Source organism: Providencia sp. PROV197 (assembly GCF_028479625.1).
GTDB classification, from domain to species: domain Bacteria; phylum Pseudomonadota; class Gammaproteobacteria; order Enterobacterales; family Enterobacteriaceae; genus Providencia; species Providencia vermicola.
Window position 1 is genome coordinate 173,015 of record NZ_JAMPNZ010000014.1, and the last position, 57,671, is coordinate 230,685.

A 57,671-nucleotide genomic window follows, 5' to 3' on the forward strand; every position below is an offset into this window, starting at 1 on the left:
TAAAGATTTAGCTGATGGCGTTTGGGATGGTGATGTAAAAATTCAGTTTACAGCAAACTGGGAAGGTAGCTTCACTACTCCATAAGTTAGATCGTTAATTAAATAATAAATTTTATATTACGATAAAGAGAATATAAGGATGTTGATCTTTATCGTTTTCTATTTGAGTTTTTATAATGAATAAAATCACATTTACAGTTATTTTATTATCCATGTTACCGTTAAAAAATAGTTTTGCCGTTAACGTTGGTAATATTACGGAAATTATTTCTTCAGGTGAAGAAACCTTAGCAAAAGAAATTGAAAATACTGTTGATGCGGCAAGATTGGTTAACTTAAGTATTGAAAAGATAGACTCTCCACTTGAGGGTGGAAAGGTTATCCCTATTAACGATCCTAACGAAATACTGTCAACACCAGCGAACATTATACTTCCAGGCAAATCACGAGATATTTTTAAAATTATCTATCAAGGCCCGAAAGACGAACAGGAACGTTACTACCGGTTAAACTGGACAGATGACCCAATTAGTGAAAGCGGAATGACTAAAAGTACCAAGTCAGCGTCTGCAACGACATCCGCAACAATAAGTACAATTTTAGTCGTAGCACCAAGGATTGAAAGTTTTAAATATAATTATGATAAAAATAAAATAGCTAATTTAGGGAATAGCTCTTTTCGGGTTGTTGCATCAGGCCCTTGCTTAACCGAAAAGTTAAAATATGGCGCAGAAGGTATTTGTCGTGAACGTTATTATCTCTTACCTAATTTAGCCGTTAACCTTCAGTTGGTTGATATAAATAATAAAAAAACAAGTATTGGTATTTGGCACAAAGGGGAGTTTATTGTTGTCAAATAATTAGGGTTAGGTCTTAATTATGCGTAAAAGTGTTATCGCGTTATCAATAATGAGCTTTATTTTTTCAAGTACTCTTTCTGCTAAAGATATTAAGCGAATTAAAATTGGTGGGTATGTTATTCCTCCTGCTTTTGTTTTGGCTTTAGAGGAAGGAATGTCGGTGCCTGTGTTTCTACGTTTAAAATCAGATGATGGGAAAAATCAAAGTGAAGATAAAATTGCAGATGCCATCATCATTATAGCTGAAGGGAAGATTAAACTTGCCAATATTCATTTTATCGACACAAATAAAGGCCCCAAAATACAACCTTTGCTGATTGAAAGTTTAGAACAAAAAAAAGATGTTTTCTTTAATGAGCTTAATAATATTGTCGTTGATAAAAATGCAGTGCTGCAATTGAATATTGCTTCGTTTAATTTATCTCTCGATGTTAATAAAGAAGCGATTGCCGCTAATGAAAAAGTCAGACAGTTTGCATTAGGTGATTCTTCCGTTGACACTTTTTCGACGGTTGCGAACTATGACCTCGGTATTTTTGAAAGTCAGGTAAAAAAAGGAAAAAATTCATCAAGCAGCTATTTTAACTTAGACACGTTATTTGCGATTGCAGAGCACCATATAAACGTGAATGCATCAGCATACAGTATTGGTAAATCGAACTCTGATATTGAGCTTTATCGGGCAATGTATGAGCGTGACTTTAATGGCCTACGTTTTGCCATCGGGTTAATGAGTACGTGGAACTTGCAGTCTATTGCGAGTTTAACAACCTTAAATCGCAGTAAAATATATGCGGCATCTATTGGAAATAATGCTTCAAGTGTCGTAGTCAATAAAAAATACTCCCTGACACCAATTTATGTCTTTTTAAATAGTCCAGGCGAAGTGCGAATTTATCGTGATGAAAAATTATTAAATATCCAGAACTTTCCAATGGGAAGTTATGAAGTGGATACCAGTATTTTGCCCTTTGGTATTTATGACGTAATGATTGAAACTGTTGTTGATGGCAAAATTGTGACATCACAGCGTCAAACAATTAATAAGTCATTTAGTTCAAGTGGTGCTGATTTTGACAAGCTTAGCTGGGAAGTTTATGGCGGATATATCGATTTTGATAAAAAACGTTATGTCAGAGGGAAACAAGCAGAACGCCAACCATTAGAAAAAAGTTATTTGTTCGGGGCGTCTGTTGCAAAAAATTTCCCAGTGTTGTCTGGGATAAATTTTCAAATGTCGAACTACGGTTATGACAATTATTTAATTAATGAAAGCAGTATTAACCTTTCATTGAACCAATATGTCTCAATTTCTTGGCAAGGTATGGTGGAGAATCATGGCAGCTTTAGGAATATTGCGACAGTATCAACCAGTGTGCCAGACGGCTATGGCTCTGTTTGGGCTTCGAAAGAAAAAGCGGTTATTAAAGGTGACCTGCCTATTTATGATTCAAATAGCGAATCTTATGGTGCGACGTTGAACCTTGATAAGCTTGTTGACCGAGCAGGGTCATTTACCATTAGCAGTACAACAGATAAACGTATTGGTAGTGATTCAATTAACTATGAATATTCAAATACACTATTTTCAGGCCGCTATGGCACGATTGGATTAAGAACAGGCGTCCAGCGTTACCATTATGATGACCAAAAAAGCCTGAATGAAAAATTTATCAGTCTTGATTTTTCATTACCGTTATCAACATGGTTAAGTACAGGTCTATCTTCAAGTAATGGCAATATGAAAGCCAATATTTACGCGAATAAACGTTTCGAAGATTCTGTTATTACCGATATCGGGGGATCTGTTTCTAAATTAGTGCGCGATAAAAATAATGGAGAGTCTGATTTCTCAACGATGGGTTATGCCTCCTACGAAACGAAATATAACTCAGGGATGCTAACGGTTAATCGACCTGATAATCAAAGATTGAATGGTAACTTTACATCTCGTGGTTCGTTAGCCTATAGCGATGGCACCATTATGCCCAGCGGGCAACAAGGGAAGTCGGGCGTCATCATTAATTCGGATATTTATGGGGCAGGGAGTATGACCGCTCGAGTTAATGGGCAAAGTTACCCAATTAGTGGAAAAAATACGTTTATCCCTTTATCGCCTTATTCAGACTATGACATTCAATTAATGAATAATGAGAAGTCTAAAGACAGTTTTGACATTGTGTCTGGGCGAAATAAGTCTGTCACTTTATACCCTGGGAATATTGCTATCTATAAACCAGAAGTTAGGCAGTTAGTAACGGTATTTGGCCGTTTGAAATCCCCTAATGGTGAATTTATTAAATATGCGTCTATTCGTAATCATATTGGTCGTACGAAAACGGATCACAATGGTGAGTTTTCAATGGATGTTGATGTGCGATATCCCGTTATTTCTCTTTTACAAGAGGATGAGCAAACTATATGCGAAGCTGATTTAAATTTAGAAGGTGCTCGAGGCGCGTTGTGGCTAGGCGATGTGACTTGCGACCCGCAGCGTACAGTCGCATTAAGGCAATGAGAATTTTATGATGATTAAACCGATTTCTTTTCTGTCTCTTAGTAGCATGATATTCAGTGCTTTATTCAGTTCAACGGCGGGTGCCGTTGCACTGAGTAATTCCATTGTTTTTGTTGAGAATGGTGTGGATGATGAATATTTTGTCACACCGAGGTCGTTAGACCCCCGCTTTACTGGCGCAAATAAATTTTCTCGTTATTCAGCAAAAAACCAAGAAAGTTTAGGGTATATGGGCTACACCAATACTTCGATTCGAGCAAATCAGAATGTGGATATTTGGTTTGAAAATTCCCCTATTGATGGCCCATTTATCGGCAACCGTTGTATGCGTAATTATTGCAATCGAGATACAGGTTATTGGCCTGCACAATACGTTGGTCGAAATGGTGCATATAAAATTGTGCAGGACAATACATTGGGAGAAGGGGCATACGCGCGAGGTATTTTTAGCGAATCAACCTATCAATATTTTAGACAGATGGCTGTTGGGGCGGTTGAAACCTACAGTTATCGTGCATGCATGACCGACTTGGATTATGACCCAGCGAAAGGGGAAAGTTGCCAAAGTGTTGGCGGGCGAATTATTGCATCCCACGAATTTACGATTACTAAATCTGCCCATATTAAGCTCAGCTCTACTGGGGCAATGCAAGAGGTTTACATTGACAGCAATGGGAACCCAAGCTTAGGCCCTGGCGAACAATTTTGCCGAATTGGCGTTGTCGCTAATGTCAATGGCTTGATTTGCCAAGTTGTAAAACACGAGACATCAGGGGATGTTTTTGCCAATGTTATATTGAGTTTAAAAGTTAACTCAACGCTGATCCCATTTACTGTTGCGGGCGCATCAATAAAAATTGGGCCTGATGATGGCTCGAATATTTGGCGTAATTATAATTCAACATATGCTGCCAATACGTATTTTAAAAGTTCGAATCAGTATGTTTCTATCTTTTTTTCCAATACGTTCTTTAAGCAGTTAATAACGAATAATGTGGATTTTACCAATAGCCAAGACTTTTTTACCTTTTCGTTTACTAACCCCGCAGCGGCGCCGCAGTCAGGGTATTATGAATTTACGCCATCAAACCAGCTAGTGATAAAACCACGCGATTATAGTATCAGTATTGTGCCTGCGGATTATATTCCAAACCCGTCAAAGACAGGAAAGATTGGCCCAGAAGAACCGCCGATTGAGTTTAACTATATTGTGACGACCAGTGGGCCTCGGCAGGCTGACTCTATTACCGCAAGAGTAGAAGGCCCAACGGTAAATGTGAATGGTCAAAACTTTTGTCTGTTCAGTTCAGACGATGATAAATTCCGCGTGCCATTCTCGGCTTATTTATCATTTAAAAATGCTTCAGGTACAGAGGAATCTTATCGTTCAAGTTGTGATGGCACAGAAATATCGATGAATGACGCCTTATGGGCAGAAACGCCGTGGGATATCCCTAACCAAGATTTAGGCTCCTTCTATCGAACCTATCTAGATTTACGTTTTCCGATGAATGACTCTAATTCGTTGTTTACTTTGGATGGCATTGATTGGTTAGGAACGGTATCGGCCAGTGGAACCGTTGTTGTGAAAGCGATTTGGACGGGGCCTGATGTGCATCTATAAGCATGAATTGATGGTGTTATTGAAAAATAGTATGAGAAGAATAAACACAAAAAAAATTTTCGGCTTTGTATTATTTGGGGCGATATTTTCATTCTTTGGTCAGGCGCATGCACTGTATTTGAGCTCAGATATTTCAGCACTTGAGCCGAATAAAAGTTTTTTTTCGAAGGCCTACATCAATGATACAAAAAAGGTGAATTTATATACATTTAGTGCCTATCAAATAGATAAACCAGATATTCAAGAGCAGGGAAAGCCAATAGAAGATGGCGAAATTATTTTTACGCCCTTAAAGAAAATCTTATTACCTGGCGAGCAAGAGTATTTTAAAATTTTTTATCGAGGTAAAGAAGATAATCAAGAACGGTATTATAAAATTGTAATTAGTGAAACATCACTTGATGTCGAAAACGATCTCGCACAAAAACAACAATCGTTATTTTATCCAACAGTGAGTTTAGAAACTTACTTTGTCGTTAGACCGAAAAATATTAATTTCCAATATGCTATGGATGCTAATGAGGGAGTGTTAAAAAATACAGGGAATACTTATTTCAGGGTATTGGTTCACGAAAGCTGTGAGGTAAAAGATGATGAGCAGCCATTGGTTCTCAATCTGTTACCACAACAAGAGTTTCGCCATAATATTCTAAAGAAAAAAAGCCGTAAGTATATTGTTATATTTGATAAATACCATTCTATAGGCAACTGCGATTAGCCTGTTTAAAGTTTCATATTATATGATTAGCCAGTAATGCTTATTGTTACTGGTTTTTTTTTCAATTCAGGTTACACATTGTTTCTTGATAATAGCTAACATATTTCATTTTAATGCGCAGCATGAAAATTATGTGAGAATTAATTTTTATCTAATTATTAGGTTCTCATTTGAATTTAATATCGTGTGCTTTTCTTTATCTGATAATTCAGGAGGAAAATAATTATGGCATTAAATAGTGAATTAAAAAATTATTTAGAATCTACGATTAATACCGTAAATTTACCTGAAACCCCTTATTTTAAAGCATTATGTGCAGGTGAATTATCTCAAGAGCAATTTGTAGAAACGCAAAATGAGTTCGCGACAATGGTTTTTTTCTTTAGTCGCCCAATGGCACAAATTATCGCAAACGTTCCTGATGCAATACCGCGTATTGCCATTGTCGAAAATCTTTGGGAAGAACATGGGCAAGGAATTAAAGAAAATGTTCATGGTAATACGATCTTAACATTAATCTCTCGTCTTGGTGGTGATACTGCCAAAATCAATATTCACCAGCCGCCATTGAATGCGCGTATTTTTAACGAAACAATCCGTAGTGTTTCTTCGTTCTCAGATTACCGCTTTGCATCAGCGGTATATGCAGGTATTGAGCGTACATTTGTTGATGCATCAACTCTCATTTATGAAGCAATCAAGAACCATGGTTGGCTTGAGGAGAGCCAAATTACTCACTATGGATTACATAAAGAAATTGATATTGAACATGCTGAAGATTTTTTGAAAGTGGTCAATGAAAATTGGCTTGAACCAGAGGCTCAAGATTTAATTAAAGAGGGGATTAAATTTGGGAGTCATTTACTGACAAACGCTTATACAAGCTTCTATTACAGTTTATCGTAATCCGAGAGCTATTTTCTGCAATTTTATTTTCAAATAAGGTGCGAATTATCGCACCTTATTTGCTATTTTTGTTATTGGAAGGCGTGTTTTTACGTAAACTCAAACAAAAATATTCGGGCATATTGAGGCACTTTTTTGCTTAAAACTTTGTCAATTATCACTAATGTGGCAGCTAAATGTGCTAGATGCATAAATCACCTTGATCCCAGACAGTGAACTCAGGTTTAATAAGGTTAGTCACTTGCGCAAAAATGTAAGCCTTAAGGGATATTTTGCGCAATGGAATGGATTCAGCTTTGCGGCAGTTCAATTTATTAGCGATCTGCTGCCATGAACATAGCAAATATTGCGGTATGGGTAGAATTGGGTTACTTTCAATCGCTCTATTCGTGAAATGCTCAATTTCTTGTTGATACGCTATGGCCCTTAGAAAAAGGAACATGGGGTGATGTATCGGTAAATTGGTGTTTTTCGTTATAGCGAAATCAAAGTAGCACTATCCGTATTGCGTTGTAAAAATTGGTTTAAGTACGTTTTTATCCTACCTGGAGTATACTGATGACGACTCGTAAAACCCTTGCTAATGCTATCCGCTTTCTAAGTATGGATGCGGTTCAAAAAGCAAAATCAGGGCATCCTGGCGCGCCAATGGGCATGGCTGATATTGCTGAAGTACTGTGGCGTGACCATATGAATCATAACCCAGCAAACCCACACTGGGCGGATCGTGACCGTTTTGTGCTGTCAAACGGCCATGGTTCAATGCTGATTTATAGCTTGCTGCACCTCACTGGTTATGACTTATCTATCGAAGAGTTAAAAAACTTCCGCCAATTACATTCTAAAACACCGGGCCACCCAGAATATGGCTATACTCCAGGTGTTGAAACAACAACGGGTCCTTTAGGTCAAGGTATCGCAAACGCAGTCGGCTTTGCGATTGCAGAGCGCACATTAGCGGCGCAATTCAACCGTCCTGGCCATGATGTTGTTGATCACCATACTTATGTCTTCATGGGTGATGGTTGTATGATGGAAGGTATCTCGCACGAAGCATGTTCTTTAGCGGGTACACTGAAATTAAATAAACTGATCGCATTCTATGATGACAACGGCATCTCTATTGATGGTGAAGTTGAAGGTTGGTTTACTGATGATACCGCTGCGCGCTTTGAGTCTTATGGCTGGCATGTTATTCGTGACATCGATGGTCACGATGCATCGCAAATCAATGCTGCCGTCAATGAAGCGAAAAAAGCAGATAAACCAACGCTGATTATGTGCAAAACCATCATTGGTTTTGGCTCACCAAATAAAGCGGGTTCTGAATCTGTTCACGGTGCGCCATTAGGTGATGCTGAAATTGCAGCAACACGTGAAGCACTGGGCTGGAAATTCGGTCCTTTCGAAATTCCACAAGATATCTATGACGCTTGGGATGCGCGTAAAGCAGGCGAAGCGAAACAAAAAGCGTGGGATGAGAAATTTGCAGCTTATGCGGCGAACTTCCCTGAACTAGCGGCTGAATTTACCCGTCGTATGAACGGTGAATTACCTGCAAACTTTGATGCAGAAGCGAAAAAATTCGTTGAAACACTGCAACAAAACCCTGCCAATATTGCTAGCCGTAAAGCATCACAAAATGCATTGGAAGCTTTCGGTAAAGTATTACCTGAGTTTATGGGCGGTTCTGCTGACTTAGCACCAAGTAACTTAACCATGTGGTCAGGCTCTAAAGCACTGAACGTAGACCCTGCGGGTAACTACATCCATTACGGTGTACGTGAATTTGGTATGTCTGCTATCATGAATGGTATCGCATTACATGGCGGTTTCATTCCTTACGGTGCAACCTTCCTGATGTTCGTTGAATACGCGCGTAATGCTGTGCGTATGGCTGCGCTGATGAAAATTCGTAGCATCTTTGTTTACACTCACGACTCTATCGGTCTGGGTGAAGATGGCCCAACTCACCAACCTGTTGAGCAACTGGCAAGCCTGCGTGTGACGCCAAACGTCAGCACATGGCGTCCGTGCGACCAAGTTGAGTCTGCGGTTGCATGGAAATATGCAGTTGAGCGTAAAGATGGCCCAAGTGCACTGATTTTCTCTCGTCAGAACTTAGAGCAGCAACCTCGCACCGCTGAGCAATTAGCGAATATCGAGAAAGGGGCTTACATTCTGAAAGATAGCGCAGGCACCCCTGAGCTTATCTTTATCGCAACAGGTTCTGAAGTTGAGTTGGCAGTGAAAGCCGCAGACCAACTAACTGCCGAAGGCCGCAAAGTTCGCGTTGTTTCAATGCCATCTACGGATGCATTTGATAAACAAGATGCTGCGTACCGTGAAGCTGTTTTACCTGCAAATGTTAGCGCTCGTGTGGCTATCGAAGCGGGTATTGCAGACTACTGGTTCAAATACACGGGTTTAAACGGTGCTATCATCGGTATGCATACCTTTGGTGAATCCGCGCCAGCCGAAGAACTGTACAAAGAGTTCGGCATCACCGTAGAAAAAGCAGTTGAAGCAGCGAAATCTCTTCTGAAATAAGTAAGTTAATGATGGGGTATACATGTGTTGAATACCCCATGTGACCTTATTTTGCTGAACAACGCCTAGCTAATCATTAGGCGTTGTTTTTTTGTGCACTAATCAATGATTTTCTATTGCGTTCTGTTACTTTATCCCTTAATCTAACCTTAGATTAGCTGAACCGTTTCAGTGAAATGAAATTCAATGAAAAAATTTTTAAAAAGTGTAGGTTACAGCACACTTTTAACCTTTAACTGCTAAAATGAGCAGTAGAGTTGGTGTGAGTCAGTTATCCTTAGCAACCGTGTGATTTTGCTCATATACAAGGTGTGGAATGGCAATCAGGGTGGCAATAAATGGCTTTGGTCGAATAGGTCGAAGCGTTTTAAGAGCGTTATATGAATCGAGCCGTCGGGCAGAGATCGTCGTTGTTGCAATTAACGAACTTGCTGAACCAGAAGGTATCGCGCATTTGCTGAAGTATGATTCCAGCCATGGGCGTTTTGCGTGGGATGTGAGACTTAATGGCTCACTCTTGCAAGTCGGCGATGATAATATCCGCTTATTTCACCAAACCGATATCCGTGATTTGCCGTGGAAAGAACTCGGTATTGATATTGTCCTTGATTGCAGTGGGGCATATGGCTCCCGTGATGATGGCTTAATGCACATCGCGGCAGGCGCCAAAAAAGTGCTGTTCTCTCACCCAGGTACTGATGACCTTGATGCCACTGTTGTCTATGGCGTTAACCACGAAAGCTTAACGGCTTCAGACAATATCGTGTCAAACGCATCTTGCACCACTAACTGCATTATCCCGATTATTAAATTGCTTGATGAGGCATTTACGATTGAGTCAGGAACCGTTACGACGATCCACGCATCAATGAATGACCAACCCGTTATCGATGCCTATCATAAAGATTTACGAAGAACGCGCGCTGCCAGCCAATCTATTATTCCAGTTGATACGAAATTAGCGGCGGGAATTACGCGAATTTTTCCGAAGTTCAAAGATCATTTTGAAGCCATCTCTGTCCGTGTACCGACAACCAATGTGACAGCGATTGATTTGAGTGTTACCGTACATGACGATGTCTGTGTTGAAAAAGTGAACCAACTACTGCGAAGCGCCGCACAGGGGCATTTTCGTGGTATAGTGGACTACACAGAACTGCCGTTAGTCTCGATGGATTTTAATCATGATCCACACAGTGCTATTATTGATGGTACGCAAACGCGAGTTAGCGGAAAACATTTAATAAAAACCCTAGTTTGGTGTGATAACGAATGGGGGTTTGCTAACCGGATGCTAGATACAACGCTAGCGATGGCAGCAACAGGTTTAAACTAATTGGCTACTGACAGACAGCAGGGCATGATAACCTTTTCGCCTCTGCCCAGTAGTTGATGGAAACTTTATAGAGAATCAACAAGAGGATTCACCATGTCTGTAATTAAGATGACCGATTTAGACTTAGCGGGTAAACGCGTTTTTATTCGTTCTGACTTAAACGTTCCTGTCAAAGATGGCAAAGTTACTTCTGATGCACGTATCCGTGCTTCATTACCAACAATCGAAGCTGCTCTGAAGCAAGGCGCTAAAGTCATGGTCACTTCTCACCTCGGTCGCCCGACTGAAGGCGAGTACAACGAAGAGTTTTCACTGCAACCTGTTGTTGACTATCTGGCAGATAAAATCGATTACCCTGTTCGTTTAGTCAAAGACTATTTAAATGGCATTGATATTGCCGCTGGTGAGTTAGTCGTTCTGGAAAACGTTCGCTTTAACAAAGGCGAGAAAAAAGACGACGAAACACTGTCAAAACAATACGCTGCATTATGTGATGTGTATGTGATGGATGCATTTGGTACGGCTCATCGTGCTCAAGCGTCAACTCATGGCGTGGCAAAATTCTCACCCGTTGCATGTGCAGGTCCATTATTAAGCAATGAGTTAGAAGCATTAGGTAAAGCACTGGGTAACCCAGCGCGCCCAATGGTGGCGATTGTTGGAGGTTCTAAAGTCTCCACAAAACTGACCGTGTTAGATTCACTGTCTAAAATCGCTGACCAACTAATTGTGGGTGGGGGTATTGCAAATACCTTTATCGCAGCAGAAGGCAACAATGTTGGTCGTTCATTATATGAAGATGACTTAATTCCTGAAGCGAAAAAATTACTGGCTAACTGCCAAATTCCAGTACCGACAGATGTTCGTGTTGCGACTGAGTTCTCTGAAACTGCAGAAGCGACCCTGAAATCAAGTACTGAAATCAAAGACGACGAGCAAATTCTGGACTTAGGCGATGAATCAGCGCAGCGTCTGGCTGAAATTCTAAAAAATGCCAAAACCATTCTATGGAATGGCCCAGTTGGTGTATTTGAATTCCCTAACTTCCGTAAAGGAACTGAGATCGTTGCAAAAGCCATCGCAGACAGTGATGCATTCTCCATCGCGGGTGGTGGTGATACATTAGCGGCTATCGATTTATTCGGTATTGCAGACAAAATTTCATATATCTCTACGGGTGGCGGTGCTTTCCTTGAGTTCGTTGAAGGTAAAAAGCTCCCTGCCGTTGTGATGCTAGAAGAACGTGCTAAAGCGTAATTAATTGTTCATACACAACAGGCAGCGTAGGCTGCCTGTTTACCACAGGACCTTTTCACATGTCTAAAATTTTTGATTTTGTTAAACCGGGTGTTATCACGGGTGATGATGTACAGAAAGTTTTCGCAGTTGCCAAAGAAAATAACTTTGCATTGCCAGCGGTGAACTGTGTTGGTACGGATTCAATTAACGCCGTACTCGAAGCGGCCGCGAAAGTGCGTGCGCCTGTTATTGTTCAGTTTTCAAACGGCGGTGCAGCATTTATCGCAGGTAAAGGTTTGAAGGCAGAAGGTCAACAAGCAGCGGTTTTAGGCGCGATCTCTGGTGCTTATCATGTGCATCAAATGGCTGAGCACTATGGTGTGCCAGTTATTCTGCATACTGACCACTGTGCGAAAAAATTACTGCCATGGATCGACGGCTTGTTAGATGCAGGTGAAAAACACTATGCGAAAACAGGTAAACCACTGTTCTCTTCTCACATGATTGACCTGTCAGAAGAAACGCTGGAAGAAAATATCGAAATCTGTGCTAAATACTTAGCGCGTATGGCTAAAATCGATATGACGTTGGAAATCGAATTAGGCTGTACGGGTGGTGAAGAAGATGGTGTTGATAACACAGGTATGGACAGCTCTGAACTGTATACTCAACCAGAAGATGTTGCATACGCATACGAGAAACTCAATGCAGTAAGCCCACGTTTCACTATCGCAGCATCTTTCGGTAACGTTCACGGTGTTTATAAGCCAGGTAACGTTCAATTAACGCCAAAAATTCTGCGCAACTCACAAGACTACGTTTCAGAAAAATATAACCTGCCACACAACAGCTTAGACTTCGTATTCCACGGTGGTTCTGGCTCAAGTGCTGCTGAAATCAAAGAAGCAGTTAGCTACGGTGTTATCAAAATGAACATCGATACTGATACTCAGTGGGCAACTTGGGATGGTATTTTACAGTACTACAAAAAGAACGAAGGCTATCTGCAAGGTCAGTTAGGTAACCCAGAAGGTGCAGATAAACCTAACAAAAAATACTACGACCCGCGTGTATGGCTGCGTAAAGCACAAGATTCAATGGTTGTTCGTTTAGAACAAGCTTTCAAAGAACTGAACTGTGTTGATGTTCTGTAATTAATACAGACTCAGTTTTGAATTGAAAATCCCCCAGTAAGGTGACTTGCTGGGGGATTTTTTTTGAGAAAATAGAATGAAGTTAGCATTTCAGATTATGGTATAAATGACGTCTCGCCTATAAAATAAACAGAGTCATAATAAGACCTGTTAATAAGTTTATGATGTTACAAAAAAGCGGTTATAACTTTGCTGGGGTTCCCTGATGAAATCTCAGTTGCCATTTATTTGCTGAATTCTTTAACCATATCGATGAACGATTGGTTTGCCTTATTTTTTCCCCTTGTTGTAATTCATAACTCATATAAGCCATCAATACCGTGTGCTCACTCAATAATGTGCAGTGATAGCCTTCTGAATAAATCGTTTTTGGGGCCTCATCAATCAAAGAGGCTAAGGTATCGGGTTTATCTGTTGTGCCACCAGAACGGCCAAATTCAAAAAAATCAGGGTGTAGGATATCTTGAAGAAAATCGATATTTTGTCGATTAGCGGAAAAATGCAGTTTTTTTTCTAACTCAATCAGGATATTAAATAACGTTTCCACGATTAGCGTTGCTCCAGTTGTTGTGCTAATTTTTCAGCAAGTTCCGTGAGAGTATCTGAGGCATTGCGATGAAAGTGCATCGCAATTTCCATTTCTTGAGCAGCAGGGAAACCTTCCTCTTCCGTTAAAATGCGGTGCTGTGGCAACTTAGCACGCTGGGGCAGTAAACTGATCCCTAAGCCATCCGTAATGGCGCTTTGAATGCCTGCCAGGCTTGAACAAGTATAAGTGATGTGCCAAGGGCGTTGCTCGTTATCTAATAACTTAAACATATCATTGCGATACAAGCCATTTTCAGGGAAAACGATAAGCGGGACAGAATCACTATTGAGTGATTGACGTTGATTGCTTGTTAGCCAGCATAACGGTTCAGGCCAGCTGTAATCACTCTTAAATTCCCCTTTTTTCTGTTTAACGATGATTAAGTCTAATTCCCCATGTTGATAGCGCTGATGTAGCTGGCGGCTTAAACCGCTTGTGACTTCTAAGCGCACATTGGGGTTTGCTTGCATAAAGGCGGCAAGGGTAGGGGTAACTTGCCCTGATGCCAGATCTTCAGGAAAACCAAGACGAAGCGTGTGGATCACCGCTCTGCCCGTGATCTTCATAAAAAATGTGTCGTTTAATGCTAAGATTTTTTTCGCATAGCTCAGTAGGATTTCACCTGTTTCGGTCAACGTTAAGATGCGGTGGCCTCGAACAAACAATGGCTGCCCCACTAGAGTTTCTAAGCGTTGAATTTGCTGACTCAATGTAGATTGCGTTGAATTTAAATGCTGTGAAGCCACAGTGAAATTCCCTGTTTCGGCAACGGTGACAAAGGTGTTCAACAGGACTAAATTGAGCAATGGATTCATTTATTTAATACCTATCATTTGGTTATTTAATTTCTAAATAGCATACTTTTTGAGTAGATTAAATAGATGAGAAGGAGATAAATCATGAAAACAACATTGTTACGTGTTAAGTGGTTGGTTTATTTACTGGGTATTCTTTCAATTTCATTGATCTTTATGGTGAAAGGAATGGCAACATCACAATCTAATATACTGGTTAGCGCGGCTGAGCAAGGCAATTTATACCAAGTTCAAACGCTAATTGAGCAAGGAGCTAACATCGAGCAACGGGATTTGCGCCAACGTACTCCATTAATGGCAGCTACTCATGAAAACCGTGTGGATGTGGCGCGCTACTTAATTGAGCATGGCGCAGATGTGAATGCGAAGGATAATATGCAAGATTCACCGTACCTTTATGCAGGAGCGCGTGGGCTGCAAGATATTTTATTATTAACCCTGAAAAATGGGGCTGATTTAAACAGTACCAACCGTTATGGCGGTACGGCGTTGATCCCTGCGTCAGAACGTGGCCATATCGAAACGGTTAAAACCTTGATTGATGCGGGTGTGGACGTAAACCATATTAATCGCCTCGGGTGGACGGCATTGATTGAAGCGATTATTTTGGGGGATGGTAGCGATAAGTACGTGCAAATTGTCACGCTGTTGATTGAAGGCGGGGCGGATGTCAACTTAGCGGATGGCTCAGGGATATCGCCTTTAACGTTAGCAAAAAGTAAAGGCTACCGTAACTTGATTGAAATCCTTGAAAAAGCAGGAGCGAAATAATGTCGGATAGGCAATTTTTACAGCAGGCGGTTTCGCTTGCTGAAGAAAATGTGCAGGCGGGTGGTCGCCCATTTGGTGCTGTTGTTGTTAGAGAAGGTAAAGTAGTGGCAACAGGGGTAAATCAAATGCTTGAATTACACGACCCCACCGCGCACGCGGAATTAATGGCATTACGTCAAGCGGGGAAGGCATTGAACCGCGTTAAACTGGATGATTGTATTGTTTATGCCAGTGGGCAACCCTGCCCAATGTGCCTTGCTGCAATGCGCATGGCGGGGGTTTCTCGCGTGGTATATGGTTATTCAAACCAAGATGCAGAGCCCTTTGGCTTATCAACCGCGGAAATTGCCAAGGCGTTACGTGTGGCACCTGAGCAACAATTGGGTTTTAAATTTGAGCAATTGAGGCCAAATGATGCACCGCGCTCAGCGCTGTACCAAATGTGGTGGGAACAGCAAAAATAATGGGTAAAACAGCGTCGTACTCCCTCGCGTTAGTGGTCACTATTGTGTTAGTTGGGCTGAATTTACGGCCCTTTATGACAGGTCCTGGCCCTGTCATCGACAATATTATTCACACGACAGGAATGAGCTACCAAAGCATTTCGCTTCTGACGTTATTGCCCATGTTATTGATGGGGATTGGTGCATTGGTTGTCCCCGCATTAAACCAACGAATAGGCGAGCGAAGTGGAATTGCTTTGGCGATGTTATTGCTATTTTTCGGTTCTTTTTTCCGTTATTTTGCCGAAAATGGTCACATATTATTGTTTACAGCGTTTTTGTGTGGTGCCGGTGCCGCTTATATTCAAGCGGTTTTTCCTGGTTTTATTAAAGCGCATTTTCCACAAAAAATGGCCATGATGACGGGGCTCTATTCTGCAACGTTAATGGCGGGCGGTGCGATAGGCGCACAGTTAACCCCTATTTTAGAAAGTGTGACAGGCCATTGGCAAAGTGCGTTGGCATGGCTAGCACTCCCTGCGCTGATCGCGTTAATTGCTATCCTATTAAATATTCGCACGATGAATAAAACTAGCATTGGCCACGTTTCTGTATTGGCGTTTTTTAAAAAGCCACGGGCTTGGTTACTAATGGCGGGGTTTGGGTTAATCAATGCGGGTTATGGAACAGTTGTCACGTGGTTAGCGCCTTTTTTCCAAGAGCAGGGAATGAGCGCTGCACAAAGTGGTTCTTTTGTTGCCATGCTGACGGTGTTTCAAGCCTTGTCAGCGTTGATGATACCGGTATTGGCTTCTCATAATATCGACCGCCGTTTCTGGCTTATTGCGACGTTAAGTTGCCAAGCTATCGGTTTTGTCGGGTTAATGCTATTTGCCCGCGATATGCCTTTCTTATGGATAGCGTTATTAGGCATTGGGTTAGGCGGCTGTTTTGCGCTTAGCATTATTACAGCACTGGATCATATTCCCCATCCAGTTAGCGCGGGGGCATTAACGGCATTAATGCAAGCGGGCGGGTTTATTATCGCTGCATTTGGCCCACTACTCGCGGCATGGTTACACCAGTTAAGCCAAAGTTTCACTTGGGTGTGGGGAATGCATGTTATTTTTGTGCTAGTGACATTGCTGCTTTATTTACGTTTAAACCCGAAAGGATATAGCCAACTATTTGCTTTAAAATAAAAAATTCCCGTTATTTTATTACGAACGATGGTTATTGTTGTTTTGGTGTTTTTTGCCCAGATAGCGACATAGTTGTTTATTCAATATGAACGACTATGCCGCAACGTATTGGAAAAACATTCACTCAAACCCACTCAACATAGGAAGAACACTGTGTTGGGGCGTTTCTTCGTGTTCGCCGAGGGGGTTCTGATTAACCGCGATTTTGGCATTTCATGGATGCTTCGTTATCTCACCAAATCAACTCAAAAAATAATAGCCTATGGATATAGTGAAATTAACCTAAAGTTATCTTACTCTATTTTTATATAATGAGTTAGCTATTGAAATAATAAAATTAATTTTAATTATTAATAAGCATATTATTTTTAATTAACGTTATATTTTTTATATTGTTTTTATTTTCTTTTTTATTTTTTAATATGTATTCAAAAGGTATCGGGTTTTTCATGGCCTTATTTTTTTTATTAATTTTATCGAATCATGTTTATGGTAAGGTGATGAATTATGGAAAATTTTGATTCAATAGATATCTCTCATCAGGTTTTAAAAGAATTATTAAAATATCGCCGTTGCTTTTCTCAATCAAACGAGTGTAATGAATATGAGGAAAGAAAGGTATCTGAAATTCAAATTCCAAGGATCCGTGCATTTATTGAAAAAAGTCAGCCTATTGAATTTATTTTACCTGCTTTTCCGACTAAATCACCCAACTCTAAGAAGGTATTAGGAAAGATACCAGATATGGCAGAAAAGTTATCGCTTGTTTTTTTGAATTCGCTTTGCCAGAAAATAAAAGATATTTACTCATTAGGTGCTAAGATTATTATCTGTTCTGATGGACATGTGTTTAGTGATCTTATTTGTGTTGATGATAATGACATTACGCTTTATCAAAAAGAACTTAATAAATTATTATCTAAACTAGATGGGGAGAGTCTATATTTATATTCCCTTAGTAGTGTTAAAGAATTAACTCAATATTCTCAAGATTATACCCAATTAAGGTCGTTATTAATTGAAAATTACGCAACCTATATTGATGAGATAAAAGGAGAACTCAAGCAGACGAATGGTGGTATTCAATTATATCAAGCTATTACGCGTTTTTTATATGAAGATAGCTTTCTTCCCGATTACACGGGGTCGAAAGCAGCTCTTCAAAGGAATGCTAAACAGCGTGCTGTAGGCGTTATTCAACGTAGTCGAGCATGGGGGAATTTGTTATCAACAAAGTTCCCATCTGCGATCCGTCTTTCCATTCATCCGCAACCCGCGGATAGTATTAAAATGGGTATTCATTTAATGCCAACCAGAGATAATTGGTTAACACCATGGCACGGTGTTGCCGTTAATATAAATGGCCGATTTATATTAATGAAAAATGAAACAGTAAAGAAAATGAACGGAAAACTTGTTGAGGTTAACGGTTCACCCAGCCATTACGTAATTGAATCTATTTAATCGAAGTTTATTTGTATTAATAAAAATAAATATATAGGTAAATAATAACGTGAGGTTTTATGAATATAAGCTCAATAAATTGTCATGTTAAATTAATTAATCCTTTTGGGGTGTTATTAACACCATGTTTTTTACATCAAAACATTACAGCATTGCCAATAAGCCTATTACGACACTTAGCTCGTCAATATTCACTGGTTATACTGCGGGGGGTTCAGTCAGGTTTTACAGATGAAAATAAACTGATTGAATATTCAGAATGTTGGGGGGATATCATGAAATGGTCTTTTGGAAGTGTATTAGATATTCAGGAGCGCTCGAACCCTTCAGACCATGTTTTAGATAATGGCTACATACCGTTGCATTGGGATGGGATGTATCGAGAAACTATTCCAGAATTCCAAATTTTTCATTGCATACATGCCCCAGTGATATCTCAAGGGGGGCGAACAACGTTTGTTAATACAGAAAAGCTCCTTAATGAATCCAGTTTTGAAGAGGTTCAATTATGGAAAGACACCATTATTAGCTATAAAACAAAACAGGTTACCCACTATGGGGGCGAGGTTGTGTCACCCCTTGTTTGCTTACACCCAAATAACAATAAGTGGGTGATGCGCTACAACGAACCTATGAAAATTGATGATGATAAATATGCAGATCATCACTCTTTAACAATTAAAGGAATGTCTAGAGAAAACCAAACCCTGTTTGAAAAAGAACTAAATAGCAGGTTATATGATCCCCGGTATTATTATGCGCATAGCTGGGAAGAAGGGGATGTGGCTATTTGTGATAACTTCACGTTATTACATGGTCGAGAGGCTTTTATTTCTAAAGCACCTCGCCAACTTCAGCGGGTTCATATTCATGGTGTACCTGTTTGTAAAAATGCTCATTTTTATTCTTTTACAGATTAAAAAATTATTCGGTAATCACTTATGCCACAGATAATATTAGCGGCGATTGCGACGCCAGGACACGTATACCCGCTTTTAACTTTAGCGAAAGGGCTTATTGGCCAAGGAAATGAAATTACTATTTTTACGGGGTCTTTTTTTCGGCAACAAGTGGAGGCGAGCGGGGCAAACTTTGTTTGTTTTGACAGTATGGTCGATATAGACCATCGTGATTTAGAACATTATTTTCCTGAACGGGGCTTATACCCCGCAGGTAATACCCAAATGGCACAAGGCTTAATACAATTTTTTGCACAACCTATTCCAGTCTTATCAAAGCAATTAATGCAATTAATTCAAGAAAAACAAGCTAACTTATTAGTTATCGATAATACCTTTTATGCTGCTTTACCATTGTTGCAACAAGCGCTTGTTAAGCGCATACCAGTTGTGGCTATTGGGGTAACGCCATTAGCTTGGCCCTCTGTCGATAGTGTGTTTTGGGGCGCTAGAATACCCCCTGAAATATTACCGGCAGAAATTACACGAGAGCAGCTAATTAATGAAGAAATACATTTATTAATTGAAAATGTTAGAGCGAAATTTTCTCAGATGGTGACAGCTGCAGGCGGGTTACCATTGAAAACAGATCAAAATGAAGCATTGATATGCGGTGTAGATTGTTATTTGCAGCTTGCAACATCAGTATTTGAATTTTTTGATACAAGTTTACCGAGTCACGTTAAATTTATTGGGTCATTGGCGATAGACGCGAGAGAAGATCATATACAAATTAATTGGAAAAACGAAAACCAGCCTTTAATTATCGTGACACAAGGCACATTAGCGAATGTTGATTTTAACCAATTACTCAGGCCAACGCTGAGGGCATTAGCAAACTTACCTGTACGTGTATTAGCTATTACAGGGGGGCGTAAGGTTGATTTGTCAGAGGTTCCACTTCCCGATAACGCTTATCTTGTTGATTATATTAATTTTGAAGACTGGCTACCCAAAGCATCAATCTTAATTACTAATGGAGGGTATGGTTCAGTGACATCTGCCATACGCCATGGTGTTCCAATGATAATGGCTGGGATAGGCGATGGTAAATTAGAGGCGATAGCCCGAGTCCTTAGGTCTCGTTGTGGAATTAGTTTGCAAACAGATATGCCGAGTGATGAACAAATATTAAATGCGGTCACTGAGATGTTATCAACGCCATTATGGCATCAACAAGCAAAAATTATGCAAGAGGCGAATCAGCAGTATAATACTTTAGAATTAGCACTACATTATATCAATAAGCTTTTATATTAATAATTAAGCTACTGTAAAAATTCATTCATAATGTTAGAGAGATAACTTAATTTTATAAAACGACAAACTAAGTTATCTCTATTAGTTATTAGCTAATAAAATTTATCTATATTTGCTATAGTTTCATTATTCTCTTGTTCAAGAAAATAGTTTAAATCACATTGCAGGATATTGGCGAATATACAAAGTCGACGAATGGTGAAATTTTGAACGCCGCGCTCGTAACGGGATATTTGCTGTTGACTTAAACCCGATTTTTGACCTAAATTGTCGCCGGTTAAACCCATTTGTAAACGACGTCTGCGCATTTTTTGCCCAATATAAGAATTTGAAATATCTGTATGGTATTTTGTCATAATGTAGCTCTAATCAAGTAATAATGAATCAAATTAGTGTGAAACTATTGGTATAAACTAAATAATTATTTAAGGTTTGTTAATTCGATATTGTTATTGGAGTGAATGTAATCATCGCCATTAAATAAAAGCATTCCCGCAATAAAAACACTAAGCCCAATAATTGATATCATAATACTGAATAAGGCGGATAAATTTTTGTTAATATAAAACAGTGATTGTTCTTTTAGTGAAAATGCTGAGTCAGAAAAAGATAAAAATAATATTATAATACCCCAATGTAATACCGATAAAAGAAAAGGGTATTCAACATTGTTGTGGATCACAATAGGGAATATAGCAATGATCATCGCTAATGAATAACCATTGCCATTTTTTTTGTATTTAATAAAAGATTGGAAAATAACGTAAATACTCCCTGTTATCAGTAGAGACATAAAAACCAAGTTAATGTGGCTACCTTTCATAATCCAAAGAAAAATTTCATTATGTGAATGTGGAACGATGTATTGTTCTGGACTTAAAAAGGGTAATGGTGTTCTGCCATAACTATCCTTAGGGATTATAGAAGGATCCCATATATCATCAGGTTGCTCCAAAAAGAGAGTAATCGAAAATCGTAGCATTTGTTTTAAATGAAACTGATTAATCACCTCAGTATTGATAAACTGAGGGCATAATTTAATGAGGTAAATACCAATAAACATAGCTACAGCCATGATAAAGTAGCTAGCAATCACTCTAAGCTGATTTTTTTTATAGAAAAAACAAATGAATATGAAAATTGCCACAATAAAACTTAACCATGTCGTGACGGACTGAAGTGTTACGAGAGTTAAAGTAAATAAAAAAATTGAGCAGCCTAAGGCGATAGTTCGTATATTTTCATATTTAGTATTCGCTAAGGTAAATTGTGATAATATAAGTGTCATCATTGCAAGTAAGCATGATGCTGCTACGCTCACTGACAATATATTAATTTGTTGTGATAAGCCATTTGACCGCATATCAGTTGCGAAATAAAAAATATCGGGTTGAGTAAAAAACTGGTAACCTGTTAAGAACACTTGAATAGCTGAGAATGTAATATTGCAATAAATACAAAATGACTGTACTTGCCATCTATCTTTTATTTGTAGCCCAGTGACATATAATAAAACACCAATAGTAATACCTGACCAATACCAAAAAATAAGGTCACTTTTTATATCTGTCGAATAAGCAAGCCCCATGGCTAAAAAAATTAACGCAATCAAAAAACAAATTGCGGGTACAGTTATAACAATTTTATTCTTCCGATAAAAAACAGTAAATGAAATAGTCGAAATAATTATAGTAATAGCAAGCCAGCCAATGATATTTTGCGGAAGTGATTGACGTAAACTTCCTAGGCTATCAATATAAATTAGGCTGGCTAAATGCCAAATAATAAATATACCAATAAATAATGACCGAGATATCATAATCATAGTGCATTACCACTGTATTAAATAAAGGTGGCGATTAACCAAGCATTGCCTTTGTAGTCTCCAGGTTCAGCGTCTGAACCTGAAAGCTGACTTTCAATGCGAATATTTTTGACCTTATCAATAGTGGTTTCAATTTCTTTCCCACTTTGGTTGGTTTGCTCATCATAAAGCGTGACTTCAGAGTAAATTGTATTATTGCCTGATTTTAGTGGAACGCGTTTTTCTGGGTCGGTGTCAGTTGCGTAATCTAATTTTAATTTCACTTTTACAGGCTGAACTCGTTCACAGGTATAGGTGACTGTGCGTGTTTCTTTACTGTTAAATTCATAGGCATCCAGTGTTTTATGGTCAATATTTAAATTATCAATATTGGAACGGCAATTTGATGGGTAATGAACCACAGATGTAGTAAGGTTTAATTTTACGCTGGCTTTATCTGCTGGGACGTAAAGAGTTGGCGTGCCATAGTCTTGGAATAAACGGGTATAGCCTGCAATCATCGCATCAGGAATCACAATTTTGCCATCAACGGGGATTTCTTTAACGTAAACCCTCACTTCAAACGGAAAATGCACGGTAAAGTAAGATGTATCTAATGGCCCCATATTTCCTTTTGCGCACCCGTACGCAGGAATATTTTGCCACCCACGAGTAATGCCATTATCAGAATAAAGTGTAAAAAAGGTATTTGAGTTGATTCTATAGGCCGTTAACCCATTAAGCGAAAACCCAGCTTCCGGCATATAGGCGAGGACACGATGATACGCGAAAGAGTCTGACAGTCCTGGAGGATAGTATCCTTCGAGGAAATTAACGGTACATTCTACTCGGCCAAAAGGTTGTGAAGTCGACTCATTAATTACAATCCCCGAGCTATTGGAAGGAGCAATTAAATAATATTTATTGTTATCGGAGCCAACTGTCGGGTTCGTCGCAACAACCGAATTGCTCGAAATTAAACTCATTTTATAGCCACCACCAGCGGCTGCGTAGCGGATTGCTTGTGCTTGTAGGCTGCTTAAACACAGTGGTAGCAATAACAGTAATTGTGAATAAATTTTTAACTTTTTCATAAGTTTTCCCAATATTACAGGTAATCAACCATTACAGATAAAGCCGCGGTAAATGGCCCCGCTGTAAGGTTTTCTAGAGCTTGATTCGTCACAAGTTGCGACTGAATAACGATTTTCCCTGTATCACCACTGATGGTAGGGGCGATCCTTTCCCATTTATTCAAGTTCAGCGCCGTGCTTTTATTTTCTTCTGAAAAACGAATACCCAGCCCATTAATTGAGGTGGCCAGCACCGTTTCGTTATTGACAGTTAGGGTATTGCCTTCTCTCGGAGAAAGATAAACCTGTAAATTTTTACGAAGCTCACATTGCTTAATCAAAATGCCAAACGATTGTTTTTCTTCGGTTAACCTATCGAGTGCAACTTCTCTAAAATTGATAAATAGTTCTTTCTCGCCATTTTCCGCGGTTAACACACAAGGCGGTCGCACTAACTTGGCAGACAGTGACAGCAAGATATCGGCTTGGGTACCAAAGGAAATAAATAGCCCGACTAAAGGAAATACAAAACGCGTTAGTTTCATTCTAATTCTCCCTATTGATAATCAAGGTTGAACGTCACGGTTGAAGAAAAGCCGCCTGTTGTTAAACGCGCATTAAAGGGTTTTTGTGCATACACACCAAATGAAAGAGTATTAATTGACCCTTTTCCTGATTCAGTGACAGTACTGACGTCTATTTTTGTATTTAGGTCGAGCTCTTTGCCATTGCTATCCGTAAGCGCTAATAACACATTGGATTCACCCGTTGTTTTTAGGTAGTTAATACCATTATGGGCTTCTGTATTTTGGGTATTTAAGGTGATTTTGATGGTTTTATTTAATGCCATCGCTGAACAATCCACGATATCCAATTTAAAGGGCTGCATTTCAGAGCGCCCTAGTGTTTCGAGGGATGAAAAGCGTAACCCAGACAGGTAGACTTTTTTCTGCGCATCATCATCACTGAGGCGACAACCTAAAGGCACTAATACACCTTCAAAATAAACCGTTAGGCTGTTGGCAAAACTGCTATTCGCCGTTAGGAATAAAAGGCTAAATAATAATATTGAGTACTTAGTCATAATTTATTTCCAGACGTTGTGCTGTGTTATTGGCAGGGATAGATAACAAAAATGTGTTATTGTGCAAGGGTTGCGCTAACACATGCTTTTCTGCACCCAACTTCAAAGTAAAAGGGACCCAAGCGTGTCGTTTTGCTAACTGATTACAATGGGAAAAATTCATTTCTAATTGATAAGTTTGTGCCAGTAACGTATTTTCATTCAGTTTCATTGAAATCAGTGGTAGACAAGGAGCCGTGACAATACGTGCGTTGACATAGACTGTGCCCGTAGTGACTGGTGCAGTGGACTGCGCAAAAATAGGTGCCGCAAAAGCCCATAGCACTAAGTAACGTAATTTCATCGTTCTGCTCCTTTCTATTTTGACGCATTATTCAGTCACACTGCACTGTGATACTTGGCACTTGAATGCCAGTGATGGCTTTCCGCCGTAATCATTAATGTATGTCAGGTAAGGTGTTGAAAATTTGGCTGATTTAATAATTTGATTCGATTTTGGTGGCACCATGATAGCCTCAAAATCACTCTCTTCAGATTGCTTTTGGCTGTTTCCAATGCCTATAACGGTTAAATAAAAAGGTGTTGGATTATTTAATGTATAGCCCGTTGCTGCAGGCGTTAGCGTGACGTGTTTTGCCCAATCTGTTTTACTTTGCGCCACAATACTTTCTGGGCGATAAAACAGTTTTACGCGGCTTTGTAACGCAATTTGCAACACACCAGCTTCTGATGATTTAGGTGGGATTTCGCGCAAGTTGTAATAAAACAGGGATTCTCTGTCTTGCGGCAATTTCACAATATCAGGTGCAGTACTTAAACGAACTAAACTGGTGGATTTTGGCTCCATACGCTGAATGGGTGGCGTGGCAATAATTGGGCCTGTTTCGAGCTTTTGCTCAGACGCATTTTCTAACCATGACTGCGCCAAGTAAGGCAGTTCAGGGTTGTCATTGCGGATGGTTATGTTGATAGAGGGTTGATTACCATCGAAAATAATACGAGTACGATCAAGCGTGACGGCGGCTTGAGCGGTGCTCAAGACGCTTACCGTGAGCGTAAAGGCTGTGGTTAAAAGTAAAAAATGGCGGTTCAATTTCATCTTAGTTCTCTTATTAACGACAAATGATAGTAGGGTAAACGTCCTGAGGGCTAATCACGTCAGGGACTTGTGCGCTACACTGAAGTTTGTTTCCCCAATAGATATTTAATAATTCTTTAGCTCGGATACCGACAATCCATGTAATACCTTGCTCGCCGACAATACCTAGCTCGATATTGTTGCTATTGCGTACGCTGGCACCAAACGGAGGGTAGGTGTTATCTGCAAGTTTTAAGCGGGCGAATGTCTTTTCACCTTGAATGACATTAAGGCTGCGATAGCCAATGGCGCCGCGGGTTAACGTAGCATCAGCGACGGTCTCTAACGCTTCAATATCTTTTGGTAATTTACTGGTATTAATTGATGCGCTGGTTTTCCGATAACTGCTGATATTCGGCAATACCGCAAGACCAAAGTGGTTAGTTTGGTACACGCCACCACTGAGCGGCACGTTAGCTGCGCCCGGAGTTTCTACGACCAGACGCGTGCCACCGTAAGCGGCTTGGTGCATCGCGATCCCTTCTTTAATTAAGGTAATGCCGCCATTAATTGAGCCACCTACGCTGTGGTATTCATTCGGCACATAACTGGCATTCCCTGAAATCGAGGCATAAGGGAGGTTTTGACTCAAATAGCCGCTAAAGCTGGTTTGGTCATCTTGGTTGTTCCCTGTTTGGTAACCCACATTTAGGTTATAGCTGCGTTGTTCGCTATACCCACTGTAGCCAACATTGTGTGTTGAGCTGTGCTTGCCATTTTGATCCCGTGTGTAGCCTTCAGAAAAGCTAAAGCTACTGCCTTGGGATAATGGGATCGTAAAATATAAGCTGATCGCATCATCTTGATAGCCTGCTCTTTTTGAACGGGTTGCAGATGCGGTGAGGTTAACGTTTTTCAGCCCTAGCGCCGCCCAATTTAATAGGGTACTCAGGTATAAGCTGTACTGTTCCTCAGTTTCACTATTCCAATATGTGTTGTATTGGTAGTTGCCACCCAAAGAGAAATCGTCAAAATATTTGTTGATATTCACTTGGTAGCTTTCTTTCTGGGCTTGTGATTCATTGCCAGTACGGCGTTCGTCCAAGGTTTGTTGCAATGAACGGTAAGTTTCATCAGAGAAACGGTACCCTGCGAACGTAATGTCGGTTCTGGCTTCGTCAAACGATTTTGAATAACTGAGACGGTAGCTTCGTCCTGTTAAGGTTTTATCAATCAACTGCGCATGCGACTGGGTGGCATCAAATGAAAGGCTACCGAATGTAAATAAGTCACGGCCAAAACCTGCTGAAAAAGCTTGGTAATTTTTTGATAAAACTGAACCACCATAGATAGACCACAGGTTATTTAACCCATAGGATAATTCGCCTGATGCGGTTAAATCACCTTCGAGTTCTCGGCCATTAAAGCGGGGTTTCCCCGCAGCAAATTTATAACGAATTTGCCCTGGCCGAGTTAGGTAAGGTAACGCTGCAGTGGTGATACTAAATTGTTGTTCTTCACCGTTTTCTTCACGCACGGTGACATCGAGCGTTCCACGAATGGAGCTATCCAGAGTTTGAATACGAAACGGTCCCGCAGGCACCGTTGTTTCTAACACAATGCGGTTATGGCTTTTGACAATAACGGTGGCATTAGTCTGGGCAATACCAATAATTTCAGGGGCATAACCTGTTAACTTTGGCGGCATCATGTTTTCATCGGTTTCAAGAGAAATACCGGTGTACTGCCAAGAGTCAAAAATAGCAGAGTAAAAGTAGTTTTCACCTAGAGTTAAAATAGATGCTATTGATTTAATTGAACGATATGCGAATAAGCGGCTAAACGAAGCATCGCTATATTGGTTCTCAAAGCTCCCCGTGGATTTACGGTAATTGGCTTGGTAATCACCCCGTAAGCGCCATGCACCAAAATTAAGGCCTGTTGTTCCATTGGCTGAAATATATGACTCTCGAGAGCCTGAGTTTCTACGCGTTAAAGAACCTGTGAGGTTGTAATCTAATAAAAAGCCATTAACACCTTCCTCCCAACGGGAAGGAGGAACCCAACTTGGATCAGTGTATTCTAAATAGCTTTGTGGAATTAAAATTGAGAGCGTTAATGTGGATAAATCAACATTCAGCGTTGCCCCCTCAAGTGCGGACAAATCCAAGCATTTTCCATTATCACGATATTGAACTAATTTGATTGCATCAGGCGTTAATCCTAAGCGATCCAAAATATTGAAAGGAATACAAACCGTATCGAATAAATTATTTTCTTGAGATTGCGGTGCGATTACTGTGATATCTTGTGCACTTCCCATACTCTCATTATTGACTTTGAGTGTTAAATGGTAAGTGCCAGGCATAATAAATCCGGCCTGAGAAAACTGGCTAAAATCGATATTCTGTGTGTCTTCGGTATCTAACATATCCGTATTAAATTCGACAGCATAGGCTATTGAAGAAATAGAAGATAAAAAAGACGTCACAATAATGTAGGAATAAATATTAAGTCTAACCATGATTTTTTCATCGAATTAATTATGTGTTTATTTATTAATCGTAAGTAACGTTGAATTTAATAGTGGTAAAATAATCCCCAGGCGTAATTTCATTATTACTTGTGCCTAATTCTGTTTCATATTTCAAATAGCTTTCTTTACTTTTATGATCAAAATAAATGTAGTTATTAGATATAGAATAAAGCTTATTTGGCATTAATAAGTTGTCATTACTATCGTAAATATATAGAACAACACCAGGCTTAGGTCCTGAAAGCTTTATTGCATTGCTATATATATCTTGCGGGGCAAAGAAGCGAATTTTAATGCCTTTGTGGTTATTATTGTCATATTCGCTAATACAGTTATTCAATTTTATATAAAATGGCTTACGCGTTATTTTTCTATCTTCTATTTCGTTAATACTAAAGTTAGATATATAGTCGTAATTGATATACTGATACTGGCTATCTGTTTCAATAGAGCAGGGGGCAGCAACAATATAGCCTTGCATTACCGCCTCACCACGAAGCCCATCTTGTACATGTCCTAAATTAGAATCTATTGCATAAGAATTAATAGAGCTCAATAATAAGGTGGTTAATATATAAATATTTTTTTTCATAATGAACCTTTTTATAGGGAGGAATAAAATCCTCCCTTAAAAAATTACTCGTATGTGATTTTAAAATCAGCAATAGAGCTAAATTCACCTTCAGTGACTGCAACAGCACCATCAACACGTTTAGCTAATGCAGTAAATTCTAAAACGTTTTCACCTTGTTTATTACGAATTTGGTTCATCACAGATTTAGCTTCATCAAATTTAAAGTCTTTAATCTGAACACCGATGTTTGTTGCAGAACCTGTAGTACCTAAGAATTCTTTGTTAGTACCCACATAGTTTTTACCACCAAAGGTAATTTTGATATCTTTAACTGCAACCCAGTTATCATCTTTATCTTTACTGAATTCATCGAAATTACAGTCTTTGATTTTAATCGCGATATCTTTTTCAGCTGCATTACCTGCTTCTAAAGATGCGCGAGAAAGTTGACCAAAAGGAACTTCTTGTTTAGTGCTTTCAGATTCAATATTACATGGCGCATTAACAACTTGGCCGCTGAAATGTAATTCGCCTGAGTTGCCACTTGCTAATACAGAGGTAGACAGTGTTGACGCAGCAAATAAAACAGCAACAGATAATTTATTTAATTTCATACTAAAATCCTTAAGAGAAAAATTAACAATTTCCATAATGAAGCCTCTTAACTAGCGGGCATTATAGGAATTGATTTACTTACCCATCATTGGGATGTAACTGGTTATATATAAAAGAAAAATTGGGCCTTTTATAAACCTGTATCCATTCGTACTTTCATATCAGGAAATGATATTTGAATATCAGTCTATTCGACGAGAGCTATGTTACCCTTACTGAGTGTATAGCGAAATAAAATTCTTAAATTTTAATCTAATATGAACATTTATTCTTCGTTGTTGTTGTTTTTTAATGGATTTTAATATTTTTATGCTTCATTAATATTGAAGTAAATAATTAATTTTTGTGATTTTAAGGTGTTTTAATATGTTTCAATGTATGAATTTTTTAAAATACAAAAAAAATGCATCAGATATTAGAATATCTGATGCATTTTGTTGTTTTTTTGAGGGTTACTAACAGTGATTAGATTGTACAAATAAACATTGGCGAGTAATTTTCTTCAAAAATATAATTTTTATCGTTTAACCGTTTTACTCTAGTGAAGTAAATTTGGTTAAGCTGCGGGAGGCCTCGTATATAAATGTCATCGCCAGCCTGGTCGCTCGGGTCAATGTAAATATTTTTTATCCGAGAAAAAAAATGACCGCCTTGCTGTTTGTATTCAATAAGCATTTTACGGGAGATAATGAATTTTTTATGATTAAAATTAATTTCTCCTGACATGATAAAAGAATATTGATTATCATTATCCTCACTTGGAATGATACTCAATAAGTAATAGCCATTTAAGCTAGAGCGATCGTCTGAGATATCAATTTTTAAAGTTGCACGGCAGTCAGGTACAATAGGTGTATTAAGTTGAATATATGTATATAAGCTAATTAAAATCAAAGTGGTGGTGGTGAGGAGTAAAAAAACAAATCGTACAGCTTTGTTATTTGGCATAGAAATTCTCACAACTTATTGTAGCACCATCTTTTGCAGTTTTAGGGCAGTATGATAAAAATAGATAGTCATCATCGAAATTTTTATTTTGGGTGATAATTCCCACATTATAGTAAAAAATAGTAGCGGGTTTCTTGCAATCAATATTTAAACTTTTTAGCCTATCTTTTAGTACAGAAAAACTCATTGAGCGAGTATCTGCCTTATGGTAACTGTTTATATAACGAATTGAGCACTGATCAATTTGACCGACTTCTGGGTATTCAGTACGGCTAGCAAAAAAGTAGCTTTTAAATAAATAAAGCAAACAAAAGATAATAACGGCAATCAGTGTTATTTCTAGGTAGCGATTATTTAAAATATAAGCTTTTTTAACGGGGGTTTTGGCATTTATTTCGTTTTCTTCATCTATTTCTAAAGAAGACTCAGTCGATGGAGATAAGAGGGAGGGGATTTCTGAAATAGTTTCTTCAGGCTGTTCTTCGCTTATTTCAAAGGTTAAATTAGCTGAAAATTTTATTCCTACTTTTGGAATAGTTGAAATAATTTCATCATCAAAAAAAGATGATAAATGGCGGCGCAAAACAGAAATACTGCTATTTAAATTATTGTCAGAAACAACTTGGTTATGTTCTTCCCATACACGACGTAATAAAGTTTCCCTATCTAAAACTTCTCCGTTATTTTGTGCTAATACTAAAAGTAAACGATTTAACGTTGTCGTCAGCTTAATTGCGTCGTCAACGTGACTCGTATACAACAGCCCCTGATTGCTGTCATAGGTAACATGCTGATTAATTAAATATTTCATTTTAGGATGGGTTTTATTTATAGTGGAATACAACTGTATGGTGTCAGTTTATACCCGTAATTCGGGATATGTCAATTAAACTGCATTAGAGTAATTTATTATATTATTTAAAGTGGAAAATGCGAAATAAATATCTAAGGGAGTAAGTGGGATTTAATTGAGGTAATGACAACTTTATTATGTTTAATTAAACAATAAAAGCCCCGGTTAGGGGGCTTTGATGTATTAGATTATCCGTTAAGCTGTTGGCTCAAGGATTTGATGCATAACAGGGTGGAATTTACGTTTAAAGTAAACTAACCCATGCCCTGTGTCATTTACAATGATTTGTTTCATTTCAACCATGTAGACAGAGTGTGTACCAATGTCCTGAACTTGCGTGATTTCGCCTTCAAGATTAGCGAGGGCATTTTTCAATAATGGTTGCTGTAAAATACCGTTATCCCACACATTCCAGTTAAAACGCTCTTCCATTGTGGAACCTTTCATTCCCGCAAAATGGCACGCTAATTCTTCTTGGTCATGGCTTAGCACATTCACACACAGGCGGCCATTCTTTTGAAATACCGCATTCATTGCACTGTTGCGGTTGACACATACCATCAAAGTTGGTGGCGTATCCGTAACTGAACAGACTGCAGTTGCTGTAATTCCACAGCGACCTTCAGTACCATCCGTGGTGACTATGTTCACTGCTGCACCGAGACTAGCCATCGCATCTCTGAAACGCAGGCGATGTTCATTTTCTAAAGACATATTGACCTCCTGCTACTGATTACTTCAGCAGCGAATCTAACTGATTAATATCATTATTGTTATACAGGTGTGGACGTTTCCATCCGTGTTGATCGTAATCTGATAAGCAGCGATCAACCATATCTGTCATGGCTTTCATGTTGCCAGAACCTTGTGCATGACGCAGACATTGCAGACGAATTTCGTCTTGGCTTCCTGCGTAGTTAATTTCATACAGTTCATGGCGACCACCAAACTCACTACCAATTGCATCCCACATGAGTTTGAGGATCTTAATACGTTCGACGTGATCCATTCCGTTTGAACCGCGTACATATTTAGCTAAGTACCTATCAATTTCTGGATTATTCATATCACGAACGCTGGATGGCAAGTAGATCAGCCCACTCGTTACGTTACTTTCAATGATATTTTTAATTTTGGTGTAGGCCATAGGTGCCATAACACGGTATGTCTGGATAGCTTGGGTATCTGGTAGGAATGCCCCGCCTTCCCACGCTTTCGCTTCTGATGTCATTGCATCAGTCAATGACCAGAACAGGTTACGCCACGCGACCACTTCACCTAAATCAGCCTGTACACCACGGAAATCAATAACACCTGTACATTCTAAACTTTTTTGTAACAATCCGGTAATGAAGTCTAATTTAACGGCCAAGCGGACACAAGCTTGTAATGGGAATAAACGTGCGAACCCACCTTGTACAGCCCAATTACGAGCACGGTCAAAGTCACGGTAAATCAAGACGTTTTCCCATGGAATTAACACATGATCCATCACTAAGATGGCATCATTTTCATCGAAACGGCTGGAAAGTGGGTAATCAAATGGTGCGCCAGTTGCGCCAGCCACTAATTCATAAGAGGCGCGAGAGATTAATTTCACACCGTCGGCATCCATTGGTGCAACAAACATCAGTGCAAAGTCAGGGTTATCGCCCATCACTTGCGCAGAACCAAAACCGATAAAGTTATAGTGTGTTAAGGCTGAGTTGGTTGCGACGACTTTTGCACCGCTGACGATAATCCCTGCATCAGTTTCTTTTTCGAGTTTAATATAAACATCTTTCACTTCATCTGCGGGCTTATGGCGATCAATTGGTGGGTTAACAATCGCATGGTTAAAGTATAAGCCGCTTTCTTGAATGCGTTTGTACCAGTTGCGCGCGTTATCCGCAAATTGGCCGTAATATTCAGGGTTTGCGCCTAAACAGCTGGCGAATGCCGCCTTATAGTCTGGAGTGCGTCCCATCCATCCGTAGCTCTGGCGTGACCAATCTGCGATAGCATCACGTTGTTGGCGTAATTCGTCTGCACTTTTCGCGAAACGGAAGAACTTGTGCGTGTATCCACCATTACCTGTGTCGGTGTTCCAGCAAAGCTGGTCATGAGTCGTTTTATCATGGAGCGCATCATATAACTGTCCTATAGAAGCCGCTGAATTACGAAAAGCAGGGTGAGTGGTGACATCTTTTACGCGTTCGCCATAAATATAAATTTCACGGTCATCTTGTAGGCTTTTTAGGTATTCTTGGCTATTAAAAGGGCGTTTAGCATCTGAGCGAAAATCTTCTGGTTTCATGTCTACCTCGTTATCTCACAATGAGGGCTTGCATTGATAGGGGACAAAGGTGCAAGCGAATATGTTAATTTTATGTTTGTTTTGTGTTTATTAATTGAATCGCTTTCTGAGACAATTTTAAAGAGACTTTAGAAAGGTTTACTGGTACTTTTCGTTGGTATGGGAAATTTATAAAAGAAATGTGATCCTATCGATATTTTAATGTTAATATAATCATTGTTTTTAATTAAAATAATCTAAATATCATAATATTGAAGTTTGTTTATATATTAACAATAAGTTATTTTACTTTATTTACATGCCTAATTTTTGTCCTTTAATTTCACTTTTTGTTATTCTGGACAACCTTGCTTAAGTAAGTTAAAACAAAATTGATAAGAGATAAAAATGTTTTTAAAATGTAAAATGAAATTTATTGCCGCTGAATTGTTCAACGGCAATGAAACTTTTCAAGTGAAAGGGAAATATTTGATCGCTTAATGGATATTTTGTTCACGCCAAGTGCTCGGCGAGCTGCCGACGAGTCGGTTAAAAAAGCGAGCGAAGTAGGCTGGGTCTTTAAACCCGAGTTGGTAGGCAATTTCAGAAACAGGGCTGTCCGAAAAAATAAGCAAACGCTTGGCCTCACGTAGAATACGGTCAAAAATGAGTCTTTTTGGCGGCCGATTAGCAAAACGGCGGCACATATCTTTGAGGCGCGATTCTGTTACGCCAAGTTTTTGTGCATATTCAGGTACGGCAAGGTGCTCATGATAATGTAAGTCAATTAATTGGTTAAACCGTTGGAATAGGCGATGCTCCCCTCGAACACCGCTAGTCGGGTGCCCATCTAATGGGATTGACCGTAGTAGAAAAGTAAAAAGTGCTTGCGCCAAAGAGGATAAAGCCTGATGTTTCCCTACATTGTTATTTGCTGATTCACGCGCCATCAATGCCCAGTAATGATTGAAAGTATCAATATCATCGAGCTTATCGGCAACAGATAAGCAAATAGCAGGAATATCCACTAAATCAGGATGAGCAGGATAAAGCGACTCAAGCAGTGGCATGATAAGATCTTGTCGCACAGTCAGTACATGCCCGTCCGTGTCTTCTTGAGTAAAAAAGGCATGGGCGACAGAAGGGGGAGTTAAAATAAACAACGGTGCCTGGACAGAATAGCGTAATTCGTCAAGCTGCAAGGTAATGTGGCCAGTGACCAAATAATGCAACTGGAAGAAACCATCATGGCGATGCGCCTGCATATCACGACCAAAAAAGGCAGCCATGTTGCCGAAGGTTTGGTAGTGGACGTCGTTGGTGCCTTGGGTTTCGTCGTAGTCTGTACTGATGTCGATATTCGTAATTAAAGTTGAGTTACCCTTCATTCTTCGGCTCGCAGCGTTGTTGGCCTCACAAGCCAACCCTAGCCACATACTTCAGTATGCTCCTAGGGATTAACTTGCTTGCCGCCTAGCTGCAAACCAAATTATTTTGGGTAACACCCTTTAATAATTATTTGCAGCATAAGTTATTAAAACATTTAAAACATTCGAACCATCAAAATTTTAAGGTGTTGCCCTTGGCCTTGAGTTTTTCATTGGGATAGCAATGACTAACAGCGCGCCGACCACCAGCAGGCCAGCCACAAAATACAAACCTGAGTTAAAACTACCCGTTTGGTCTTTTAACCAACCAATCAATAGTGGGCTGACGGCGGAACCTATATTACCCGTTGCGTTGATAACCGCAATACCGATGGCGCGAGCGCGTAAACTGATCGATTGGTCTGGCGTTGTCCAGAATACCGCCATCGCGGTGAATGAACCCGTTGATGCCATAATGATACCAATCAGCTGAATAATTGGGTGGCTAGTCATTGCAGCGAGAACCCAACCCGCGGCAGCAAATAAATACGGTAGGGCGGTGTGCATCTTCCGTTCTTGCAATCTATCTGAACGGCGGCTCCAGTAAATCATCCCCAAAATCGTACAGAATTGTGGGATAGCGGTAAGTAGCCCAATCATGGCATTACTACTGCCTTGGTTGAAGCTCTGCATGATTTGTGGCGTCCAGATATTAATCGCGCTTAACGTGTTGGTTAAACAGAAATAAGCGACGGTATACATCAAGATAACAGGGGTGAAAATCTCTTTCCACAAACTGGTATTTTGCAGGGCACTGTGGCTTTTTGACCCTTGTGGCTGCACGAGTTCCAGCTGGTCTTTATCCATCATTTCTTGCAGTGTGTCTTTATCTTCTTGCGTCAGCCATTTGGCTTTCTTCGGTGAATCATCAAGGTAGAACCAAACTAACACACCTAAAATCACGGAAGGGAAGCCTTCAAGCAGGAACAACCATTGCCAGCCTTTTAGGTCTAAAATGCCATCCATCCCTAAAATATAACCAGAAGCTAGGGATCCGAACGCCATGGTGACTGGCATCGCAATCATAAATAAGGCATTAGCACGAGCACGGAAATAGGCTGGAAACCAATAAGTTAGATACACCAGAATCCCTGGCAAGAAGCCCGCTTCAGCGATACCCACTAACATTCGCAGAACGTACAAACTTGTTGGCCCTGTGGCAAACATGGTTGCCGTTGAAGCAATCCCCCAAAGTACCATGATGGTGGCTATCCAGCGACGCGCACCAACAATCCCCAACATAATATTACTTGGAATACCAAAAATAACGTAGGTGGCATAGAACAAGGTGGCAGCTAAACCAAACATGGTTGAGGTCAGGCCGATGTCTTTCCCCATGGTGAGACCCGCAAAGCCAATGTTAATACGGTCTAGGAAAGAGAAAACAAACAGCACGAATAAAAAGACGATCAGCCGTTTGAATAATTTATTAATGACCCGCTGCTGCGGCTCAGTTAAATTTTTATGTTGTTCAGCAGGGTTAGTGCTTGCAAGTTGTTGATTACTCATTGTAGGGCCCTCAATTCTTTCTTCTGAAAATTATTATAGGTACAAGGGACGATGAGGCAGTCATGGTGGTGTCTGCCCTTTATTGCGATTTTAATATTTCACTCGTTTAGATAAGCCGTTTGTCTGTAGGGTAAAAAGTTATCTAAATAAGCAGGTTTAGTTAGTAAACACTAGGTGTGCTGGATGTCACTTCCGAGACCGTTTTGCCAAATTTTGCGGCAAGGGCTTCGGCGGTACGTGCTAGCAGCGTAGTATCAACGCCGACAGCGACAAACAGTGCGCCGAGTTTCAGATAATGTTCAGCAACCTCAGGGGCTGCCATTAAGATGCCAGGGGCGAGACCCGCAGCACGAATTTGTACAATCGCTTTTTCTATCACGGCTTTGACTTCAGGGGGGTTAGGATTTCCCGAAAAGCCCATGTCTGCACTGAGATCAGCTGGACCGATAAATACACCATCGACGCCTTCTACTTTTAAGATCTCTGGCAGGTTATTCATTGCTTCGCGGGTTTCGACCTGCACGATCACGCACATTTCATCGTTGGCACGAGTGAGGTAATCAGGGACTCGATTCCAGCGAGATGCACGTGCTAGTGCACTGCCAACACCGCGGATCCCTGCGGGTGGGTAGCGTGTTGCGCGTACTGCTTGCTTCGCTTGTTCGGCATTTTGTACCATTGGCAGCAACAAAGTTTGTGCGCCAATATCTAACAGTTGTTTAATGATCACAGGATCATTCCACGGTGGACGCACAACGGGTTGCGATGAATAAGGGGCGATCGCTTGCAATTGCGATAATGTTGTCTGTACATTATTCGGTGCATGCTCTCCGTCGATCAGTAGCCAGTCAAAGCCAGCACCCGCTAACAACTCGGCACTATACGGGCTGCATAAACCCAGCCATAAACCAATTTGAGGTTGGCCACTTTTTAGCGCTTTTTTGAATTTATTTTCTAAGATGTCCATTATAATTTCCTTATACAAAACGGCAGCTTATAGAACCCATGTTGCCGTAATCGACGTGGAACACATCGCCTTTACGTGCGGGAACTGGGCGGGTAAAGGACCCGCCAAGAATGATCTGGCCGGGTTCAAGTTGAACATTATGTGGCGCCAATTTATTGGCTAACCATGCAACGCCATTGGCAGGGTGATTCAGCACTGCTGCCGCAACGCCAGATTCTTCAATGACACCGTTGCGATAAAGCAGGGCGCTGATCCAACGCATATCTAAATCGCGTGGTTTAATTGGGCGTCCGCCTAAAATGACCGCGGCGTTTGCGGCGTTATCTGAGATAGTATCGAACACTTTACGTGGGCGATTAGTTTCAGGATCATTGTTATGGCAACGGGCATCGATCAGCTCAAGCGCGGGGATCACGTAGTCTGTGGCGTTATAAACATCAAAAATAGTGCAGTTTGGCCCACGCAGTGGTTTTGCTAAAACGAACGCGAGTTCAACTTCAATGCGCGGTACAATAAAGCGGTCGGTTGGGATGTCACAGCCGTCATCAAAAAACATATCATCAAGTAGCGCACCGTAATCTGGCTCATCAATTTGTGAGCTGGCCTGCATCGCTTTTGATGTCAGCCCAATTTTATGGCCTTTGAGCACGCGCCCTTCAGCGATTTTTAACCCAACCCATTCTTTTTGAACGGCATAAGCATCGTCGATCGTCATTTCAGGGTGATCTAAAGAAATCTGGCGGATCTGCTCACCGCTTTTTTCCGCTTGATTTAGACGCTGCGCTATTTGCAAGATTATGTCTTTCTGTAACATCTTATTTTCCTTTTGTACCTCAGCTCGTCATGCTTCGAGTGAGAACTGCATTAACTGCCTTGTTCTCACTCGAATTATTTAGAGCTAACAATTTGGATTTAAAATCATCCGTTCAAGTTATACTTCGAGCTTAGGTTTTATCTGCAATTTATTGAAAAATAGTCTGCTAATTAACTAGTTAGAAAGACCGCCAAAGCAGAGGTATTTCACTTCCAGATAATCTTCAATGCCGTAGCGCGAACCTTCACGCCCCAGTCCAGACTGTTTAATGCCACCAAATGGGGCGACTTCATTCGAAATAATGCCTTCGTTGATACCCACCATGCCGCTTTCTAATGCTTCAGCAACGCGATAGATACGGCCGATATCCCGTGAATAGAAATAAGATGCCAAGCCAAATTCAGTATCATTGGCAAGAGCGATAGCGTCTTCTTCATCACGGAATTTAAATAGTGGTGCTAGCGGGCCAAAGGTTTCTTCTTTGGCGACTTTCATGGATTTTGTCACGCCAGTGATAACAGTAGGTTCAAAGAACAAGCCACCTAAACTTGCTGCTTTACCGCCAGCAACCACTTTTGCCCCATGAGAAACAGCATCTGCAATGTGCTCTGAGACTTTGTCGATAGCCGCTTGGTTAATTAATGGGCCTTGTTGGGAGTCGGCTTGTGTTGCAGGGCCAATTTTGAGTCCATTAACCGCTTTGGCTAAGCGAGCCGCAAACTCATCATAGACACCCTCTTGCACTAAAATGCGGTTTGCACATACGCAAGTTTGGCCGCTATTACGGAATTTCGCGGCTAAAGCACCTTGAACTGCGGCGTCTAGATCAGCGTCATCAAATACGATAAACGGTGCGTTACCACCAAGTTCTAATGACATTTTTTTCACGGTGTTGGCACACTGTTCCATCAATAATTTACCAACACGGGTTGAGCCAGTGAATGTCAGCTTACGCACAATTGGGCTTGATGTCATAACGCCACCAATAGCCTGCGCGTCAGTCCCTGGAACAATATTAAATACCCCAGCAGGAATACCAGCCTCTTCACCAAGAACCGCTAGAGCGAGGGCTGACAGTGGCGTTTCAGCCGCAGGTTTCAGCACCATCGTACAGCCTGCCGCAAGGGCTGGGCCCACTTTGCGCGTGATCATCGCATTCGGGAAGTTCCATGGTGTGATGGCTGCGACAACGCCCACAGGCTGTTTGATGGTTACAAGGCGGCGACCTGGTAATGGGGACGGAATGCTTTCACCGTAAACACGCTTACCTTCTTCAGCAAACCACTCAATAAAGCTAGCACCGTAAGCAATTTCACCCATCGATTCTGTCATCGATTTGCCTTGCTCTGCGCTTAGCAGTTGCGCTAACTCTTTTTGGTTATCCATCATTAAACGGAACCATTTATTTAAGATTTGGCTACGCTCTTTGGCAGTTTTTGCCCGCCAAGCTGGCAAGGCTTTTTCGGCCGCTTCGATAGCGCGTTGGGTTTCTACTGCGCCCACATTGCTGACTTTGGCAATCACCGTGTTATCCGCAGGGTTGGTCACATCAAATACGCTTTTATCTTGGGCATCAACCCATTGACCGTTGATATAAGCCTGTTGGCGGAATAATGTAGAATTGGTGTTTATGCTCATTTTTCGTTTTTCTCCGAAGACACGGATTGAATTTGTGGGCGGATGTTTTTAGCCGATAAACGTTGGCTAGTAAAACTTAATCCAGCACAAATCGCCATCACAAGTGCCATAGCAAAAGGGGATTCATCCTGTAAGACAGAAACTGCAACGCTCGCCAGTGCCGCCAACGCAAATTGAATTGAAATCGCAAGTGCGCTTGCACTGCCAGCAATTTTGCCGCGATGTTGCAGTAACAGTGACAAACTGTTGGTGCCGATAGCGTTGACCATCGATAGGAACAGCACCACAAGAATAACAATTATGGGAAGATTTTGTTGGTAAAAAAGTAGCAAAAGCAGACCAAATGCTAATTGAAAGCCACTTTGCATGGTGAGTATGCGTGTTAAACTGTAAATTTTTAGCAGTTTCACATTTAGCAATAACATCACAATCATCCCCAAAATATTGCAGCCGAACAACAAACCATAATGCTGTTCAGATACCCCAAAATAGTTGATGTACACAAACGGTGAACCACTGATAAAGGCAAACATTCCTGCAAAAGAGAAGGCCATGGTGCCGATAATACTCAGTGCTTCTCGGTCTGTGAGCACCTGCGTGTAGTTTTTAAACGCCACACAAAGTAAATTCTCTGACGAGCGCTGGTGGACTAACGTTTCGGGCAACAGAAGGAAAATTGTACTCACCGAAACTAGACCAACTAACGCCAACAGATAAAAAATTGCCTGCCACTGAAAATGAATCAACAAAAAACCGCCCAGTAGGGGCGCTAGCAAAGGCGCAATCATGGTGACTAAGGTCATCAATGACAGCACTTTGGGTAATTCATTTGCAGGGTAAACATCCCGCGCGATTGCCCTTGCCATGACAATTGCAGCACCGCTACCAAACGCTTGTAATGCTCTGAAAATAATCAAGGTATTAGCATTAGTCGCTTGAGCACATAACAAGCTTGCCACGGTAAAAATAGCCAGCCCGCTTAACAACATTTTTCGGCGACCCAGTAGGTCACTGAGTGGGCCATAAAACAGCATGCCCACACAGAAACCCGCAAAGAATGCTCCAAGGGTATACTGCATTTGTCCTTGTGTTGCCTGTAGAGCTGTCCCCATTTGAGGCAGGGCAGGAAGATACATATCGATAGACAATGGCCCAAATGCCACCAATGATCCTAATAATGGGATCAGCCAGTGTGGGATGTGTTTATCGAAACTTTTGACCATCGTGCCCTCGCTTTCTTCGCTCAACGATTACGCTTTGAATAAAGCGTGAACGTTGTTTTGTTTGTAGTTCAATATGGGGTCAAGCTCTTCCATGGTAAATGACAGCGCTAATAGGCGCTTTGCCGTTAAATCTGCAAAATGCGCCTTGATTAGGTCGAAAAGCATTTCCCCTGTTTTTTGCCTGTCTTCGAGGGAACGACCTGCACCAATTTTTAGCGTCATATGCACGAAAGCATAGTCATGTTTACCATCCGCCATTTGCCATGTATCTAACCAAATTGCACGGCTACGAATGCCGCCCAATGGAAAAATACCTGTACCCGCAAGGGCTTCATTTACTTTGGCAAATAATTCGGGAAGCTTAGCCTCTTCACGGATATTCTCGGTACATTCTGCATAAAAATGTGGCATAACAATTCCTTACGCAGTTTCAGTTTGCTTGTCAGTGATATAGCTTGGTAGTGGGAAAACCGCATTGAGCTGCCCTGTACCTGAGCTGGCGAATAAATCGGTTAAGATTTCTACGTTCTCTGAATATTTGTCCCAACCTAACATGCCAAGCAACATAACTGTGTCATGCATATGGCCTTCGCCGTAGCAGTAGTCCGCGTATTCAGGCAGCATTTTGCAGAACTCTTGAAAACGGCCTTCACGCCATAATTTGACGACACGCTTGTCCATTTGCTCATCAAATTCACGGGTGTAGCTATTCATGCCATCTTCCGCTTTTTGGTCATCGATAAAGCGGTGTGATAACGAGCCACTGGCTAATACCGCCACCGTACCATCGTATTTTTCAATGGCAGTGAGGACGGCTTCGCCTAACTTGCGGCTGTCTTCAAAGCTATGTGACGTACAAAATGCAGAGATTGAAATGACTTTGAAGTGGCGATCGCTATTCATATAGCGCATTGGAACTAAGGTTGCATATTCGAGAGTTAAGCTTGGAATTTCATGTGCTTGAGCACGAACACCGAGCTTACGCGCCTCTTCACCTATCATCTGGCCTAAGGTAGAGTTGCCATCATATTCATATTCCATATCGCGAATGAAATGTGGAAGTTCATTACTAGTATAAATACCTTTGAAATGATCGGCACAGTTGATGTGATACGCGCTGTTGACTAACCAGTGAGTGTCAAAAACAATAATGGTATCCACGCCTAATTCACGGCAGCGACGGCTAATTTCTTTATGGCCATCGATAGCGGCTTGGCGGCACCCATGGTTTTTACCTGGTAGTTCAGATAGGTACATGGATGGGACGTGTGTGATCTTTGCAGCTAGTGCCAACTTACCCATTTTCTTCCCCTTATTCGTCATACTTCACGTTGTAGCGTTGTTGACCGCTCGCGCTAACCCTAGTCACATACTTATGTATGCTCCTAGGGATTAGCTTGTTTGTCGCCTAGCTACACCGCGAATTATTTAGAATAAGTAGCTGAATTAATTATCATTGATTCAAAATTACTTAGAATAAAAAATGGTGTAGCTTGCTACGGAATAATTTTGCTTTTTATTACACACCCCAGCGTGGGATGTTGTGGTCTCCGTAGGAGATACACACGTTCTTCATTTCGGCGAACACTTCAAAGCTGTACTCGCCACCTTCACGGCCAACACCAGAGGCTTTTACACCGCCGAATGGTTGGCGCAGGTCACGGACGTTTTGGGTGTTAACAAACACCATACCTGCCTCGATGCTGCGAGATAAACGCAGAATTTTGCTGACATCTTGCGTCCAAATATACGAAGCCAGGCCGTACTCCACATCGTTCGCCATACGTAGACCATCTTCTTCAGTCTTGAATGGGATCAAACAAGCGACGGGCCCGAAGATCTCTTCTTGTGCAACGCGCATACGGTTATCCACATCAGCCAGAACGGTTGGGCGCAAGAAATGACCATTTTTCAGGTGATCAGGTAGATCAGTTGGTTTATCTGGGCCACCCGCTAACAGAGTTGCGCCTTCTTCCATGCCGATGCGGATATAACCAGACACTTTGTTCCAGTGCTGTTGGCTGATCAATGCACCGACTTGTGTTTTCGGATCGTTCGGGTCACCAACGATCAGACGGTTTGCGCGTTCAGCAAAACGTTTTACAAACTCAGGATAAATGCTTTCTTGAATGAAAATACGTGAGCCCGCGGTGCAACGTTCACCATTAATAGAGAAAATAGTAAACAGCGCCGCATCCATTGCGCGCTCAATATCAGCATCTTCAAAAATCAGGACTGGAGATTTACCCCCTAATTCCATTGAATATTTTTTCAGCCCTGCGTTTTGCATAATGGCACGGCCTGTTGCTGTACCACCGGTGAATGAAACTGCGCGCACATCGTGATGTTTCACCAGTGCATCACCTGCCGTTGCACCATAACCTTGTACTACGTTCAGGACGCCTGCAGGAATTCCTGCTTCAAGCGCTAACTCCCCTAAACGGTTTGCAGATAGCGGAGACAGTTCAGACATTTTCAGCACGGCAGTATTACCCAGTGCTAAACACGGTGCCGTTTTCCATGTTGCCGTCATAAACGGTACGTTCCACGGAGAGATTAATCCACACACACCGACGGGTTGTATCAGGGTGTAGTTCATCATTTTGTCGTCAACGGGATAGGTGCGGCCGTTCATTTGTTGGCAAATTTCAGCAAAGAATTCAAAGTTGTGTGAAGCGCGTGGGATCAACACATTTTTGGTTTGGTGAATTGGCAAACCCGTATCTTTGGTTTCCATTTCTGCAATTTGCGGTACGTTTTCGTCGATCAATTCACCTAAACGGCGCATTAAGCGAGCACGTTCTTTCATTGGCGTGTTAGCCCATTTTGGAAACGCGTCTTTCGCGGCGGCAACGGCTTGGTTGATTTCGTCTTGACCGCCAGAGGCGACTTCAGCGAGTACTTCACCCGTAGCTGGGTTCGTCGTTTGGAAATACTCTTTGCTGGCAACGTTCTTACCGTTGATCCAATGATTAATCTTAGTCATTACACTCGTTCCTCATAGTCTTTTTCGCTGATAATGGTGTTAACCAGTCGGCCAACGCCTTCAACTTCAACAATGACTTCGTCACCTGGTACCACATCTGACAGCCCTTTCGGCGTGCCTGTGGCGATCATGTCGCCTGGTTGCAGTGTCATAAAGTCACTGAGGTAAGCAATTAAAAATGGAATATCGAAAATTAAATCAGCCGTGGTGCCTTTTTGGCGTAATTCCCCATTCACATAGGTATAAAGCGCAAGGTTATGCGGGTCTTTCACTGCATCTTTATCAACAATCCAAGGGCCAATAGGTGTCAATGTATCGCGGCTCTTAACACGCAGATTGGGGCGATAGTAATTTTCCAAATAGTCGCGGATCGCGTAGTCATTACACACGGTATAACCCGCGACATAATCCATCGCATCTTCTCTTGAAACCTTGTGAGCCGTTTTGCCAATCACCACCACTAACTCAGACTCATAATGCATATATTCAACATTGTCTGGGCGTACAGAAACTTGACGGTGGCCTGTTAAGCTACTTTCTGCTTTTAAGAAAATTAATGGTTCTTCAGGTGGCTTAAATTCTAACTCTGCGGCATGGTCAGCGTAGTTCAAACCAAGGGCGAATAGGGTACCTTGCGCAGGGGGTAACCACGTCACATCAGATGAATCCCCAGCAACAACATTCCCGTTTGGTAATGTGATGGCTTCGTTATCGCCAACAGTGACGGCATATTCTGTCCCTTTAAAAAGGATTTTTGCGCGTTTAGTGATAGTAGACATTATTTTCCTCCTGCCGCGACAACCGTGTTTTTCAGACTTGGGAAGCCTTCTGCTTGAACCACCACTTCATCACCTGGTTTGATAGTGATGCGTTGTTGTGGGGTTCCCATCAGGATCACATCGCCTTGTTTTAAGGTGGCGAAATCACTGAGGGCAGCAACTAGCTCACTGGCATCACGGATTAAATCTTTTGTTGACCAACGGTCGACTTCTTTGCCATTCACTTGAGTGATGATATCAACAGGGGCATTTAGTGACGTTTTCACCATCTCACCAATTGGGCAGAAAGTATCACGGCATTTTGCTTTGATAGCAGGGCGGTAGAAGGTGTCTTCCGGCAGGCTCACTTCATTCGCGAGAGCAAATCCAGCAATAAATTTCATTGCATTCGCTTTGCTGACTTTGCGTGCATCTTGGCCAATCACCAGTGCAAGGGTTGCTCCACTTTGCACTTCTTCGCCCGCAGGGTGCAAAATTTGCTCGCCAGAATTGATGCGCGTATTGCGCGGCTTAATAAACCACACTGGGGTTTTGGGTGGGGTTTTATAAGGGGCTTGCTGGAATGCCTCGAGCCAATGGCTAAGTTGGCTTTGATGATTGAGGGCAACGGCAAATACTGTGCCTTTCATTGACAACTCCTTAATGAAAAGAATTCAACTTTCGAGTAATTATTAACATATTAATAAAGTATAATTTTGAAATTAGCAATACCTTTATAGAAATGTTAATTTTAATTGTGATCGCATTAACAAAATGCAACTGCTAATATGTAAGCTATTGTTATTAAATATTTTATTATTTTTTCAACTTTTTTTTAATTACAATTATTTAACTTGAATGATAATTAAAAAATTATTTACTCATTAATATTTTAGGGTTTTGCTTTGAGATTGTTATTTGAGCGTGCTACTCTTTAACAGAGGTGAGCGAGGTGTATTGAAGTCAGGGTGAAAATAGTGTGTTTTTATTAACAACAAGCCCAAAAGCATAACTTCAAAGCACCTAAATAGGGATTAAATAACATTAATTAAGTGATGAGTTTTAAGCTTATGCATGAATCATTGACAATTGCATTATTGCAAGCGAGAGAAACCGCAATGGGGTTCTTTCGGCCCATTTTAAAGTCGTATAATTTGACTGAACAGCAATGGCGTATCATTCGCGTTTTAGCTGATAACCGTTCAATTGATTTTCATGAGTTATCGGTTCAAACCTGTATTCTCCGTCCAAGCCTAACGGGGATCTTAACCCGTATGGAGCGCGAAGGTTTAATTTTTCGCTTAAAACCACTGAATGACCAACGTAAACTCTACGTTTCGCTAACGCCAACAGGGCAAGAGCTGTACGATAAAGCTCGTCAGGAAGTCGAAGAAGGCTATCAAAAAATCGAACTGGCATTTTCTCCAGAGAAAATGCAACAACTGACCGCCTTGTTGGATGAGCTTATCGCTTTAGAGAGCCCAGATTATAGTAGTATCGTTGCTGATAAGAAAAAGAGCGCCTAATTTTCGTCATATTTCGAGCTCTAGCTGTGTTGGCTTCTTTCGGCTATTTGGGTCACATACTGGTGTATGCTCCCCAAACTATCCTCAATTGCCGCCTTGCTAGAGTTCGAACTATTTAGAAAATTAGTTTGCCTTCGTCATATTTCGCACTGTGACGTTGTTGCTGGCACTTGGTTAGTTGGGCCATATGTTGGTGTATGTTCATCAAACTATCTTCAATTACCGCCTTCCTGCAATTCGAATTATTTAGAGTATAGCTATTACTTAAATGATTTATTTTCCCTGTAGATTCACTGAAGTCGAGCTTCACTTATACTTATTAGATAAGCTCTAAATCCCTTACTGTCATATCCTTTTTGGCATTGTGAAATTACCTGTAGAGTGGCTTGTGACAAATTCTTCAACGAAATCATTCTCAATAAAATCAATCAATTGATTTCTAGCATTTGACATTGATTTTTACGGTTAAGGAGGGGTTAAACGAAATAATTTAATGAAAAAATACAAAAAACCGTATTAAACATGAAAATATTCAATTTTAGTTATGGTGGTTCTTTTTTATCTAAAAACAGATAATGATAATGAGTTACATTACGTAAAATTTACTATTAATGACGTAAACTCAAATAAAATGACAAATAATCAGGTTTTATGGTGTTTATTATTCTCATCGTTATTCATGATTTCGCCTTATGGCTATACAGAAAATCAACTGCTACCCTCGACACAAGAAAGCATTCAATTTGAACAGAAACAACGATTGGAGTCGGAGCTAAGCCAACGTAATTTATTGGAAAAACAAACTACCATCCCCATTGAGGGTGCTTTGCCTCCTCCTTCCCAAGATGACAGTATTGTTATTCGTCGCGATGAATCCAATTTAATGAAACTCGCAACTTCAGAGCCTGTCGCAAATATCAATGCGTTACTCACGAAAATAGGAAACTGGGCTAGTTCGGGGGAAATCAACCTCACCGCAGGTAAAAATATTGAAGCGCGTGGCATTGCCTTCAACAGCGGAAAATCACTGACATTCAATGCAGGCCAAGATATTTTATTAGGCTCAAAATCGATTAAAGATGCCGACGATGTATTCAAGACCAATCGCTACCCAGAGCTACGCTCTCAACTTATTGCGAATGGCAATATCACGTTAAATGCCGCACGTGATATTGACTTGCAATCTGCTAATCTTCAATCCAAAGACAAAATTACTGCATTGTCAGGTCGTGATATTAAATTAACCGCTACCGCCTACTCTGCCATTCCCAACCCCAATGAAGATAACCAAGATGTACGTTATGTGACCTCGACACTTTCTGGTGACAAAGGCGTTACGCTGGCCACTAATGGCGCACTTACCGCACAAAGTAGCACAATCAAATCCCTAGCTGATATCACACTCTCAAGCGGAGGGAATGTGCGCTTAGAGTCGGTCAAAACGAATTATCGAAAACAGTCAGGGAAAAAATTTGAAGAGCTATATCGCCAAATTGGAACTGAAATTAATAGTGGTAAAACCCTGACCATTTTGTCTGAGGGGAGCATCCTTTTCCAAGCGTCTCGTCTCGTTGCCAAAGGTGCGATGGATATTGCGGCAAAAGGTGGGTATCTCTATGCCCAAGCCATGGAGGAAAGCAGTTACTTCGAAGAGTATAAAAAGAAATGTAATAGATGGACGCTTTGTATTACGAAAAAGGAAGTGAGAAAAACACGCAGTGATAAAACTAATAAAGTTACTGAGTTTACCGCAGGTGGTGATATTAATTTATTGGCAAAAGATGATGTGACATTAGAGGCCACAAAAATAAATACAGGGAAAAATGCCAAAATTACCAGCCAAACTGGCAAGGTCAATTTTAAAGCTGTCAAAAATTCGCAATTTGAACAAGTGATTACAAATTCTAACGGTTTTTATATTACACAGCGCAATAAAGGATATACCTCAGATAAATGGGTTTTACCTGCATTGCATATTGGTGGAAAACTGACTGTTGATGCGAATAAAGGGATTACTGCGGACATCAAATCGAAAAATGGTCAGAGCTTAGAAAATGCTTTAGAGGCTCTTGGTAAAACAGAAGGTACACAGTGGCTTGCAGGCTTAAAAGACCGTAAAGATGTACAGTGGAACTTAGTTAAAGATGCCTATGACAGTTGGGATTATAAAAGCCAGAGTTTAAACCCGGTTGCTGCTGCGTTGATTATGATAACCGTTGCAGCGATGACATCGGGTACAGCTCAAAATTTTGCTGCATGGGCAGCATCAGGAACACAAGGTACAGCTCACACTATTATTTCTGGGGCAGCATACTCTGGAATGACAGCACTCTCCACGCAAGCGGCGGTCGCTCTGGCTGAAAACCAAGGAAATCTATCCAAGACACTTAATTCACTAGGCAAAAGTGATACCGTCAAATCTATTATTACCCAAATGGCGATTTCAGGAGCGCTCAATGGCCTAGACGTAAAAATGGAATGGACTAAAGGTAACCCAGCAGATGCTAAATTACCGCTATTAAGTAATGGAGATTGGAATAAGGTTGCTCAACGTGTTGCCGCGCAATCTGTGATTAGCTCAACCGTGAATACCACGATACAAGGCGGTAGTTTCACTGATAACTTTAAGAGTGCCTTACTCAGTAATATCGGGAGTCAGGTGAATGCGGAGGGAGCTGGGGATAAAGGGGACATTTTAGGTCACTCAGGCAAGCTTTTAGGCCATTCTGTGGTTTCGGGTATTAGCGCTGAAATTGCAGGTGGAAATGCAAAAGGGGCAATAGTTGGTAGTCTTGCTGTTCAGTTAGCAGGAATTACGCTAAACAATAATTTAATCAATGAAAAAGAGTGGCAAAAAGATTCTGAGAAATACGCTCAATTATCCCGAGTACTGGGTGGATTTGCGGGTGCAATATTTACTGGTGAGCCAGGAGGGGTCTACAGTGGCGCGGACTCGGCAGAAAGTACCTTCAGGTTTAACCATCTACTCCACGAACTTGCCATGGATTTTGATAGAAATATGCAAAAATGTGCAGGTAATACAAGCTGTGAAGCTACACAAATAAAAAAGTATGCTATGTTCAGCATAATAAACAGTGGAAATTTAGATTTAGAAATAACTAATAACCCATTAGTTACACAAGATATCACTAAAACGAGAATATCAAATGCATTTGATTTAGCTAAAAGGCCTTACTGGGCTAGTTACCTCGGCTTTGATGTCATGCAAAATGATCTAGCAAAACAATATTTAATGTATTGGAACTCACAAGACTTAAATAAAATAAACGCAAAAACACCGGGTTGGACAAAAGCAGCAGTATTAATATCAGATCCTGAAATACAAGCATCTGTTGTTTCATTAGGTTGGATAGGAAAACAACTTATACAAAAGAGCGCCTTTACAATATCTAAACTAGGTTCTGATGAAATAACATCAGTAATAAAAAGTACGCAAACGGGTCTAAAACACCCTAATCAAGTAGATCAAATGAAAATAGACATGCTCAGTAATAACTATAAATTCACTGCGCCAGAAGGTATTATTGCTGGATATGTCGATAAAAAAGGAGTTTATTATATTTCAGAAGGCAATCATAGAATGGTAGCTGCTAAAGAAATATATATTAAAACAGGAGACTCACAGTATATTAATAAATTGATTGAAAATGGAAGGTGGACTGTAGTCGAATCCGCTCCTGTTGGAGCTAAATCATTACCATCTAGAAATTAATAGGATAATCTCATGACAAAAAGTGAAATATATATAGATATGTTATTTTGGATCCTTCCATACATAAGAAATATTCAATCTCAGGATGCAAAAATAAAATCTGAGGATTTATCATGTTACTATGAATCTGAACTAATACATAACTTGCCAAATAAAATACTAATTAATGAGTTTACTAGTGGTGATATATCATTTTTAAACTATCAAGCTAAATACTATTATGAAAACTGCACGCCAAAAATTAGTATACTTTACTCAAAAAATATTGAATATATCAAAATGTTATTTGATTTAGTACCTGATGAGTTAAAAGAGCAACTAAAATGGTTAGGTCCAAAAAATAATCCTATAGCTAATTAAAAACGAGCTTAGAATTTGCAGAGCAAAATAAAAACTATAATATTTTCATATATCAGGGAACAACAGGAAGGTGCAAGTAATGGAAATGCCGTTTTTAGTCAGTAGTGTATATCTCAATAATATACAATATATTAATGGAAAGGCCTTTTTAACTATATCCTTAAACGGTGTTAACAACGTTTTTATAGCGTATCCTGAGGATGGTGAGATATCAGTAATGAGATCGTCTGATGAACTATCAAAACTATTAATGCACCTATCACAATATGAAAGTTCGATATATAAAAAGATATTCACCTTGGTATGGGATTACGTTAAAGGCAAAGACGTAATACTTCCTGAAAAATTATTATAAAAATCAGGTAATAACAATCAGTAAGCCCCAATGATAGGGTGTAGGTAGCTCTAAGTTCAATAGAATTGAGCAAAAAAGATGGAAAAAACAGGCGGCTATAATTTTAGCCGCCTGTGAATTTTTATCGACACATTTTAGGTAACGCTTCTCTTTTTAGGCTACTTACCCAACAAGTGTAAGAAATGAATATGTTTTTCATATTGGTCGAGAATATCGTGGATGATCTGTTCTTTTGCCCAGCCCATCACATCGTAGTCTTGGCCGCCTTCTTTTAGGTGAATTTCGGCGCGGTAATAACGTTGTTCTTCACTCTTTTCTTCATCACTTTCTGTGCCCATACCGGCTAAGGCAAAAGACGGCTGAATATAATAACGGAGGCGAACTTCGTAGAAAAAGTTCATATCGTCGCCTAAATCCACTTCAAAACCAATACGGTCATCTTTGTCTGTGTGAATATGGCAAACTGTGCCTTGCTTCGCTAATTCCTCAGAAACCATCTCCATTGACGGCTTAACGGACTCTTCCATAAAGCGCTTCACATGGGCACGCTTAGGGAAATAGACAATATTACGTAAGCGGCGTTGCCATGGGATTGGGTTACGGCTTGCCGTAGGTGCAATGGTGGCTAATTGTTGGCTATCCCGTTTATAAGCATCTACTCGCAGTGCTTTAAATAACCCATAAATAGAGGCAAGCAGGACCATTGCAAACGGCAAGGCACTGGCAATGGTTAAAGTTTGCAGCGCTTGTAGCCCCCCCGCCAGCAGCATGGTGATGGCGACGACGCCCATTAATCCTGCCCAGAAAATACGTTGCCAAATTGGGGTATTGGAGTCGCCGCCAGAAGCCAATGTATCGACCACCATCGCCCCTGAATCCGCAGAAGTGACAAAGAACACCACCACCATCAACATGGCAAAAAATGATAGCACTGAAGAGAATGGGAAATAATTTAGGAATTCAAACAGGGCAAGGGAGACATCCGATTGCACGGTTTCGGCAAGCTTTACTGCCCCTTGATTTTTGATAAGGTCAATGGCGGTATTACCGAAGAATGTCATCCACATTAATGTGAACCCAGCAGGCACGAATAACACGCCCATAACAAACTCACGGATAGTACGACCACGGGAAATTCGGGCGATAAACATCCCCACAAACGGTGACCATGATAACCACCAACCCCAATACAGTAACGTCCAGCCACCTAACCAATCGCTTGATTTAGGTTCATAAGCGTACAAATTAAAGGTTTTGGTCACAATTTCAGAAAGATAACCACCTGTATTTTCCACAAACGATTTTAATAACAGAACAGTCGGCCCCAGTATCACAATCAGCAGTAGCAGCAAGAACGCGAGACCTAGGTTAAGTTCTGATAAAATGCGAATGCCTTTATCCAGCCCAGAGACCACAGAAAGCGTTGCCAGTGCGGTAAAGGTGACAATTAGCCCAACTTGTACCATCTCATTTACTGGCAAGCCAAATAAGTGATTTAAGCCTGCATTGACCTGTAATACACCAAAGCCTAATGAAGTAGCGACACCAAACACCGTACCAACAACCGCAAAAATATCAACAGCATGGCCAATAGGGCCATAGATACGTTCACCGATAATAGGGTACAGAGCAGAGCGTAAGGTCAGTGGTAACCCGTGGCGATAGCTAAAAAACGCTAAAATTAAGGCAACAATGGCATAAATCGCCCAAGCGTGTAACCCCCAGTGGAAGAAGGTCAAACGCATGGCTTCCTTAGCTGCCTCAACAGTTTGTGCATCACCCACTGGTGGGTTGAGGTAATGCATCACGGGTTCAGCGACCCCAAAGAACATCAAACCAATTCCCATACCTGCGGAAAACAACATAGCAAACCACGACACATAACTAAAATTTGGCTGCGCATGGTCTGGCCCTAGCTTTATTTGCCCATAGCGGGAGAGTCCCAGATAAGTCACACTCAGTAGGATGATGGCTACAGCAAGGATGTAGAACCAACTGGCGTTGTTAAACAAGTTTTGTTGAAGATGACTTAGATGAGATTCTGCGACTTTTGGCATTAGTGCGGCAAAACCGACAATAACCAAAATGATAATAGCAGAGCTATAAAATACAGGGGGGCTAATTTTAGAACGAACTTTTTTCGAATCAGTATCAATTTGACTCATAACAACCTTCTTTTGTTTTATTTTATTTTTGGCATACCAAGAGCGAGAACGGTATGCAACGACCAGTCCTTCTTAATGAAACAATGGATAATTGCGAAAATATTCCCTAAGGGAACGTAATAGAAAGAACAATAAAAACGCGTTATACGTGGTGTTGTTGGCAGTGAAAACGGCCGAAAAAAACATAAATGTCGAGTCTTTGCTACCTCAGTAAGTTAAAAAATAGTCGGTTATACTGCCATGATATGGATGAATGATCAACAATAGTGGGGAATAAGATTAGAAAGACAGATAAAATATCGTGTTAATTATCAATTTATTAATAATTAAGAATGATAAATTTATATGTTTTACCAATAAGTTAAAGAAGATAGATGAAAGAGGATATTAACTTGCAAAAAATAGCCAATTCTTTGATAAGAAAAGGGTGTTACCTTAATTGGCTATCCTTACTACCACGCCGATTGTAACCACTAAAGGCGGCTTGTTTTTTGTCTAGTTCAGATTGGCAATTTAGACAGAGTTTCACGCCTAATACCGCCAAACGGCGCGCTTCAGGAATAGGTTCTCCACATTCCTCACAAAATTCAGCACTTTCACCTGAAGGCAACTGGCCACGTGCTTTCGCAATCGCGTCATCGAGCGTGGCATCAATTTGTTCCTGTACCGCATTTTCATTTGCCCAGCCGTTCGCCATAGTATACCTCTAACTGGTTAATAATTGACCTTATCTTAATATGGCGGCGAGAAAATTAATTTCAAGGGCAAAGTTAACGGTTTAAAGATAAGCTCATAAAAATATGATCCATGCCATCTTCATCGTACATTTCCCCTTCGGTTTGATAACCTAGGCTTTGGTAGAATGAGATAGCAGTGTGTTGGGCAGAAAGGCCGATTTTTTGATACTGGTTTGCAGTACCATATTGCTGGACAAACTTCATCATTTCACGGCCTAAGCCTTTACCTCGATGCGATTTTTGCACTGCAACACGGCCTACTTTGATCAACCCATTATCTAACAATACACAACGCAAAACGGCCGCAGGCTGCTGGTTTAAATATAAAACGACATGCAGTGCTGCATCATCATACTCATCAATATCGATTTCAGCGGGGAACCCCTGTTCTTGGGTAAAGACTTGCTGGCGTAGGTCAAAGGCATCTGCGACTAATGCAGGGTTTGCATGGCCAAGGCTGTGTTTGATTTCCATGGTGAGTCCTAGTATTGACGTCATAAAATGAAAGAAGGTTTACTATATAACGAGATAGCCGTTGGAACAGGTAGGTTTTGGTGCTTTTTAGTATGGGAATAGATAAAACAGGCAAATGCAGGCGAAAAAACCTGCATTTGGGGGCATGAGTCAGTGCGATTACAGCGTTTTACTCTCGCACTTTTTTAAACATTACTTATTCTCTGTTTTAGCATCATTTTCAGCTTTGATGGATTCTGTTTTCTCTTTCACATCAGTTGCAATTTCATCCGCTTTATTAATGGCATCAGTTTTAACTTCTTGGCTAAGATCAGAAGCATTTTGTTTCAGCTCCTCAGCTTTATTTTTTGTCTCTTCAGCAAGTTCATTGGCTTTTTGTTCACCATCAGCTTTGAGTTGCTGAGCTTTTTCTTCAGCTTGCTTAACAGTATCGCTGGGTTTAGATGAATCATCACAGCCTGTTATGACAGTAAATAGGCCGACAAAAAATAATGAAGCGATGATTTTCTTATTCATAAATATGTCCTTAGAATAAAATGAGTTTAAAACCATTTTTCAGCATTGATATTTATGCTTATATTTTAATATAGCTGGTTTTAAGATTTTTATAAAATCAATAGGTGAATTTTTGAAATATTAAAAGGATGTTTGGTTGTCTGATATCATTAATTACAACCTTGTGCTGAATGTGCGTGGTTTTTAATGACTCGTGAAGTCATTACATCTAAAGGGGCGTAAACAGGCTAAACTGATTGTACAAGCACAAGAAGTAAAAAATGTTTTGAATTAGATAATATAAAAGGTAGCAATATGACGTACTATTATTCGTTTATCATTTTAAAGTTCATTATTGGTTTCGCTATCGTTATTACTCATATGAATTTGTCTGGAAAAACGCAGCTCTCTCAAATGACACCAATTGATTTCATTGGTAATTTTGTCTTAGGGGGAATTATCGGAGGGGTGATCTACAGTGATACAATACCATTGTATCAATATATAACGATCTTAATAATCGGTGTTTTATTGATTAGTTCTTTGAATTTATTAACAAAGAAAGTGAATTTTTTCCGTAATGTCGCAATTGGTAACCCAATACCGATTATTAAAAAGGGGCAATTCATTATGGAAAATATATTAAAGAAAAAAAATAAAATAGATATCATCAATATCTCATCACGCATTCATGCTCAAGGTATTCATTCATTTCAAGAAATTTACTACGCACAAATCGAACCTGACGGGCAGCTCACCATCATTTGTGATGAAAAAAATATGCCTTCGGTGCTTTTAATGAAAGATGGCGTGATAAGAACCAGTGAGTTGGAATCGATAGAAAGGGATGAAGCTTGGTTAAAACAACAGATTGAATTTCAAGGTATTGAATCGATCGATGATATTTTCTTAGCGGAGTTCTGGCGTGGTGAAGTCAGTTTTATTTTGCAAGATGGCAAAATAAACCGCGAAGGTACACATGAACTAAAAAGCATTGCTTAAGATAGGCAAGTAGATGAAATGCAATGCACTCCACCTACTTGTTATGACATTATTTCTTCAAATCATCATAAAGCATGATTGAGGATTTATTATCAGGGTCGCCGATGTAACGAGGCTGAGGTTTAAACTCTGTGCTAAACAAGCTCTTTTCTGGTTCATAACCTGTGTAGTTAAAGCCTGCTAAGTCAGACCATGCATAGATGAAATCCATCGTGCTGAATGGGCGAGTTGTTTTTTCTTTTAAATCAAACTGATGGGTACTTAACCATTCAGGTGATTGCCAAACAAGGAATGGCACATTGTAGATAACCTTGCTTGGTTTACCTTCGCTACGGCCTAACATTTCATGTGGTGGTGTATCATAGACATCTTCTCCGTGGTCAGAGAAAAAGACTAAGAAGCCATTTTCTTTAGAAGAATCAAAGTCTTTAATTAAGGTTGACACCACATAATCATTATAATGCTGTGCATTATCATACGCGTTGTAATCTTTGACTTGGTCATCTTTCAGGTTAGCAGGTACCAGGCTGTCTCTTTGCGTAAATATCGCTTTATCTTCTGGGTAGCGGAATTCATAACGCATATGTGTGCCTAGCAGGTGTACAACGATAAATTTCTTTTCCGCAGGGTCAGCAAGTGCTTCTTTGAAAGGATCAAATACCACGTCATCATAGATACGTGAACTCTGAGCCATATCATTATTGAGGTAATACTGCTTATCCGTTTGGCGAGAGAAGGCCGTCAGTAAGGTATTTCGCTCAGTCATAGTTTGCTGATTGGTGATCCAGAACGTTTTAAAGCCCGCTTGCTTCATCATATTCATGATAGAAGGGCGAGAGTTAAACAGTTCAGGCTCTGTCTGGGTGGCAAACGTCAGAATTTGTTGTAGCGCTTCAATGGTATATGGGCGTGGCGTTACCACATCATTAAATACCGATAAGTTAGCAGGATAGTCTTTTGCAAGTTCTACTAATTCTGGCGTCGTTGGGCGCTGATAACCGTATAAACTCATTCTATCGCGGCTGGTGGACTCACCAATCACTAATACAAAGGTACGTGGCGTGTTGCCATTGGCATCGACAAAGTTGGCGAGCGGTGGAATTTTACTGTTGTCTCTGATCAACTCCTCCATATTAGCTAACTGGTTTTTATAGAGAAAGTAACCACTAACAAACTGCCATGGTGCTGCATAGGCCAGTTTGCTATTTACATAAGAAGCCACATTGGCTAGTGGTCTATCTTGTTTGATGCCTTTGTTGTAATACGGCACACCAAACAAAATGATCAATATTAGCAAGGAAACAACCACGTTGCCTTTTTTCGGTATATAAACGGGTTTTAGGCGTGACCACAAGAAAATAGCCACTAAGGTGTAGGCAAGAATGATGCCGACGACTTTAAAACTAAAGTATTGTTTGAGGAATTCCCCTGCTTCATTGGTATTGGTTTCAAACATCACAAACATAACGCTCTGTGAGATTTGGTGGCCGTAAACCACAAAGTAAGCGAGGGCGACGACAGAAGATAGCCACAAGATAACCCCAATAACGCCTGCAATAAGCTTAATTTTCCGAGGGAAAAGTAGCGCGGGAATTAGCCATAAAGAGCTATACAGCAGTGAATCCCTTAACCCGATACTGTTACTTTGGCCTGTGACGACCACATACAGTTGCAATAACGACGAGAAATACCAAAAGTAGATTAATAGCCAGAGTAGTGATAACCAGCTAAATCTCTCTGTGCGTGTAGTGTTAAGCATAGTGTTTTTAAACTCTTATTTTCTTTAATCGCTAAGTAATATTGAAAAATAATTGAGAAATCGGTGTTTAGATTTACAGGTCAAACTTAAGTTCAAAATAGTTTGGCCATGATCACTAATATTTAAGTATTCTTTAATGTTTTGTTTTTTCAGCAAAATGGAAGTGAGATTAACTCATTTTAGCCCATCACCGAATGAGGTGACTTCCAATTATAGACGATGTTTTATCATTCATAATCTAAATGTCCCGATAACGAATGACGATTTGTTATCGGGCAAACGGAATTGATATTATCTTTTGTTATATTTATGGTATATAAAAAGTTTTAATGGTTTGCTAAAAAAGGATGAAAGTCAGTCATGTTAGATAACGCGTTTGTGGCTTTTTTGAGATCATCCTTAACGATCAGGATAGTGCTTTCTATCTTGATCATCATTGATGGTTCTATGATTTTAAAGCCTGTTTTAAGTGCTTATACGGACTACATTGACTGG

At 40.4% G+C, this 57,671-nt stretch carries 54 protein-coding genes (2 of these 54 running past the window's edge); 22 read left to right on the plus strand and 32 right to left on the minus strand.

All coding sequences use genetic code 11. From position 1 onward, the window contains the following. The 10 genes from ecpA to fbaA form a co-directional block, all read left to right on the plus strand. On the plus strand, positions 1–85 hold the final stretch of the coding sequence (gene ecpA, locus PR808_RS07305; protein WP_206084636.1) for a common pilus major fimbrillin subunit EcpA. 521 nt of this gene lie to the left of the window's left edge; the window shows 85 of its 606 coding nt (coding positions 522–606); the start codon falls outside the window, past its left edge; its stop codon occupies positions 83–85. Between the two features lie 91 nt (positions 86–176). Further along, entirely contained in the window at positions 177–860 is a 684-nt protein-coding gene (locus PR808_RS07310; protein WP_206084638.1) for a hypothetical protein, read from the plus strand. Between the two features lie 19 nt (positions 861–879). Further along, on the plus strand, positions 880–3,378 hold the full coding sequence (locus PR808_RS07315; protein WP_272539007.1) for a TcfC E-set like domain-containing protein: 2,499 nt from the start codon (positions 880–882) through the stop codon (positions 3,376–3,378). Positions 3,379–3,385: 7 nt separating this feature from the next. Next, positions 3,386–5,002 (plus strand): fimbrial protein, encoded by a 1,617-nt coding sequence (locus PR808_RS07320; protein WP_272539008.1) that lies wholly within the window; start codon positions 3,386–3,388, stop codon positions 5,000–5,002. Positions 5,003–5,033: 31 nt separating this feature from the next. Next, complete coding sequence (locus PR808_RS07325) at positions 5,034–5,720, plus strand: fimbrial protein (protein WP_206084646.1); 687 nt, start codon at positions 5,034–5,036, stop codon at positions 5,718–5,720. A gap of 225 nt (positions 5,721–5,945) precedes the next feature. Then, entirely contained in the window at positions 5,946–6,626 is a 681-nt protein-coding gene (locus PR808_RS07330) for a TenA family transcriptional regulator (protein ID WP_206084647.1), read from the plus strand. A 558-nt stretch (positions 6,627–7,184) separates the two neighbouring features. Continuing rightward, positions 7,185–9,176, plus strand: coding sequence for a transketolase (tkt, locus tag PR808_RS07335; RefSeq protein ID WP_206084648.1), 1,992 nt, complete (start codon positions 7,185–7,187; stop codon positions 9,174–9,176). Positions 9,177–9,492: 316 nt separating this feature from the next. Continuing rightward, complete coding sequence (gene epd / locus PR808_RS07340) at positions 9,493–10,512, plus strand: erythrose-4-phosphate dehydrogenase (protein ID WP_206084649.1); 1,020 nt, start codon at positions 9,493–9,495, stop codon at positions 10,510–10,512. A gap of 93 nt (positions 10,513–10,605) precedes the next feature. After that, on the plus strand, positions 10,606–11,769 hold the full coding sequence (gene pgk, locus PR808_RS07345; protein ID WP_206084650.1) for a phosphoglycerate kinase: 1,164 nt from the start codon (positions 10,606–10,608) through the stop codon (positions 11,767–11,769). Between the two features lie 59 nt (positions 11,770–11,828). Next, positions 11,829–12,905 carry a class II fructose-bisphosphate aldolase gene (fbaA, locus tag PR808_RS07350; protein ID WP_206084651.1) on the plus strand — a complete coding sequence of 359 codons (1,077 nt, stop codon included), beginning with the start codon at positions 11,829–11,831 and terminating at the stop codon, positions 12,903–12,905. 181 nt (positions 12,906–13,086) lie between these two features. Here the strand turns inward: fbaA and PR808_RS07355 are convergent, their stop codons facing one another. Continuing rightward, entirely contained in the window at positions 13,087–13,452 is a 366-nt protein-coding gene (locus PR808_RS07355) for a nuclear transport factor 2 family protein (RefSeq protein ID WP_272539009.1), read from the minus strand. Between the two features lie 2 nt (positions 13,453–13,454). Next, positions 13,455–14,309 carry a LysR substrate-binding domain-containing protein gene (locus PR808_RS07360; protein ID WP_272539010.1) on the minus strand — a complete coding sequence of 285 codons (855 nt, stop codon included), beginning with the start codon at positions 14,307–14,309 and terminating at the stop codon, positions 13,455–13,457. An 84-nt stretch (positions 14,310–14,393) separates the two neighbouring features. Between PR808_RS07360 and PR808_RS07365 the strand changes: the two genes are divergently transcribed. The 6 genes from PR808_RS07365 (at position 14,394) to PR808_RS07390 (ending at position 20,408) form a co-directional block, all read left to right on the plus strand. Continuing rightward, positions 14,394–15,080 (plus strand): ankyrin repeat domain-containing protein, encoded by a 687-nt coding sequence (locus tag PR808_RS07365; RefSeq protein WP_272539011.1) that lies wholly within the window; start codon positions 14,394–14,396, stop codon positions 15,078–15,080. Then, entirely contained in the window at positions 15,080–15,544 is a 465-nt protein-coding gene (locus PR808_RS07370) for a nucleoside deaminase (protein ID WP_206084658.1), read from the plus strand. Before PR808_RS07365 ends, PR808_RS07370 begins: the two co-directional genes overlap by 1 nt. Next, positions 15,544–16,725: a cyanate transporter gene (locus PR808_RS07375; RefSeq protein ID WP_272539012.1), complete on the plus strand. Its 1,182-nt coding sequence runs from the start codon at positions 15,544–15,546 to the stop codon at positions 16,723–16,725. The genes PR808_RS07370 and PR808_RS07375 overlap by 1 nt, the downstream gene beginning before the upstream one ends. Before the next feature lie 507 nt (positions 16,726–17,232). Further along, positions 17,233–18,189, plus strand: coding sequence for an isocyanide synthase family protein (locus PR808_RS07380; protein WP_272539013.1), 957 nt, complete (start codon positions 17,233–17,235; stop codon positions 18,187–18,189). 59 nt (positions 18,190–18,248) lie between these two features. Further along, positions 18,249–19,109: a TauD/TfdA dioxygenase family protein gene (locus PR808_RS07385; protein ID WP_272539014.1), complete on the plus strand. Its 861-nt coding sequence runs from the start codon at positions 18,249–18,251 to the stop codon at positions 19,107–19,109. Between the two features lie 21 nt (positions 19,110–19,130). Next, on the plus strand, positions 19,131–20,408 hold the full coding sequence (locus PR808_RS07390) for a glycosyltransferase (protein WP_272539015.1): 1,278 nt from the start codon (positions 19,131–19,133) through the stop codon (positions 20,406–20,408). Positions 20,409–20,500: 92 nt separating this feature from the next. On the opposite strand, the gene PR808_RS07395 is transcribed toward PR808_RS07390, so the two are convergent. The 25 genes from PR808_RS07395 to PR808_RS07515 form a co-directional block, all read right to left on the minus strand. Further along, positions 20,501–20,764 carry a helix-turn-helix domain-containing protein gene (locus tag PR808_RS07395; RefSeq protein WP_272539016.1) on the minus strand — a complete coding sequence of 88 codons (264 nt, stop codon included), beginning with the start codon at positions 20,762–20,764 and terminating at the stop codon, positions 20,501–20,503. A 65-nt stretch (positions 20,765–20,829) separates the two neighbouring features. After that, positions 20,830–22,233: an O-antigen ligase domain-containing protein gene (locus PR808_RS07400; protein ID WP_272539017.1), complete on the minus strand. Its 1,404-nt coding sequence runs from the start codon at positions 22,231–22,233 to the stop codon at positions 20,830–20,832. 17 nt (positions 22,234–22,250) lie between these two features. Beyond that, positions 22,251–23,306: an MrpH family fimbial adhesin gene (locus tag PR808_RS07405; protein WP_272539018.1), complete on the minus strand. Its 1,056-nt coding sequence runs from the start codon at positions 23,304–23,306 to the stop codon at positions 22,251–22,253. A 14-nt stretch (positions 23,307–23,320) separates the two neighbouring features. Further along, the gene (locus PR808_RS07410; RefSeq protein WP_272539019.1) at positions 23,321–23,830 is read right to left on the minus strand and encodes a fimbrial protein; all 510 of its coding nucleotides are present in this window, start codon (positions 23,828–23,830) and stop codon (positions 23,321–23,323) included. An 11-nt stretch (positions 23,831–23,841) separates the two neighbouring features. Further along, positions 23,842–24,369 carry a fimbrial protein gene (locus PR808_RS07415; RefSeq protein ID WP_206084667.1) on the minus strand — a complete coding sequence of 176 codons (528 nt, stop codon included), beginning with the start codon at positions 24,367–24,369 and terminating at the stop codon, positions 23,842–23,844. Next, positions 24,362–24,712 (minus strand): hypothetical protein, encoded by a 351-nt coding sequence (locus PR808_RS07420; RefSeq protein ID WP_206084668.1) that lies wholly within the window; start codon positions 24,710–24,712, stop codon positions 24,362–24,364. Before PR808_RS07420 ends, PR808_RS07415 begins: the two co-directional genes overlap by 8 nt. A gap of 27 nt (positions 24,713–24,739) precedes the next feature. Further along, positions 24,740–25,468, minus strand: a complete 729-nt coding sequence (locus PR808_RS07425) for a fimbrial biogenesis chaperone (RefSeq protein WP_206084669.1) — start codon at positions 25,466–25,468, stop codon at positions 24,740–24,742. 13 nt (positions 25,469–25,481) lie between these two features. Further along, the gene (locus PR808_RS07430) at positions 25,482–27,971 is read right to left on the minus strand and encodes a fimbria/pilus outer membrane usher protein (RefSeq protein ID WP_272539020.1); all 2,490 of its coding nucleotides are present in this window, start codon (positions 27,969–27,971) and stop codon (positions 25,482–25,484) included. Positions 27,972–28,005: 34 nt separating this feature from the next. Next, the gene (locus PR808_RS07435; RefSeq protein ID WP_206084671.1) at positions 28,006–28,575 is read right to left on the minus strand and encodes a fimbrial protein; all 570 of its coding nucleotides are present in this window, start codon (positions 28,573–28,575) and stop codon (positions 28,006–28,008) included. 44 nt (positions 28,576–28,619) lie between these two features. Next, positions 28,620–29,171: a fimbrial protein gene (locus PR808_RS07440; RefSeq protein WP_206084672.1), complete on the minus strand. Its 552-nt coding sequence runs from the start codon at positions 29,169–29,171 to the stop codon at positions 28,620–28,622. Between the two features lie 466 nt (positions 29,172–29,637). Next, positions 29,638–30,120, minus strand: a complete 483-nt coding sequence (locus PR808_RS07445) for a FidL-like protein (RefSeq protein WP_272539021.1) — start codon at positions 30,118–30,120, stop codon at positions 29,638–29,640. Continuing rightward, the gene (locus PR808_RS07450; RefSeq protein ID WP_272539022.1) at positions 30,110–30,931 is read right to left on the minus strand and encodes a winged helix-turn-helix domain-containing protein; all 822 of its coding nucleotides are present in this window, start codon (positions 30,929–30,931) and stop codon (positions 30,110–30,112) included. The genes PR808_RS07445 and PR808_RS07450 overlap by 11 nt, the downstream gene beginning before the upstream one ends. A gap of 237 nt (positions 30,932–31,168) precedes the next feature. Then, the gene (hpaC, locus tag PR808_RS07455; RefSeq protein ID WP_272539023.1) at positions 31,169–31,687 is read right to left on the minus strand and encodes a 4-hydroxyphenylacetate 3-monooxygenase, reductase component; all 519 of its coding nucleotides are present in this window, start codon (positions 31,685–31,687) and stop codon (positions 31,169–31,171) included. A gap of 19 nt (positions 31,688–31,706) precedes the next feature. Continuing rightward, positions 31,707–33,269: a 4-hydroxyphenylacetate 3-monooxygenase, oxygenase component gene (gene hpaB / locus PR808_RS07460; protein WP_272539024.1), complete on the minus strand. Its 1,563-nt coding sequence runs from the start codon at positions 33,267–33,269 to the stop codon at positions 31,707–31,709. A gap of 476 nt (positions 33,270–33,745) precedes the next feature. Next, entirely contained in the window at positions 33,746–34,636 is an 891-nt protein-coding gene (hpaA, locus tag PR808_RS07465; RefSeq protein WP_272539040.1) for a 4-hydroxyphenylacetate catabolism regulatory protein HpaA, read from the minus strand. Positions 34,637–34,816: 180 nt separating this feature from the next. Beyond that, positions 34,817–36,184, minus strand: coding sequence for a 4-hydroxyphenylacetate permease (hpaX, locus tag PR808_RS07470; protein ID WP_272516356.1), 1,368 nt, complete (start codon positions 36,182–36,184; stop codon positions 34,817–34,819). A 160-nt stretch (positions 36,185–36,344) separates the two neighbouring features. Next, the gene (gene hpaI, locus PR808_RS07475; RefSeq protein ID WP_272539025.1) at positions 36,345–37,151 is read right to left on the minus strand and encodes a 4-hydroxy-2-oxoheptanedioate aldolase; all 807 of its coding nucleotides are present in this window, start codon (positions 37,149–37,151) and stop codon (positions 36,345–36,347) included. Positions 37,152–37,161: 10 nt separating this feature from the next. After that, positions 37,162–37,965, minus strand: a complete 804-nt coding sequence (gene hpaH / locus PR808_RS07480) for a 2-oxo-hept-4-ene-1,7-dioate hydratase (protein WP_206084680.1) — start codon at positions 37,963–37,965, stop codon at positions 37,162–37,164. A 174-nt stretch (positions 37,966–38,139) separates the two neighbouring features. After that, positions 38,140–39,603, minus strand: a complete 1,464-nt coding sequence (locus PR808_RS07485) for an NAD-dependent succinate-semialdehyde dehydrogenase (protein WP_272539026.1) — start codon at positions 39,601–39,603, stop codon at positions 38,140–38,142. After that, on the minus strand, positions 39,600–40,826 hold the full coding sequence (locus tag PR808_RS07490) for a Bcr/CflA family multidrug efflux MFS transporter (RefSeq protein ID WP_206084792.1): 1,227 nt from the start codon (positions 40,824–40,826) through the stop codon (positions 39,600–39,602). The genes PR808_RS07485 and PR808_RS07490 overlap by 4 nt, the downstream gene beginning before the upstream one ends. Positions 40,827–40,853: 27 nt before the next feature. Beyond that, positions 40,854–41,237 carry a 5-carboxymethyl-2-hydroxymuconate Delta-isomerase gene (locus PR808_RS07495; RefSeq protein ID WP_272539027.1) on the minus strand — a complete coding sequence of 128 codons (384 nt, stop codon included), beginning with the start codon at positions 41,235–41,237 and terminating at the stop codon, positions 40,854–40,856. Between the two features lie 9 nt (positions 41,238–41,246). Then, positions 41,247–42,128 (minus strand): 3,4-dihydroxyphenylacetate 2,3-dioxygenase, encoded by an 882-nt coding sequence (gene hpaD, locus PR808_RS07500; RefSeq protein WP_272539028.1) that lies wholly within the window; start codon positions 42,126–42,128, stop codon positions 41,247–41,249. A gap of 217 nt (positions 42,129–42,345) precedes the next feature. Continuing rightward, positions 42,346–43,812: a 5-carboxymethyl-2-hydroxymuconate semialdehyde dehydrogenase gene (gene hpaE / locus PR808_RS07505; RefSeq protein WP_206084684.1), complete on the minus strand. Its 1,467-nt coding sequence runs from the start codon at positions 43,810–43,812 to the stop codon at positions 42,346–42,348. After that, positions 43,812–44,591, minus strand: a complete 780-nt coding sequence (locus PR808_RS07510) for a fumarylacetoacetate hydrolase family protein (protein ID WP_206084685.1) — start codon at positions 44,589–44,591, stop codon at positions 43,812–43,814. The genes hpaE and PR808_RS07510 overlap by 1 nt, the downstream gene beginning before the upstream one ends. Next, positions 44,591–45,220 carry a fumarylacetoacetate hydrolase family protein gene (locus tag PR808_RS07515; RefSeq protein ID WP_206084686.1) on the minus strand — a complete coding sequence of 210 codons (630 nt, stop codon included), beginning with the start codon at positions 45,218–45,220 and terminating at the stop codon, positions 44,591–44,593. Before PR808_RS07515 ends, PR808_RS07510 begins: the two co-directional genes overlap by 1 nt. A 420-nt stretch (positions 45,221–45,640) precedes the next feature. On the opposite strand from PR808_RS07515, the gene hpaR reads away from it, so the two are divergent. From hpaR to PR808_RS07535, 4 genes are all read left to right on the plus strand, one after another. Continuing rightward, on the plus strand, positions 45,641–46,096 hold the full coding sequence (gene hpaR, locus PR808_RS07520) for a homoprotocatechuate degradation operon regulator HpaR (protein WP_206084687.1): 456 nt from the start codon (positions 45,641–45,643) through the stop codon (positions 46,094–46,096). 631 nt (positions 46,097–46,727) lie between these two features. Then, complete coding sequence (locus tag PR808_RS07525) at positions 46,728–49,829, plus strand: DUF637 domain-containing protein (protein ID WP_272539029.1); 3,102 nt, start codon at positions 46,728–46,730, stop codon at positions 49,827–49,829. A gap of 12 nt (positions 49,830–49,841) precedes the next feature. Continuing rightward, positions 49,842–50,189: a zinc ABC transporter substrate-binding protein gene (locus PR808_RS07530; protein ID WP_272539030.1), complete on the plus strand. Its 348-nt coding sequence runs from the start codon at positions 49,842–49,844 to the stop codon at positions 50,187–50,189. A 79-nt stretch (positions 50,190–50,268) separates the two neighbouring features. Continuing rightward, positions 50,269–50,544: a hypothetical protein gene (locus PR808_RS07535; protein WP_272539031.1), complete on the plus strand. Its 276-nt coding sequence runs from the start codon at positions 50,269–50,271 to the stop codon at positions 50,542–50,544. Between the two features lie 158 nt (positions 50,545–50,702). Here PR808_RS07535 and PR808_RS07540 read toward each other — a convergent pair whose 3' ends face one another. From PR808_RS07540 to PR808_RS07555, 4 genes are all read right to left on the minus strand, one after another. Then, the gene (locus PR808_RS07540) at positions 50,703–52,709 is read right to left on the minus strand and encodes a BCCT family transporter (RefSeq protein ID WP_206084691.1); all 2,007 of its coding nucleotides are present in this window, start codon (positions 52,707–52,709) and stop codon (positions 50,703–50,705) included. Between the two features lie 430 nt (positions 52,710–53,139). After that, on the minus strand, positions 53,140–53,406 hold the full coding sequence (locus tag PR808_RS07545; protein ID WP_272539032.1) for a DksA/TraR family C4-type zinc finger protein: 267 nt from the start codon (positions 53,404–53,406) through the stop codon (positions 53,140–53,142). Positions 53,407–53,479: 73 nt separating this feature from the next. Further along, on the minus strand, positions 53,480–53,920 hold the full coding sequence (locus tag PR808_RS07550; protein ID WP_206084693.1) for a GNAT family N-acetyltransferase: 441 nt from the start codon (positions 53,918–53,920) through the stop codon (positions 53,480–53,482). A 192-nt stretch (positions 53,921–54,112) separates the two neighbouring features. Next, positions 54,113–54,436, minus strand: a complete 324-nt coding sequence (locus PR808_RS07555) for a hypothetical protein (protein WP_206084694.1) — start codon at positions 54,434–54,436, stop codon at positions 54,113–54,115. Positions 54,437–54,730: 294 nt separating this feature from the next. Here PR808_RS07555 and PR808_RS07560 point away from each other — a divergent pair, with 294 nt between their 5' ends. Further along, positions 54,731–55,417 carry a DUF421 domain-containing protein gene (locus PR808_RS07560; protein WP_272539033.1) on the plus strand — a complete coding sequence of 229 codons (687 nt, stop codon included), beginning with the start codon at positions 54,731–54,733 and terminating at the stop codon, positions 55,415–55,417. 49 nt (positions 55,418–55,466) lie between these two features. Here the strand turns inward: PR808_RS07560 and cptA are convergent, their stop codons facing one another. Continuing rightward, positions 55,467–57,176: a phosphoethanolamine transferase CptA gene (gene cptA, locus PR808_RS07565; RefSeq protein ID WP_206084696.1), complete on the minus strand. Its 1,710-nt coding sequence runs from the start codon at positions 57,174–57,176 to the stop codon at positions 55,467–55,469. A 360-nt stretch (positions 57,177–57,536) separates the two neighbouring features. Here cptA and PR808_RS07570 point away from each other — a divergent pair, with 360 nt between their 5' ends. Then, on the plus strand, positions 57,537–57,671 hold the 5' end (the start) of the coding sequence (locus tag PR808_RS07570; protein ID WP_206084697.1) for an ion channel. It continues 1,044 nt past the right edge of the window; 135 of the gene's 1,179 nt are visible here — the first part of the coding sequence; its start codon is at positions 57,537–57,539; the stop codon falls past the right edge of the window.

Bases quoted from the DNA above. Each gene is read 5' to 3' on its own strand.
- PR808_RS07440 (WP_206084672.1), bottom strand. From the start codon at position 29,171: ATGAAATTAAATAAATTATCTGTTGCTGTTTTATTTGCTGCGTCAACA.
- PR808_RS07535 (WP_272539031.1), top strand. From the start codon at position 50,269: ATGGAAATGCCGTTTTTAGTCAGTAGTGTATATCTCAATAATATACAA.
- PR808_RS07310 (WP_206084638.1), top strand. From the start codon at position 177: ATGAATAAAATCACATTTACAGTTATTTTATTATCCATGTTACCGTTA.
- fbaA (WP_206084651.1), top strand. From the start codon at position 11,829: ATGTCTAAAATTTTTGATTTTGTTAAACCGGGTGTTATCACGGGTGAT.
- PR808_RS07385 (WP_272539014.1), top strand. From the start codon at position 18,249: ATGAATATAAGCTCAATAAATTGTCATGTTAAATTAATTAATCCTTTT.
- PR808_RS07510 (WP_206084685.1), bottom strand. From the start codon at position 44,591: ATGTCTACTATCACTAAACGCGCAAAAATCCTTTTTAAAGGGACAGAA.
- tkt (WP_206084648.1), top strand. From the start codon at position 7,185: ATGACGACTCGTAAAACCCTTGCTAATGCTATCCGCTTTCTAAGTATG.
- PR808_RS07485 (WP_272539026.1), bottom strand. From the start codon at position 39,603: ATGAGCATAAACACCAATTCTACATTATTCCGCCAACAGGCTTATATC.
- PR808_RS07420 (WP_206084668.1), bottom strand. From the start codon at position 24,712: ATGAAATTACGTTACTTAGTGCTATGGGCTTTTGCGGCACCTATTTTT.
- PR808_RS07360 (WP_272539010.1), bottom strand. From the start codon at position 14,309: ATGAATCCATTGCTCAATTTAGTCCTGTTGAACACCTTTGTCACCGTT.
- PR808_RS07320 (WP_272539008.1), top strand. From the start codon at position 3,386: ATGATGATTAAACCGATTTCTTTTCTGTCTCTTAGTAGCATGATATTC.
- hpaR (WP_206084687.1), top strand. From the start codon at position 45,641: ATGCATGAATCATTGACAATTGCATTATTGCAAGCGAGAGAAACCGCA.
- PR808_RS07525 (WP_272539029.1), top strand. From the start codon at position 46,728: ATGACAAATAATCAGGTTTTATGGTGTTTATTATTCTCATCGTTATTC.
- PR808_RS07330 (WP_206084647.1), top strand. From the start codon at position 5,946: ATGGCATTAAATAGTGAATTAAAAAATTATTTAGAATCTACGATTAAT.
- PR808_RS07425 (WP_206084669.1), bottom strand. From the start codon at position 25,468: ATGAAATTGAACCGCCATTTTTTACTTTTAACCACAGCCTTTACGCTC.
- hpaI (WP_272539025.1), bottom strand. From the start codon at position 37,151: ATGGACATCTTAGAAAATAAATTCAAAAAAGCGCTAAAAAGTGGCCAA.
- PR808_RS07545 (WP_272539032.1), bottom strand. From the start codon at position 53,406: ATGGCGAACGGCTGGGCAAATGAAAATGCGGTACAGGAACAAATTGAT.
- PR808_RS07540 (WP_206084691.1), bottom strand. From the start codon at position 52,709: ATGAGTCAAATTGATACTGATTCGAAAAAAGTTCGTTCTAAAATTAGC.
- PR808_RS07375 (WP_272539012.1), top strand. From the start codon at position 15,544: ATGGGTAAAACAGCGTCGTACTCCCTCGCGTTAGTGGTCACTATTGTG.
- epd (WP_206084649.1), top strand. From the start codon at position 9,493: ATGGCAATCAGGGTGGCAATAAATGGCTTTGGTCGAATAGGTCGAAGC.
- PR808_RS07400 (WP_272539017.1), bottom strand. From the start codon at position 22,233: ATGATTATGATATCTCGGTCATTATTTATTGGTATATTTATTATTTGG.
- PR808_RS07365 (WP_272539011.1), top strand. From the start codon at position 14,394: ATGAAAACAACATTGTTACGTGTTAAGTGGTTGGTTTATTTACTGGGT.
- hpaH (WP_206084680.1), bottom strand. From the start codon at position 37,965: ATGTTACAGAAAGACATAATCTTGCAAATAGCGCAGCGTCTAAATCAA.
- PR808_RS07530 (WP_272539030.1), top strand. From the start codon at position 49,842: ATGACAAAAAGTGAAATATATATAGATATGTTATTTTGGATCCTTCCA.
- PR808_RS07370 (WP_206084658.1), top strand. From the start codon at position 15,080: ATGTCGGATAGGCAATTTTTACAGCAGGCGGTTTCGCTTGCTGAAGAA.
- PR808_RS07410 (WP_272539019.1), bottom strand. From the start codon at position 23,830: ATGAAACTAACGCGTTTTGTATTTCCTTTAGTCGGGCTATTTATTTCC.
- hpaB (WP_272539024.1), bottom strand. From the start codon at position 33,269: ATGAAACCAGAAGATTTTCGCTCAGATGCTAAACGCCCTTTTAATAGC.
- hpaE (WP_206084684.1), bottom strand. From the start codon at position 43,812: ATGACTAAGATTAATCATTGGATCAACGGTAAGAACGTTGCCAGCAAA.
- cptA (WP_206084696.1), bottom strand. From the start codon at position 57,176: ATGCTTAACACTACACGCACAGAGAGATTTAGCTGGTTATCACTACTC.
- PR808_RS07395 (WP_272539016.1), bottom strand. From the start codon at position 20,764: ATGACAAAATACCATACAGATATTTCAAATTCTTATATTGGGCAAAAA.
- PR808_RS07550 (WP_206084693.1), bottom strand. From the start codon at position 53,920: ATGGAAATCAAACACAGCCTTGGCCATGCAAACCCTGCATTAGTCGCA.
- hpaX (WP_272516356.1), bottom strand. From the start codon at position 36,184: ATGAGTAATCAACAACTTGCAAGCACTAACCCTGCTGAACAACATAAA.
- PR808_RS07490 (WP_206084792.1), bottom strand. From the start codon at position 40,826: ATGGTCAAAAGTTTCGATAAACACATCCCACACTGGCTGATCCCATTA.
- PR808_RS07495 (WP_272539027.1), bottom strand. From the start codon at position 41,237: ATGCCACATTTTTATGCAGAATGTACCGAGAATATCCGTGAAGAGGCT.
- PR808_RS07390 (WP_272539015.1), top strand. From the start codon at position 19,131: ATGCCACAGATAATATTAGCGGCGATTGCGACGCCAGGACACGTATAC.
- hpaA (WP_272539040.1), bottom strand. From the start codon at position 34,636: ATGAAGGGTAACTCAACTTTAATTACGAATATCGACATCAGTACAGAC.
- PR808_RS07555 (WP_206084694.1), bottom strand. From the start codon at position 54,436: ATGAATAAGAAAATCATCGCTTCATTATTTTTTGTCGGCCTATTTACT.
- pgk (WP_206084650.1), top strand. From the start codon at position 10,606: ATGTCTGTAATTAAGATGACCGATTTAGACTTAGCGGGTAAACGCGTT.
- hpaC (WP_272539023.1), bottom strand. From the start codon at position 31,687: ATGTCTTTAGAAAATGAACATCGCCTGCGTTTCAGAGATGCGATGGCT.
- PR808_RS07430 (WP_272539020.1), bottom strand. From the start codon at position 27,971: ATGGTTAGACTTAATATTTATTCCTACATTATTGTGACGTCTTTTTTA.
- PR808_RS07435 (WP_206084671.1), bottom strand. From the start codon at position 28,575: ATGAAAAAAAATATTTATATATTAACCACCTTATTATTGAGCTCTATT.
- PR808_RS07325 (WP_206084646.1), top strand. From the start codon at position 5,034: ATGAGAAGAATAAACACAAAAAAAATTTTCGGCTTTGTATTATTTGGG.
- PR808_RS07560 (WP_272539033.1), top strand. From the start codon at position 54,731: ATGACGTACTATTATTCGTTTATCATTTTAAAGTTCATTATTGGTTTC.
- PR808_RS07450 (WP_272539022.1), bottom strand. From the start codon at position 30,931: ATGAAATATTTAATTAATCAGCATGTTACCTATGACAGCAATCAGGGG.
- PR808_RS07515 (WP_206084686.1), bottom strand. From the start codon at position 45,220: ATGAAAGGCACAGTATTTGCCGTTGCCCTCAATCATCAAAGCCAACTT.
- hpaD (WP_272539028.1), bottom strand. From the start codon at position 42,128: ATGGGTAAGTTGGCACTAGCTGCAAAGATCACACACGTCCCATCCATG.
- PR808_RS07315 (WP_272539007.1), top strand. From the start codon at position 880: ATGCGTAAAAGTGTTATCGCGTTATCAATAATGAGCTTTATTTTTTCA.
- PR808_RS07415 (WP_206084667.1), bottom strand. From the start codon at position 24,369: ATGACTAAGTACTCAATATTATTATTTAGCCTTTTATTCCTAACGGCG.
- PR808_RS07380 (WP_272539013.1), top strand. From the start codon at position 17,233: ATGGAAAATTTTGATTCAATAGATATCTCTCATCAGGTTTTAAAAGAA.
- PR808_RS07445 (WP_272539021.1), bottom strand. From the start codon at position 30,120: ATGCCAAATAACAAAGCTGTACGATTTGTTTTTTTACTCCTCACCACC.
- PR808_RS07405 (WP_272539018.1), bottom strand. From the start codon at position 23,306: ATGAAAAAGTTAAAAATTTATTCACAATTACTGTTATTGCTACCACTG.